This is a genomic window from Mycobacterium sp. 852013-50091_SCH5140682 (assembly GCF_001665685.1).
GTDB lineage: Bacteria > Actinomycetota > Actinomycetes > Mycobacteriales > Mycobacteriaceae > Mycobacterium.
Window position 1 is genome coordinate 1 of record NZ_LZTB01000044.1, and the last position, 56,526, is coordinate 56,526.

General features: G+C 66.0%; 56 protein-coding genes, 1 other RNA gene and 2 pseudogenes (1 of these 59 only partly in view). 29 read left to right on the plus strand and 30 right to left on the minus strand.

Annotated elements, in window-relative coordinates:
• From A5784_RS13885 to A5784_RS13895, 3 genes and pseudogenes are all read right to left on the minus strand, one after another.
• Positions 1–91 (minus strand): annotated as a pseudogene (locus A5784_RS13885) (NADH-quinone oxidoreductase subunit A); the annotation flags it as partial.
• 169 nt (positions 92–260) lie between these two features.
• Entirely contained in the window at positions 261–659 is a 399-nt protein-coding gene (locus A5784_RS13890; protein ID WP_064945495.1) for an Rv3143 family two-component system response regulator, read from the minus strand.
• A 64-nt stretch (positions 660–723) separates the two neighbouring features.
• Positions 724–1,242: a YceI family protein gene (locus A5784_RS13895; protein WP_064945607.1), complete on the minus strand. Its 519-nt coding sequence runs from the start codon at positions 1,240–1,242 to the stop codon at positions 724–726.
• A gap of 121 nt (positions 1,243–1,363) precedes the next feature.
• Here A5784_RS13895 and A5784_RS13900 point away from each other — a divergent pair, with 121 nt between their 5' ends.
• Complete coding sequence (locus A5784_RS13900) at positions 1,364–1,993, plus strand: class I SAM-dependent methyltransferase (RefSeq protein ID WP_064945496.1); 630 nt, start codon at positions 1,364–1,366, stop codon at positions 1,991–1,993.
• Between the two features lie 5 nt (positions 1,994–1,998).
• On the opposite strand, the gene A5784_RS38795 is transcribed toward A5784_RS13900, so the two are convergent.
• The 8 genes from A5784_RS38795 to A5784_RS13940 form a co-directional block, all read right to left on the minus strand.
• Positions 1,999–2,352, minus strand: a complete 354-nt coding sequence (locus A5784_RS38795) for a DUF6285 domain-containing protein (protein WP_064945497.1) — start codon at positions 2,350–2,352, stop codon at positions 1,999–2,001.
• Positions 2,349–3,305: a phosphotransferase family protein gene (locus tag A5784_RS13910; protein ID WP_197514744.1), complete on the minus strand. Its 957-nt coding sequence runs from the start codon at positions 3,303–3,305 to the stop codon at positions 2,349–2,351. The genes A5784_RS38795 and A5784_RS13910 overlap by 4 nt, the downstream gene beginning before the upstream one ends.
• On the minus strand, positions 3,302–4,540 hold the full coding sequence (locus A5784_RS13915; protein WP_064945498.1) for an acyl-CoA dehydrogenase family protein: 1,239 nt from the start codon (positions 4,538–4,540) through the stop codon (positions 3,302–3,304). The genes A5784_RS13910 and A5784_RS13915 overlap by 4 nt, the downstream gene beginning before the upstream one ends.
• A 20-nt stretch (positions 4,541–4,560) precedes the next feature.
• A complete protein-coding gene (locus tag A5784_RS13920; RefSeq protein ID WP_064945609.1) occupies positions 4,561–5,175 on the minus strand; it encodes a TetR/AcrR family transcriptional regulator in 615 nt (204 codons plus the stop codon).
• A gap of 10 nt (positions 5,176–5,185) precedes the next feature.
• Positions 5,186–6,082, minus strand: a complete 897-nt coding sequence (locus A5784_RS13925) for a hydroxymethylglutaryl-CoA lyase (RefSeq protein ID WP_064945610.1) — start codon at positions 6,080–6,082, stop codon at positions 5,186–5,188.
• A gap of 2 nt (positions 6,083–6,084) precedes the next feature.
• A complete protein-coding gene (locus A5784_RS13930; RefSeq protein WP_064945499.1) occupies positions 6,085–7,308 on the minus strand; it encodes a CaiB/BaiF CoA transferase family protein in 1,224 nt (407 codons plus the stop codon).
• Positions 7,305–8,498, minus strand: coding sequence for an alpha/beta hydrolase family protein (locus tag A5784_RS13935; protein ID WP_064945500.1), 1,194 nt, complete (start codon positions 8,496–8,498; stop codon positions 7,305–7,307). The genes A5784_RS13930 and A5784_RS13935 overlap by 4 nt, the downstream gene beginning before the upstream one ends.
• 95 nt (positions 8,499–8,593) lie before the next feature.
• Positions 8,594–9,697, minus strand: coding sequence for a homogentisate 1,2-dioxygenase (locus A5784_RS13940; RefSeq protein ID WP_064945501.1), 1,104 nt, complete (start codon positions 9,695–9,697; stop codon positions 8,594–8,596).
• Between the two features lie 242 nt (positions 9,698–9,939).
• Here A5784_RS13940 and A5784_RS13945 point away from each other — a divergent pair, with 242 nt between their 5' ends.
• Together A5784_RS13945 and A5784_RS13950 are read left to right on the plus strand one after the other, a co-directional pair.
• On the plus strand, positions 9,940–10,497 hold the full coding sequence (locus A5784_RS13945) for a type 1 glutamine amidotransferase domain-containing protein (protein ID WP_064945502.1): 558 nt from the start codon (positions 9,940–9,942) through the stop codon (positions 10,495–10,497).
• 14 nt (positions 10,498–10,511) lie between these two features.
• Entirely contained in the window at positions 10,512–12,701 is a 2,190-nt protein-coding gene (locus A5784_RS13950) for an MDR family MFS transporter (RefSeq protein ID WP_064945611.1), read from the plus strand.
• Between the two features lie 4 nt (positions 12,702–12,705).
• Here A5784_RS13950 and A5784_RS13955 read toward each other — a convergent pair whose 3' ends face one another.
• Positions 12,706–13,872: an acyl-CoA dehydrogenase family protein gene (locus tag A5784_RS13955; RefSeq protein WP_064945503.1), complete on the minus strand. Its 1,167-nt coding sequence runs from the start codon at positions 13,870–13,872 to the stop codon at positions 12,706–12,708.
• Between the two features lie 438 nt (positions 13,873–14,310).
• Here A5784_RS13955 and A5784_RS13960 point away from each other — a divergent pair, with 438 nt between their 5' ends.
• Positions 14,311–15,288 carry an esterase family protein gene (locus A5784_RS13960; protein ID WP_064945504.1) on the plus strand — a complete coding sequence of 326 codons (978 nt, stop codon included), beginning with the start codon at positions 14,311–14,313 and terminating at the stop codon, positions 15,286–15,288.
• Positions 15,289–15,565: 277 nt separating this feature from the next.
• Here A5784_RS13960 and A5784_RS13965 read toward each other — a convergent pair whose 3' ends face one another.
• From A5784_RS13965 to hisN, 3 genes are all read right to left on the minus strand, one after another.
• On the minus strand, positions 15,566–16,786 hold the full coding sequence (locus tag A5784_RS13965; RefSeq protein WP_064945505.1) for an acyl-CoA dehydrogenase family protein: 1,221 nt from the start codon (positions 16,784–16,786) through the stop codon (positions 15,566–15,568).
• Positions 16,787–16,812: 26 nt separating this feature from the next.
• Positions 16,813–18,210, minus strand: a complete 1,398-nt coding sequence (locus A5784_RS13970) for an acyl-CoA dehydrogenase family protein (protein WP_064945506.1) — start codon at positions 18,208–18,210, stop codon at positions 16,813–16,815.
• A gap of 104 nt (positions 18,211–18,314) precedes the next feature.
• Entirely contained in the window at positions 18,315–19,097 is a 783-nt protein-coding gene (hisN, locus tag A5784_RS13975; RefSeq protein ID WP_064945507.1) for a histidinol-phosphatase, read from the minus strand.
• An 88-nt stretch (positions 19,098–19,185) separates the two neighbouring features.
• Between hisN and A5784_RS13980 the strand changes: the two genes are divergently transcribed.
• Positions 19,186–19,524 carry a hypothetical protein gene (locus A5784_RS13980; protein WP_064945508.1) on the plus strand — a complete coding sequence of 113 codons (339 nt, stop codon included), beginning with the start codon at positions 19,186–19,188 and terminating at the stop codon, positions 19,522–19,524.
• Here the strand turns inward: A5784_RS13980 and A5784_RS13985 are convergent.
• Positions 19,521–19,898, minus strand: coding sequence for a group I truncated hemoglobin (locus A5784_RS13985; protein WP_232006038.1), 378 nt, complete (start codon positions 19,896–19,898; stop codon positions 19,521–19,523). The genes A5784_RS13980 and A5784_RS13985 overlap by 4 nt on opposite strands.
• A gap of 90 nt (positions 19,899–19,988) precedes the next feature.
• Complete coding sequence (locus A5784_RS13990) at positions 19,989–20,555, minus strand: TetR/AcrR family transcriptional regulator (RefSeq protein ID WP_082944834.1); 567 nt, start codon at positions 20,553–20,555, stop codon at positions 19,989–19,991.
• A 122-nt stretch (positions 20,556–20,677) separates the two neighbouring features.
• Between A5784_RS13990 and A5784_RS13995 the strand changes: the two genes are divergently transcribed.
• On the plus strand, positions 20,678–21,124 hold the full coding sequence (locus A5784_RS13995) for an MmpS family transport accessory protein (RefSeq protein ID WP_232006039.1): 447 nt from the start codon (positions 20,678–20,680) through the stop codon (positions 21,122–21,124).
• Positions 21,121–23,964, plus strand: a complete 2,844-nt coding sequence (locus tag A5784_RS14000) for an MMPL/RND family transporter (RefSeq protein ID WP_064945510.1) — start codon at positions 21,121–21,123, stop codon at positions 23,962–23,964. Before A5784_RS13995 ends, A5784_RS14000 begins: the two co-directional genes overlap by 4 nt.
• A gap of 79 nt (positions 23,965–24,043) precedes the next feature.
• Here the strand turns inward: A5784_RS14000 and A5784_RS14005 are convergent, their stop codons facing one another.
• A complete protein-coding gene (locus tag A5784_RS14005) occupies positions 24,044–25,417 on the minus strand; it encodes an FAD-dependent oxidoreductase (protein WP_064945511.1) in 1,374 nt (457 codons plus the stop codon).
• 159 nt (positions 25,418–25,576) lie between these two features.
• Here A5784_RS14005 and prfB point away from each other — a divergent pair, with 159 nt between their 5' ends.
• The 6 genes from prfB to smpB are packed head-to-tail and all read left to right on the plus strand — an operon-like array spanning position 25,577 to position 30,331.
• Complete coding sequence (gene prfB / locus A5784_RS14010) at positions 25,577–26,686, plus strand: peptide chain release factor 2 (RefSeq protein ID WP_064945512.1); 1,110 nt, start codon at positions 25,577–25,579, stop codon at positions 26,684–26,686.
• Positions 26,673–27,668: a mechanosensitive ion channel family protein gene (locus A5784_RS14015; protein WP_029373872.1), complete on the plus strand. Its 996-nt coding sequence runs from the start codon at positions 26,673–26,675 to the stop codon at positions 27,666–27,668. Before prfB ends, A5784_RS14015 begins: the two co-directional genes overlap by 14 nt.
• Positions 27,665–28,204, plus strand: coding sequence for an Rv3103c family proline-rich protein (locus A5784_RS14020; protein ID WP_064945513.1), 540 nt, complete (start codon positions 27,665–27,667; stop codon positions 28,202–28,204). The genes A5784_RS14015 and A5784_RS14020 overlap by 4 nt, the downstream gene beginning before the upstream one ends.
• 45 nt (positions 28,205–28,249) lie before the next feature.
• Positions 28,250–28,939: a cell division ATP-binding protein FtsE gene (gene ftsE, locus A5784_RS14025; RefSeq protein WP_064945514.1), complete on the plus strand. Its 690-nt coding sequence runs from the start codon at positions 28,250–28,252 to the stop codon at positions 28,937–28,939.
• Positions 28,940–29,836 carry a permease-like cell division protein FtsX gene (ftsX, locus tag A5784_RS14030; RefSeq protein WP_064945515.1) on the plus strand — a complete coding sequence of 299 codons (897 nt, stop codon included), beginning with the start codon at positions 28,940–28,942 and terminating at the stop codon, positions 29,834–29,836.
• 9 nt (positions 29,837–29,845) lie between these two features.
• Positions 29,846–30,331 carry an SsrA-binding protein SmpB gene (gene smpB, locus A5784_RS14035; protein WP_064945614.1) on the plus strand — a complete coding sequence of 162 codons (486 nt, stop codon included), beginning with the start codon at positions 29,846–29,848 and terminating at the stop codon, positions 30,329–30,331.
• Between the two features lie 96 nt (positions 30,332–30,427).
• On the opposite strand, the gene A5784_RS14040 is transcribed toward smpB, so the two are convergent.
• Both A5784_RS14040 and A5784_RS14045 read right to left on the minus strand, forming a co-directional pair.
• Complete coding sequence (locus A5784_RS14040) at positions 30,428–30,964, minus strand: TetR/AcrR family transcriptional regulator (RefSeq protein WP_232006040.1); 537 nt, start codon at positions 30,962–30,964, stop codon at positions 30,428–30,430.
• A gap of 82 nt (positions 30,965–31,046) precedes the next feature.
• A complete protein-coding gene (locus tag A5784_RS14045) occupies positions 31,047–31,463 on the minus strand; it encodes an ester cyclase (RefSeq protein WP_232006042.1) in 417 nt (138 codons plus the stop codon).
• Between the two features lie 165 nt (positions 31,464–31,628).
• Between A5784_RS14045 and ssrA the strand changes: the two genes are divergently transcribed.
• Positions 31,629–31,997, plus strand: a transfer-messenger RNA (tmRNA) gene (gene ssrA, locus A5784_RS14050).
• Between the two features lie 98 nt (positions 31,998–32,095).
• On the opposite strand, the gene A5784_RS14055 is transcribed toward ssrA, so the two are convergent.
• Positions 32,096–32,692, minus strand: a complete 597-nt coding sequence (locus A5784_RS14055; protein ID WP_064945615.1) for a hypothetical protein — start codon at positions 32,690–32,692, stop codon at positions 32,096–32,098.
• Between the two features lie 32 nt (positions 32,693–32,724).
• A complete protein-coding gene (locus A5784_RS14060; protein WP_064945518.1) occupies positions 32,725–34,209 on the minus strand; it encodes a WS/DGAT/MGAT family O-acyltransferase in 1,485 nt (494 codons plus the stop codon).
• Between the two features lie 114 nt (positions 34,210–34,323).
• Between A5784_RS14060 and A5784_RS39655 the strand changes: the two genes are divergently transcribed.
• Complete coding sequence (locus A5784_RS39655) at positions 34,324–35,592, plus strand: PucR family transcriptional regulator (RefSeq protein ID WP_082944835.1); 1,269 nt, start codon at positions 34,324–34,326, stop codon at positions 35,590–35,592.
• Between the two features lie 51 nt (positions 35,593–35,643).
• Positions 35,644–36,264: a hypothetical protein gene (locus A5784_RS14070; protein ID WP_064945519.1), complete on the plus strand. Its 621-nt coding sequence runs from the start codon at positions 35,644–35,646 to the stop codon at positions 36,262–36,264.
• 67 nt (positions 36,265–36,331) lie between these two features.
• On the opposite strand, the gene A5784_RS14075 is transcribed toward A5784_RS14070, so the two are convergent.
• The 3 genes from A5784_RS14075 to A5784_RS14085 all read right to left on the minus strand — a co-directional run bounded on the left by A5784_RS14075 (position 36,332) and on the right by A5784_RS14085 (position 40,402).
• The gene (locus tag A5784_RS14075) at positions 36,332–37,570 is read right to left on the minus strand and encodes a D-alanine--D-alanine ligase family protein (RefSeq protein WP_064945520.1); all 1,239 of its coding nucleotides are present in this window, start codon (positions 37,568–37,570) and stop codon (positions 36,332–36,334) included.
• 146 nt (positions 37,571–37,716) lie between these two features.
• On the minus strand, positions 37,717–39,159 hold the full coding sequence (locus A5784_RS14080) for an MmgE/PrpD family protein (protein WP_064945521.1): 1,443 nt from the start codon (positions 39,157–39,159) through the stop codon (positions 37,717–37,719).
• A gap of 19 nt (positions 39,160–39,178) precedes the next feature.
• The gene (locus A5784_RS14085; RefSeq protein WP_064945522.1) at positions 39,179–40,402 is read right to left on the minus strand and encodes an MFS transporter; all 1,224 of its coding nucleotides are present in this window, start codon (positions 40,400–40,402) and stop codon (positions 39,179–39,181) included.
• Positions 40,403–40,682: 280 nt separating this feature from the next.
• Here A5784_RS14085 and A5784_RS14090 point away from each other — a divergent pair, with 280 nt between their 5' ends.
• A complete protein-coding gene (locus A5784_RS14090) occupies positions 40,683–41,471 on the plus strand; it encodes a cutinase family protein (RefSeq protein ID WP_502687515.1) in 789 nt (262 codons plus the stop codon).
• A gap of 2 nt (positions 41,472–41,473) precedes the next feature.
• On the opposite strand, the gene A5784_RS14095 is transcribed toward A5784_RS14090, so the two are convergent.
• A complete protein-coding gene (locus A5784_RS14095; protein WP_064945524.1) occupies positions 41,474–42,331 on the minus strand; it encodes a helix-turn-helix transcriptional regulator in 858 nt (285 codons plus the stop codon).
• Between the two features lie 93 nt (positions 42,332–42,424).
• On the opposite strand from A5784_RS14095, the gene A5784_RS14100 reads away from it, so the two are divergent.
• From A5784_RS14100 to A5784_RS14125, 7 genes and pseudogenes are all read left to right on the plus strand, one after another.
• The gene (locus tag A5784_RS14100) at positions 42,425–43,702 is read left to right on the plus strand and encodes a multidrug effflux MFS transporter (RefSeq protein WP_082944837.1); all 1,278 of its coding nucleotides are present in this window, start codon (positions 42,425–42,427) and stop codon (positions 43,700–43,702) included.
• 11 nt (positions 43,703–43,713) lie between these two features.
• Positions 43,714–43,815 (plus strand): annotated as a pseudogene (locus A5784_RS39165) (IMP dehydrogenase); the annotation flags it as partial.
• 98 nt (positions 43,816–43,913) lie between these two features.
• Positions 43,914–45,047 (plus strand): alpha/beta hydrolase, encoded by a 1,134-nt coding sequence (locus tag A5784_RS14105; RefSeq protein WP_064945525.1) that lies wholly within the window; start codon positions 43,914–43,916, stop codon positions 45,045–45,047.
• Between the two features lie 109 nt (positions 45,048–45,156).
• Positions 45,157–45,792 carry a cyclophilin-like fold protein gene (locus A5784_RS14110; RefSeq protein WP_156750554.1) on the plus strand — a complete coding sequence of 212 codons (636 nt, stop codon included), beginning with the start codon at positions 45,157–45,159 and terminating at the stop codon, positions 45,790–45,792.
• Between the two features lie 83 nt (positions 45,793–45,875).
• A complete protein-coding gene (locus tag A5784_RS14115) occupies positions 45,876–46,616 on the plus strand; it encodes a YwaF family protein (protein ID WP_064945619.1) in 741 nt (246 codons plus the stop codon).
• Between the two features lie 58 nt (positions 46,617–46,674).
• Positions 46,675–47,655: an LmeA family phospholipid-binding protein gene (locus A5784_RS14120; RefSeq protein WP_197514745.1), complete on the plus strand. Its 981-nt coding sequence runs from the start codon at positions 46,675–46,677 to the stop codon at positions 47,653–47,655.
• A 9-nt stretch (positions 47,656–47,664) separates the two neighbouring features.
• Positions 47,665–48,201, plus strand: a complete 537-nt coding sequence (locus A5784_RS14125) for an LOG family protein (RefSeq protein WP_064945526.1) — start codon at positions 47,665–47,667, stop codon at positions 48,199–48,201.
• On the opposite strand, the gene mhpA is transcribed toward A5784_RS14125, so the two are convergent.
• Genes mhpA through A5784_RS14140 form a run of 3 tightly spaced genes read right to left on the minus strand, consistent with a single transcriptional unit; the run spans position 48,146 to position 51,798 of the window.
• Entirely contained in the window at positions 48,146–49,705 is a 1,560-nt protein-coding gene (gene mhpA, locus A5784_RS14130) for a bifunctional 3-(3-hydroxy-phenyl)propionate/3-hydroxycinnamic acid hydroxylase MhpA (RefSeq protein ID WP_082944839.1), read from the minus strand. The genes A5784_RS14125 and mhpA overlap by 56 nt on opposite strands.
• Before the next feature lie 15 nt (positions 49,706–49,720).
• Positions 49,721–50,656: a fumarylacetoacetate hydrolase family protein gene (locus A5784_RS14135; RefSeq protein WP_064945528.1), complete on the minus strand. Its 936-nt coding sequence runs from the start codon at positions 50,654–50,656 to the stop codon at positions 49,721–49,723.
• The gene (locus A5784_RS14140; RefSeq protein WP_064945529.1) at positions 50,653–51,798 is read right to left on the minus strand and encodes a VOC family protein; all 1,146 of its coding nucleotides are present in this window, start codon (positions 51,796–51,798) and stop codon (positions 50,653–50,655) included. Before A5784_RS14140 ends, A5784_RS14135 begins: the two co-directional genes overlap by 4 nt.
• A 93-nt stretch (positions 51,799–51,891) precedes the next feature.
• Here A5784_RS14140 and A5784_RS14145 point away from each other — a divergent pair, with 93 nt between their 5' ends.
• From A5784_RS14145 to A5784_RS14155, 3 genes are all read left to right on the plus strand, one after another.
• Positions 51,892–52,545: a TetR/AcrR family transcriptional regulator gene (locus A5784_RS14145; RefSeq protein ID WP_064945530.1), complete on the plus strand. Its 654-nt coding sequence runs from the start codon at positions 51,892–51,894 to the stop codon at positions 52,543–52,545.
• Between the two features lie 151 nt (positions 52,546–52,696).
• Positions 52,697–53,332: a hypothetical protein gene (locus A5784_RS14150; protein WP_064945531.1), complete on the plus strand. Its 636-nt coding sequence runs from the start codon at positions 52,697–52,699 to the stop codon at positions 53,330–53,332.
• Positions 53,329–53,694, plus strand: coding sequence for a hypothetical protein (locus A5784_RS14155; RefSeq protein WP_064945532.1), 366 nt, complete (start codon positions 53,329–53,331; stop codon positions 53,692–53,694). The genes A5784_RS14150 and A5784_RS14155 overlap by 4 nt, the downstream gene beginning before the upstream one ends.
• 5 nt (positions 53,695–53,699) lie before the next feature.
• Here A5784_RS14155 and A5784_RS14160 read toward each other — a convergent pair whose 3' ends face one another.
• Entirely contained in the window at positions 53,700–55,244 is a 1,545-nt protein-coding gene (locus tag A5784_RS14160; protein ID WP_064945533.1) for a PTS transporter subunit EIIC, read from the minus strand.
• Positions 55,245–55,367: 123 nt separating this feature from the next.
• Between A5784_RS14160 and A5784_RS14165 the strand changes: the two genes are divergently transcribed.
• Positions 55,368–55,838, plus strand: coding sequence for a PTS sugar transporter subunit IIA (locus tag A5784_RS14165; protein ID WP_064945534.1), 471 nt, complete (start codon positions 55,368–55,370; stop codon positions 55,836–55,838).
• A 97-nt stretch (positions 55,839–55,935) separates the two neighbouring features.
• On the plus strand, positions 55,936–56,526 hold the 5' end (the start) of the coding sequence (locus A5784_RS14170; protein WP_197514746.1) for a LuxR C-terminal-related transcriptional regulator. The gene runs 2,049 nt beyond the window's last position; 591 of the gene's 2,640 nt are visible here — the first part of the coding sequence; it begins with the start codon at positions 55,936–55,938; the stop codon falls past the right edge of the window.

Below are 56,526 nucleotides of genomic sequence, written 5' to 3' on the forward strand. Positions count from 1 at the left end.
GCGGCCCGATGACGAGGGCGATGCCCACCGAGCCGACCGCGAACACAGCCGCGATCGCGCCGAGAACCAGAATGGGCGTGTACAGATTCATGCCGCGTGAACGCTCCCTCGGTGTCGATGTGAGCTGACCCACAGCCTAGCGAGCTTTGCGGCCCGCGCCACGCATTTTGATTAGTATCGGTTACTAACGCGCCGATGCACCACGGCGCATATCGCTCTGCTGTGAATATCGAACGGCTACAGGTTGATTCGCGTTCGGATTACCTTGCCGGGGTGCGCAGCAAGGACACCACCGCATCACCCAAACGGATAGGGTCGATCGGGTGCGGAACGGCCGCCTCGGCGCGTGACCAGCGGGCCAGCCAGGCATCGTCAGGCCGTCCGGTGAGTACCAGAATCGGCGGGCAGTCGTTGATCTCGTCCTTGAGCTGTTTGGCGATACCCATGCCCCCGGCCGGGGTGGCCTCGCCGTCGAGGATGACCAGGTCGAATCCGCCCGCGTCCATGTGTGCGATCACCATCGGCGCGGTCGCGACGTCGACGTAGTCCAATTCGGGCAGTTCCGGGTGAATGCGTTTGCCCAGCGCGAGTCGCACCTGCTCGCGGGTGCGCGGATTGTCGCTGTACACGAGGATGCGCAGCGGCGCGGGGCCGACCATGTTGGCGATGCTACTGGCTGAGCCCGCGCCCGCCGGGCAAGTCGGTGAATTCGACTGTGCGCGTTCAGGCCCGGGCGAACGCCAGGTCTGCCGAGATGTCGGTCTTCGGTCCGACCATGCCGAGCATGTTGCCCGACACCCCGAATTCGCGCCGATGCACCGTGCAGCCACCCGACACCTGTACCGCGCCGTCTTCGAGAACCTGCACGCCGACGGGCAATTCGATGGGCTGTGAGGTGCCCCGGACCGTCAGCGTCGCGCGCAGTAGCGCCCGTTCCGTGTCGGCGGTCTCGTATCCGGTCACCTCGACCACGATGTCGGGGTGGGTGTCGACGTCGAAGAAATCGGCCGAGCGCAGGTGGTTGTCGCGTTTAGTGATGCCGGTGTGCAGCGACGCGGCCCGAATCACCAGCCGCCCGGTGACTGTTTCCCCGACGACGCCGTCGCCGCTGAACTCGGAGAACTGGCCCGTGACCGTCGCGAGCCCCCAGGCGGTCTTATTGCGGAATGTCACCGAGGACCGGTCCGTGACCAGCGTCCAGCTGCCCGCGGTATCTACGAGAATGTCCGGCAGGGTCGTCATGGCGCCTCCGTGCTGATCGGGTTGTCGGGTCATGTCTTGATCACGATGTGGGCCGGGGGCGGGATCAATCTCCTGGACCGCCATTGACCTCAAGTGCGATTGAGATTGAACACTGGCTGGCATGGACGAAACACCGATCATGTCCCGGTTCGACCAAGCGTACGCATCGAACACCGCCCCCTGGGTGATCGGCGAGCCACAACCGGCGATCGTCGACCTCGAACGCACCGGCGGCATCGGCAGTCCCGTGCTCGACATCGGGTGTGGTGCCGGCGAGCACACCATCCTTTTGGCCAGGTTGGGTTACGACATCCTCGGCATGGACTTCGCGCCTCGGGCCATCGAGCAGGCCCGTGCGAACGCCGCGACCCGGGGCGTCGACGCGCGGTTCGACGTGGGCGACGCGCTCCGCCTCACCGGTACGTCGACGTATCGGACGGTCATCGACAGCGCGCTGTTTCACATTTTCGACGACGCCGACCGCGCTGCATACGTGCGCAGCCTCCACAGCGTCTGCCGTCCCGGTGGGCTCGTGTACGTGCTGGCGCTCTCCGACGCAGGCCGGGGCTTCGGTCCTCAGGTCGGTGAGGACACCATCCGCTCCGCGTTCGGCACCGGCTGGGAACTCGAGTCGCTACAGACCACGACCTACCGCGGCGTGGTCGGGGAGGCGCATGCCGAGGCGTTCGGGGTCGCGGTGGGCACGATGGTCGACGAACCCGCGTTCTTGGCGCGGGTGCGCCGACTCTGAACGGCTCACTCCCGTTCGTAGCCGGGGTGCGCCACGCGGAGCCGGTGCCGGACCAGAGCATGCAGCGCCGGCAGGACCTCGTCGCCGCAGTCGCCGGCGCGGATCGCTGCCGCCAGTTCCGCTTCGTCGCCGAATCCGAGCGTCCGCAACACCTGCAACGGCTCGTCGGCGGTGTCGTCGAGCAGTTCACGTTCCACCGTGCGCAGAACGTTGGCGGCGACGCGGGCGTGGAAACTGAGGGCTGCGACGTCGATGCGCCGACCGTCGGGCCCGGTGCCGTCGCGCACCTCGGTCTCCAGGAACTCCGCGACCGCCGCCACCAGCTCGGCCGCCGTCGGCTTGTAATGCAGGCCGGTCATGTCCGCTCCAGCAGGGTCAGCAGGTCGTACTCGGTTTCGCAGACACGGCGCCCGATCGCTGCCAGCTCCACCGATCGCGTCTGGCCGCTGCGGTGCCGCTCGTACTGGTAGCGGCAGATGACTCCCCAGCGCAGGGTTGCCAGCACCAACCACCAGTGCAGGGTGTCCGGGTCGACGGGGGCGCCGCCGGCCGCCTGATAGGCCGAGACGAACTCGTCGATACTGCCCAACCCACCTGCGGCGAGCTCCTTCGGTGCGCCGAATCGCCAGGCGCGAATGCAGAACCAGGCCACGTCGTCGGCGGCCTCGCCGATATGGGTGAGCTCCCAATCCAATACGGCCGCCAGCCTGGCTGTTCCGGAGGTGCAGTCCACGATCAGGTTGCCCATCCGGAAGTCGCCGTGTACCAGCACATGACGTGTCGGCGTCGGGCGGTTGCGCTCCAGCCATCGGAACGCCCACTCGAATGTGGCTGTCGTGTCGCCCATTTGGTCGAGTTCCCCGCGCCAGTCGGCGAGCGGGTCGGATTGCGTCAAGCCGATGCCGTGCGCATCGGCGCGGTGGATCTGTGCGAGCGCCTGTGCGCACTGGGCCAGCAGTGCCGGGCGCGACGCGTCGTCCAGGGTGCGGGCGATTTTGCGGACGATGGTCTCGCCATCGATAAAATCGCAGATGAGAAACGGACTACCGAGCGGCTCAACTGAATTGGACGCCGCCACGATATGCGGGACGGGCGCGCCCGCGGCCGCCGCCCGGCGCAGCGCGGCGGCCTCCAACTCCATGCCTGCGTGCACGTCGTCGGGTGGTCCGATGCGCAGGATCAGCCGCCGGTCGTCTGCAGTGAACGCCCAGGTGGTCCGACTGGCGCCACCGGTCAGCTCGCGCAGGCCCGCGATGGTCACGTCGCCCAGCTCGGGCGCCAACACTGTGGCCAGGGCCGCGGTGTCGATCACTTTCGCCCGAACTTCAGCATGCGCTGCGCGACGCGGCGGATCTGGATCTCCTCGGCTCCCTCGGTGATCCGGTAGCGGCGGTGATGCCGGTAAATGTGTTCGAACGGTTCATGGCGGCTGTAGCCGATTCCGCCGTGGATCTGCATGGCCCGGTCGGCGGCCTCGCACACCAACCGGTTCGCGCGGTAATTGGCCATCGACACCTTGTCGGAGACCTCCATGTGGTGATCCCGGTCCAGATGCCAGGCGGCGTAATAGACCAGCAGTCGCACCATCTGCGCCTCGGTCTGTAGCTCGGCCAGCGGCCACTGCACGGCCTGGTTGACCGCCAGGGGTTTACCGAAGACGATGCGCTCACCGGCGTAGGCCGCGGCGCGGTCGATACAGTACTGAGCGGCGCCCAGGCTGCTGGCCGACTGGCGAATCCTGTTCTCGTGCAGGAAGGTCTGCCCCACTTCGAGGCCATGGTCCACCTCGCCGAGCACCGCGTCATCGGGTACCCGAACGTCTTTGAGTACGACCTCGCCGTGATCGCTGGGCATGTTGAAAGTCCACCAGTAGTACGGCACGGTGAAACCCGGTGTGTCAGTCGGCACCAGAAATGCTGTAATACCCACCGCTTGCCCGGGTTCGCCGGAAGTCCGCGCGAAGATCAGGTCGTGCGTGGCGCGGTGCACCCCGGTGTTCCAGCGCTTGGCGCCGTTGATCACCCAGCCGTCGCCGTCCTTGACCGCGGAGGTCTCCAGCCAGGTCGCGTCGCTGCCATGGTCGGGTTCGGTGAGTCCGAACGCCATCGACCGCTCGCCGGTGATCATCGCCTCGACCCATTCCTTCTTCTGGGCCTCGGTGCCGAACCGGCTCATCATGATGACCTGTGGGAAGTTGCCGACGATCGATGACTCGTCCTGGAGATCGTTGTGCAGGCCGAGTCCCTTGTGCGCCAGGTGTTCCCGGATCACAGCCATGTCCAGGTTCGTACCGTCGCGGCCGCCGAACTCACCGGGCAACCCGTAGCGCAGCCAGCCGGCCGCATCCGCGCGTCGGCGCATCTCGTCGAGCAGGTCCTCCCACTCGCGGGCAGGGACCCCACCGTTGTCCAGATCGGTGCGGGCGAACTCGCGGCGCCGGTCGAAGTACTGCATGTGCTGCTGTTCGAGTGGTTTGATCTCCGCCTCGATGAAGGCGTCCATCTCGGCCAGCAGCCCTGGAAGGTGTTCTGGTAGAGTGAAATCCACTCTTATCCCTCTTTCTGCACTCAGAAGCCGTACAAAGTCTTCTTCCAGATCGTCGACAGGGTCGTGATGGCGTCCTCATCGCTGATCTGCAGTTCGGATCCCGGGTTACCGACGATCACCACGGTGAAGTTCTCGAACAGCAGCGCGATCGCGGCGGCAATGTGCTCGGGATTGAGGCCCTGCGCGTAACCCTGGGCGGCGGCGTGACGTACCGATTCGGCGACCATGTCCATGCCGAAACGCCGGAACTGATGCTGTACTTCGGCGAATCGTGGTTGCGTGGCACCGAGTTGCGCCACCGCGATCATGATGCCGATGTTCTGCTTGAACAGATTCCAGTACCCCGTGACCACGGTGGTGAAGTAGTCGGTGTCCTGAGGGGAACCCGGCAGCGGCACACTCATGCCCGACGGGGTGACGATGTCGTGTAGGAACGATTCGGCCAGCGAGGCCAGCAGATCTTCCTTGTCGTCGAAGTACCGGTAGAACACCGCCGCGGATTTCCCCGCCGCCGAGGTGATATCGGCCAGTGTGGTGCCGTGAAAACCCCGCTCGGCGAACAGCTTCCGGGCCGCCAGCTCGATGGCTCCACGGGTCTGGCGGCCCTTGGCGGTGAGGGATTCGGCGGGCGTCATGCGGGCGCCGTCAGTTCCGGATCCGGTCACCCGCGCGCAGCAACGCACTGGGAAGTCGGTGTCCGACCAGGTTCTGGGCCACCTTGGCGGCCTCGATCGCGGCAGTCAGGTCGACGTCGACATCGATATCGCTGTCCCGCAACAGGTACACCAGGTCCTCGGTGGCGATGTTGCCGGTGGCGCCGGGAGCGAACGGGCAGCCGCCGAGGCCGCCCACCGACGCATCGAGCCGGGTCACCCCGGCCTGCACCGCGGCGTAGGCGCTGGCCAGTCCGGCGCCCCGGGTGTTGTGGAAGTGCGCACCGAGGGGCATGGTTCCGACGATCGGGCGGATCTGCTCGATGAGCGAGGTGACCCGGCGCGGCGTGGTGGTCCCGATGGTGTCGGCGATGGCGATGCGGTCGACGCCGAGTTCGATTGCTGCGGTGACGATGTCGATCACCCGCTGCGGAGCGGTCGGCCCGTCGAACGGGCAGTCCCACGCGGTGGCGACGATGACCTCGACAGCGGCGTCGCTGTCGTGTGCCACCCGGCTGACATCGGCGATGGCGGCAGTGGCTTCGGCGGTGGTGCGGCCCACGTTGGCCTGACTGTGGGCATCGGAGGCGGACACTACGTACTCGATGGAGCGCAGCCCGGAGGCGATGGCGCGTTTGGCCCCGTTGGGGCTCGCGACCAGGGCCGAGAACTCCACGTCCGGAAACGCCGCCAACGCTTCGGCGAACTCGGGGGCGTCGGCCAGGGCAGGCACCTTGGACGGAGACACGAACGCCGTCGCCTCGATCTCGCGAACACCGGTGGCGACGATGGCTTCCAGCAGTGTGACCTTGGCCGCCAACGGAATCGGATCCTCGAGCTGCAAACCGTCGCGCAGACAGACTTCGCGAATGTCGACATGGGTGGTCATGTTCACAGCACCCCCTCGGTGCGCAGTTTCTCCAGTTCGTCGGCACTGAGGCCGAGCAGCCCGCCGTACACCTCGGCATTGTGCTGACCCGGCTGCGCCGGTCCGGCGTTGCGGATGCTGCCAGGCGATTCCGACAGAACCGGCACGATGCCGGGGCCCTTGACGTTACGCCCGATCCGTTCGTCCCAGTGATCGGCGATCATGCCGCGGGCCCGCAGTTGCGGGTCCTCGACCACCTCGGCGACCGTGTTGATGGGTCCGGAGATCACCCCGGCCTGCGACAGCGTCTCGATGATGTCGGCGGGCTGGCGTTCGGCCGCCCACGCGCCGATGATCTTGTCGAGTTCGTCTTGATTACGCCCGCGCGCAACGTGATTGACGAACCGGTCGTCGGCGGCCAGTTCAGGCCGGCCCATCGCTGTGCACAACCTCCGGAACACAGTGTCCTGGTTGGCGGCGATCACCACCCAGCTGCCGTTGGCGCTCTGATAGATGTTCGACGGCGCGATACCCTCAAGCCGCGTACCGGACGGCCCGCGCACCACACCGCCTGCGTCGTAGTCCGGGATGGTGGATTCTTGGATCGCCAAACACGATTCGGTCAGCGCGGTGTCCACCACCTGTCCTTCGCCCGTGACGCTGCGGCGGTACAGCGCCGCGAGCGCTCCCTGGGCGGCGAACATCCCAGCGAGGCTGTCGCCCAGTGACAGCGCCAGGCGCGGGGGAGGGCCGCCGGGAAAGCCGTTCATATGCCGCAGCCCGCTGGCCGCCTCGGCGACCGAGGCGTAGCCGGCCTTACCGGCGTCCGGCCCGGTCTGCCCGTACCCGGACACCCGCACCAGGATGATGCCCTTGTTGCGTGCGCGCAGGACGTCGTAGCCCAGGTTCCACTTCTCCAGCGTGCCGGGCCGGAAGTTCTCCACGATGATGTCGGAGCGGTCGACCAGATCCAGAAACAGCTCCCGGCCCCGGTCGGTGCGCAGGTCCAGGGTGATGGCCTTCTTGTTACGCGCGTGCACCGTCCAGAAGAAATGGTGCCCCTCGAGTTCGGCCTGGCCCCAGGTGCGCAGGGGATCCGGGCTGCCGGGCAGCTCGACCTTGATCACCTCGGCGCCCATGTCGCCCAGCAGCCTGCCTGCGAACGGCCCTGAGATCAGGGTGCCGAGTTCGAGCACCCTGATCCCGTCCAACGCCCCGGTCGCGTCCGCTCGCCGGAGTTCACTCATTGCGAGAACCCGTGCCGGTGCAGCCAGTCGGTGCACACGCCGACGGCGTGGCGCAGCTTGTCGCGCTGATCGGGACCCGAGTAGTAGTGGTTGGCACCGGGGATCTCGTGCATCTCCTTGTCCGGATGCCCGATCGCCTCGTACAGGCGGCGGGTGTGGCTGGGCGTGCAGGCGTCATCGGCGAGGTTGCCGATGACCAGCGCGGGCACCGCGATGTCCGGGCCTGCCGTGACCGCATCGCCGTTGGCATCGTCATAGCTCCATTGCGACAGCCAGCTGCGCAGCGTGCAGAATCGGGCCAGGCCGACCGGGCTCATGTTCACCACCTGAGGATCGCCCAGATAACACTGTCCCGGGGTGCGTTCGTTGGGATCGACCGTCGGATCGAGCCAGCGCGGGTCGGCCATGGTGCCGTGCACGACGAATGCGAATTCGTCATCCGGGCGGCCCGCCGCCTTCAGCTCAGCCAGCTTTTCTTTGACCCACCTGGTGATTCGCCGGTTGCGGTCGATCTGCGCCTGGTGATAGCGCTCGAGGAACTCGGCTGTGTACGGCGGCTGGTTCGGGTTGTCCGGGTTGTACAGATCCAGCTCGGGATCCCGCTTCGACGGGTCGTTCTCGTCGAGGATGGAGGCGTCCATCCACTCGGTCATGGTGCCGTGCCTGCTGATGTGCGCGGCCAGCAGCATGATGCCGTCAGCAGGGATCAAGCCGAGCGTCGTCAGGTCGGGGCCGTCCCCGGACGGGCTGGCCGTCACCGTCGGGTTCTGGGCCTGCTGCTGGTAGAACACCGACAGCGATCCGCCACCGCTCCAGCCGGCGAGGACGACTTTCGAGTACCCCAAGCGGTTCTTGGCGTCCTTTATGCATTCGCCGAGATCCTCGACGACCTTCTCCATCAGCAGTGCGGAGTCGGTGCCACGGAAGCGGCTGTTGCAGTAGATGACGTGATGTCCGGCGCGGGCCAGCGCGTTGATCATCGGCAGATAGGCGCCGCCGCCGATCGGGTGCATGAACACCAGCACGGTGTCGCTCGGCTTGTCCTTCGGTTTCAGCAGATAGCTCTCCAGCACCACGAGCTCCGCGACACCGCCGTACACGTCGCGGACCGCCGAATTGTTCTGGTAGGCAACCAGATACGGGATGCGGTCGTAGTCGTGCTTCACCACGGTTGCTTCAACAGTACTCATCAGTGCTCTCTCTTCTTCGCGCAAGCGCTCATCAGTGCTCTCTCTTCTTCGCGCAAGCGCTCATCAGTGCTCTCTCTTCTTCGCGCAAGCGCTCATCAGTGCTGCCCGAGGTCGTTGCCAAGGATTTCGGCGGACGGCACCAACCGGCGCCGGGTGTCGATGGCGATCACCGACCAATCGACCCGGTCGTATTCGTCGAACTTGCGCCGCGCCCGCTCCCGTGCCTTCTCCGGTGCGCCGTGGTGAACCCCTTGCGGCGCATGGGAAATCAGGCCGGGTGGCATTGGGATGCCGTAAAGCGAGCCTGCGTGGAAGAACGCGATCTCGTCGTAATCCACATTGCGGTGATACCAGGGGGTGCGTTCGGTGCCGGGCACGCTCTCGGCGGGCTTGGGCAGGAAGTTCATCACATACACCCCGGTGGCCTGCATGAACAGATGCACCGTGGGCGGCAGATGCACACTTTCGGACGTGATGACGGTGTAGTCCTCGATGTTGAAGGTGAACGGAAAGTTGTCACCGCGCCAGCCCTCCACATCGAGCGGATGATGTTGGTGAATAAGAGAGGTCGTGGCAACCCCGTCGATTGGGGAGTGGATCAGCCGGACCTCGTACTCGGCTCTGCCGTCGTCGTCGATCGGGCACGGTTCCGGGATCGTCACCTGCGCAGGGTCGAACGGGAAGTGCCGACCGAGCGTGCCGGCGGGCGGCACGCGGAAATCGTCGGTCGCCTGGATCATCAGCCATGTGCTTTCGGTGTCCGGCACCTGGCGGAACGTGCACGCCTTCGGGATGTACACCCAGTCGCCCTCGCGATAGCGCAGCGGGCCGAACTCGGTCTCCAGCAGCCCGGATCCTTTGTGCGCGAACAGCAGCAGGTCGCCGTCGACGTAGCGGACGAAGAAGGGCATCGCCTCGCTGCGCCGGCTCAGCAGCACCTGGCAATCGGCATTGGAGAACATCAGCAGTGGACCGCCCTGCGCATCGGTCGCATCGGCGGGCTTGAGCTCCGAGGACAGCACGTCGGTGGGGCGCAGCGGGCCCACGGTGCGGTAGGCCGTGGGGTCGTTGCGCCGGTACATGTTCGCGGTGCGCCCGACGAAACCGCCGCGCCCGAGTTCGTCGTCCTTGAGGCCGTCGAGGTCGGCGTGTATGCGCTTCGGGGTCTTGCCTTTGCGCAGGTGGACGAAGGATTCCATACCAGGCTCCCTAGGGGGTGCGACGAAAACTGAAAGTGACTTTACTTTTTGTTCTGGGGGTGTGCAAGGGTTGGCGGCGCGGCGTTTCAGTGTCCTTTCCGCGGGGTAGCCAGCTCCCACGGAGGAAGTCGTGGACGCCTTTCGCCGAAGTTGATTCCGCGACTTCCTTCCCGCTGTAACCCGTATCAGCGCGGCGCACAGGCGATCTCGCCGGTGACACCGCGCAGGACGAAAGGACTCACGTGCCCAAAGAACTACAGGGCCGCCGGATCGGCATTCTGGCCGCCGACGGCGTGGAGCGCATCGAACTCGAGCAGCCCCGCACCGCGGTCGAGAACGCCGGCGGCCGCGTCGACCTCCTGTCACTCAAATCGGGCGAGATTCAGGCCCGCGACCACGATCTCGAACCGGCAGGCAGCTTTCCGGTGGACCGCAAAGTCGCCGACGCGAAGGTGGACGACTACGACGCGCTGATCCTGCCGGGGGGCACCGTCAACCCGGACAAGTTGCGGCTGGACGAATCCGCTGTGGCGTTCGTCCGTGACTTTGTCCGCTCGGGCAAGCCCGTTGCGGCGATCTGCCACGGACCGTGGACCCTCGTGGAAGCCGACGTCGTTCGAAACCGCACACTGACCAGCTATCCGAGCATCCGCACAGATCTCCGCAACGCCGGAGCCACGGTCGTCGATAAGCAGGTCTGTGTCGACGGCAACCTGATCACCAGCCGGTCCCCGCAGGATCTGCCTGCGTTCTGTGAGGCGATCACCGACGAGTTGGCGAGCACTCCCGCACAGACGTGAACACGGGTCGAGTCATGACAGATCGTGCCTCGACTGACGCGGCGGACCCGGCTGCGGCCGCGTCGTCGAGCCTTCGGCAACGCAACTTCGTCTTCCTGGCCGTCGTGCTCGGGATGCTGTTGGCGGCTCTCGACCAGACGATCGTCGCGACTGCGTTGCCGACCGTCGTCGCCGATCTCGGCGGCGCCGGGCATCAGGCCTGGGTGGTCACCAGCTATCTGCTCGCCTCGACGATCGTCACGGCGGTGGTCGGCAAGCTGGGCGACATCTTCGGCCGCAAGAAGGTGTTCCAGGTCGCCATCGTGCTGTTCCTCGCGGGATCGGTGCTGTGCGGTTCGGCGCAGTCGATGGGGATGCTCGTCGCGTCACGGGCGCTGCAGGGACTCGGCGGCGGTGCCATCACGGTGACCGCCGTCGCCGTCATCGGTGAGGTGATTCCCCTTCGCGAGCGCGGCCGGTATCAGGGCGCGCTCGGCGCGGTCTTCGGTGTCACCACCGTGGTCGGCCCACTGCTCGGAGGCCTGTTCACCGACCACCTCAGTTGGCGGTGGGCGTTCTGGATCAATGTCCCGGTGGCGATCGTCGTCATTGCGATCGCGGCGGTGGCGATCCCGGCCCTCGAACGCACCACCAGACCCGTCCTCGACTACGCCGGCATCGTGCTCGTCGGTCTCGGGGCCGCGGGTCTGACCCTGGCGACCAGTTGGGGCGGCACGACCTACGCGTGGGGTTCGCCGACCATCGTCGGCCTCTTCATCGGATCGGTGGTGGCACTGGCGGCCTTCGTCATGGTCGAGCGCCGTGCCGCCGAACCAGTCCTGCCGATCCGGTTGTTCTCCAACCCGGTCTTCACGGTCTGTTGTGTGCTGTCCTTCGTCGTCGGGTTCGCGATGCTGGGTGCGCTGACGTTCCTGCCTACCTACATGCAGTTCGTCGACGGGGTCTCGGCCACCGCATCTGGGCTTCGGACCTTGCCTATGGTTGCCGGCCTGTTGGTGACCTCGTTGGGCAGTGGCGTGCTCGTCGGCCGCACCGGCAAGTACAAGATCTTCCCGATTGTCGGCACGGCCATCATGGCGGTCGGATTCGTGCTGTTGTCCCGGATGGACGCCGACACGTCGACGCTGATCCAGTCCCTGGACCTGCTCGTCCTCGGCACGGGGATAGGACTGAGCATGCAGGTGCTCATCCTGGTGGTGCAGAACACCGTCGATTTCAGCGACCTCGGCGTGGCCACCTCCGGCGTGACGTTCTTCCGCACGATCGGCAGCTCGTTCGGGGCCGCTATCTTCGGATCGCTGTTCGCGAACTTCCTGGACGACCGGCTTCCGTCGGCGATGGCCACCAGTCACGCGCCGCCCGGCGCGGCGACGTCGCCACAGGTGTTGCACCGCCTGCCGCACGCCATCGCGGCACCGATCATCGATGCCTACGCCGATTCGCTGACTCGGGTCTTCCTGTTCGCGGCGCCGTTCGCGGTGGTCGGATTCGTGCTGGCGCTCTTCCTCAAGCAGGTTCCGCTGCGCGACACCGCGGCCAGTGGCAGCACCGACATGGGGGAGGGCTTCGCCATGCCGACCACCGAACCGCCGGAGAAGGTTCTCGAAGTCGCCATCGGGCGGCTGCTGCAACGCAGTCATGGCGTGGATCTCGAAGCCCTGGCGCATTCGCCGCGCAGCCGCCTGGATACCGCGCAGCTGTGGGCGCTGATCCAGATCTATAGATACGCCGCGGCCACCGGGGCCGCGAACCTACTCGACATCGCCGATGAACGACGGGTACCGCGGCAGATTCTGGAGCCGGCCTTCGACCGGCTGGTCGCGACCGGTTTCGCGATGCGGGAGGGACACGAGTTCTCATTGACGCCGGCCGGCGCCGCGGAGATCAGCTCGGCCCGCAACGTCATCTCCAGCTGGCTTACCGAGAGCCTCGCGCAATCCCCGGATTTCCACGGCCGCCCGGATCGGCTGCAGGTCCAAGGTGCGCTCGACCGCGTTGCCCGAGGCGTGCTCATGGAGCGCGATCGCGCACACGACGAGACCAGGCCGATGAAATTGGGCCCGTCGCGCAGGCCGGCCGCCGTGCCGCCGACAACCCGCCTCCGCGCGCCATCGGCGGAGCCACGAGTGGAACCGCCCACCCGCCCCTTCCGCCCGCGGGTGGCGCCGCCGTCGCGGCCAGGGCCCCGGCCGCCGCGGCGGTGAGCGATCAGATCATCGCCGTGCGGGGGATCTTCATACCCAGCGCGAGTGCGCCCGCCAGTTCGCGGCTGGTGTCGTAGTCGAACACCACGTGCCCGGCCAGAACGTCGACGTCACGCTTGAACCGCTGCAGGGGGCTGGACAGGAAATGGATGCTGGCACCACCGGCGCCCAGCAGCTCCGTGATGACGGCGCGTGACTCAGCGACGATGTGCGCCGCGGCCAGGCGGGCCTGGGCTCGCACAGGCTTGTCGACCGGGTCTCCGGCGGCCACGATGCCCTCGATCTGGCCGACGGTGTCGGCGAGCAGTCCGCGCAGAGCGCGTAGCCGGACCTGTGCACCGGACAGATGGGCCTGTGCGATCGGCTTGTCTTTCTGCATGACGCCCTCGTACGGCAGCACGCGCTCAGCGAGCCGGTGCGCGTATATCTCGGTGACGCGTTCGGCGCTGCCCAGCGCGGGCATCGCTGCCAGCAGCGCCAGGGCAGGCACCATCGGCCAGCGATAGGTCGGGCTGTCGTGCAGACCGGCGCCGGGCGCAGTGCCTGCATAGATGTCGGTCACCTTGACCAGCCGATGCTCGGGCACGAACGCGTCGGTGGCCACCACGTCGTTGGATCCGGTGGCCCGCATGCCGTCGGTGTGCCAGACGTCCACGACGGTGACGTCGCGCATCGGTAGTAGAGCCAGGGCGGGGTAGAGGCCGTCGTCGGGTCCGCACAGCGCCGCGACGATGATCCAGTTGCCGTGCATCACGCCGGTGGCCCACGACCACCGACCCGACAGTCGCACGCCACCCGGCGCAGGCAGTCCGCGGCCAGTGGGTGCCAACGGAGCCGGAGCCAGGAACGGTCGGGTTGCGTAGGCCTCCTCCTGGGCTTGCTCGCCGAACAGGGCCAGCATCCAGTTGTGCAGCGTGTAGAAGCCGATGGTCCACGCGCTCGACGTGCAGCCGTGGGCCATCCGGCGGACCGGGTCCAGGATGGCCGCGAAATCCGCCTCGTGACCGGCGTACCGGGTGGGCACCAGTAATTCGGTGAAACCGGTGGCCGTCAGGTCGGCCACCGTGGCGTCCGGGAGCCGCCGCAACCCCTCTGCCTCCGCCGCGCGCTCACCCAGCCGGGCGACGAATTCGTCGGTGATGACGGATTCCGCACGTGGCAGTGTCGGCATGGCCGAAAAGTTACCATACTTTTTAGTATGGTCATTTGAATGACGTCCTTGGAATCTGCTCGGCGACGATCGGATAACCCTCCGGACACTGGTTGTGCACAGATTGGTGTCGGCACCCACTGCATGTGGTCTGCACAAGGGGAGACCAACCGCTATTTCGGCTGGTAGCACGCCTCAATGGAGCGTGAAGACAAAGGTCGTGTCATTTTTTGCTGAGCCGAGTTGTGCCGCGCCGTAACGGGCTGTCGGTTTTCTCTCATCGCGGCCTCATGATTTACTCAAGGGCGCAACAACTGAAATTTCTCGGTCCGCTCTCCTGATGCACCGGGCTCAGCCGAGCGGGCGCGACAATGCAGCGATCCTTCGTTGCGTGTCGCTGGGTGATCCTTGATCGCGCAGTACAGGCGTAGTTGACCGGAAGATGGACGGATTCGCAGTATGACCTTCATTGACAAGATTCGTGGCCATTGGGCGCGCCGATTTACGGTGGCGGCCATGGCAGCACTGCTGCTGCCTGGCTTGATCGGCGTGGCCGGCGGATCGGCGACCGCGGGAGCGTTCTCCCGGCCCGGTCTGCCGGTGGAGTACCTGATGGTCCCGTCGCCGTCGATGGGCCGCGACATCAAGATTCAGTTCCAGAGCGGCGGACAGGGCTCGCACTCGGTCTACCTCCTCGACGGCCTGCGTGCCCAGGACGACTACAACGGTTGGGACATCAACACCAACGCGTTCGAGATGTTCCTGAACACCGGCCTGTCGGTGGTCATGCCCGTCGGTGGTCAGTCCAGCTTCTACAGCGACTGGTACTCGCCGGCATGTGGCAAGTCGGGCTGCGTCACCTACAAGTGGGAGACCTTCCTGACCAGCGAGCTGCCCCAGTGGCTGGCCGCCAATCGTGGCATCGCCGCAACCGGCAACGCCGCGGTCGGTCTCTCGATGGCCGGCTCGGCCTCGATGATCCTCGCCGCCTACCACCCGGATCAGTTCAAGTACGCGGCTTCACTGTCGGGCTTCCTGAACCCGTCCGAGGGGATGTGGCCGTTCCTGATCAACATCTCCATGGGTGACGCCGGTGGCTACAAGGCCAACGACATGTGGGGTCCGACGGAAGATCCCAACAGCGCCTGGAAGCGCAACGACCCGATGGTGCAGATCCCCCGGCTCGTCGCCAACAACACCCGGCTGTGGGTGTACTGCGGCAACGGCCAGCCCAACGAGCTCGGTGGCGGCGATCTGCCCGCAACCTTCCTGGAGGGCCTGACCATCCGCACCAACGAGACCTTCCGCGACAACTACCTCGCCGCCGGCGGTAACAACGCGGTGTTCAACTTCCCGGACAACGGCACGCACAACTGGGCTTACTGGGCCCGGGAACTGCAGGCCATGGTTCCGGACCTGCAGCGGGTCCTGGGCTAAGCCCACGCGATAACGGAAAATCGCCGAGAACACTTCGGTGTTCTGGGCGATTTCGTGTTCCACGGGGTCAGAAGCCGCCGGCGACCCGCACCACCGCCCGTCCGCTGAAACGCGTGGCGCTCACCCTTATTGGCCGAGCAGCACGCGGTATCAGTCACCTCGACACACCCGCAGCACGGCCCCCTCACAATGACACTGAGACGCGAAAGTACCCGGTTTCCAATGGAAACCGGGTACTTTCGCGTCTTGCTCGGCGGGAGGATTCTCTAGCGAACCGCTACTTCAGCTCGGCCGAGGACAGGCCCAGCAGGCGGCGGGCCACCACCAGCTGCTGAATCTGCTGCGTGCCCTCGAAGATGTCGAGGATCTTGGAATCGCGGGCCCATTTCTCCAGCAGGGTCTGCTCGGAATAGCCGACGGTTCCGGCCATCTCGACGGCCTTGAGGGTGATATCGCTGGCCACTCGCGCAGCCTTGGCCTTACCCATCGAGGCCTCTTTGGAGTTCGGGATGCTGTTGTCGGCCTGCCACGCCGAGCGCACGGTCAACAGATAGCCGGCCTCCCAGTCGGCTTCCATGCGGAGGAACTCCGCGGCGGGGGCACTCTGTGCGTGCGCGGGCTTGTCGTAGGAGATCTCCACGCCGGCATCGGTGAGGATGGCCCGCAGGTCCTCCAGGGCAGCCCGGGCGATACCCACGGCCATGGCCGCCACAATGGGCCGGGTGTTGTCGAAGGTCTCCATGACCCCCGCAAAACCCTTCTCCACGTGGATCTCCGGATTGCCCAGCAGGTTGTCCTTGGGGATGCGGGCGTTCTCGAAGCGGATCACCGCGGTGTCGGAGGCCTTGATGCCGAGCTTGTGCTCGAGGCGCTCGACGGTGACGCCGGGGTGTTCGCGCGGCACGATGAACGACTTGATGGCCGCGCGACCCAGCGACTTGTCCAACGTCGCCCACACCACGATGTGGGTGGCCCGCGAACCCGCGGTGACGAAGATCTTCTCGCCGTTGATCACGTACTCGTCGCCGTCGAGCACAGCGGTGGTGGTCACCGCGGCCGAGTCCGAGCCGAAGCCCGGCTCGGTGATGGCCATCGCGGCCCACACGTCCTTGCCCAGCCGCTCCAGCTGCTCAGGGGTGGCGACCGACGAGATGGCGGCGTTGCCCAGGCCTTGACGCGGTACCGACAACAGCAATGCCACGTCGCCCCAGCTGATTTCGAGGGCGTTGAGCAGAGCCGACATGTTGGCGCCGTTGACCGTGGTCTTCTGGGCCTCGCCGTTGGCGTCGTCACGGAAGGCCTCGGCGCCGGCGAACGAGATGGTCTTGGCGCTCGAGATGCCCTCGAACAGGTTGGCCAGGGTGTCGAGTTCGACGGGGTAGGCGTGCTCGGCCAGGTCGTACTTACGCGAGATGGGCCGAAGCATCTCCGCGGCGCCCTGGTGGCCCTTCTCGATGACCGCCTGCAGCTTGCGGGGCATTTCCAAATTGATTGCCATGATGTGTCTTTCGCTTGGAGGACCGCTTAGAGGACTACGACACCTTCGGCGACGCCGATGGCCCGCAGATCGCGGTACCAGCGCTCGACCGGGTGTTCCTTGGTGTAGCCGTGGCCGCCGAGCAGCTGGACGCCGTCGAGGCCGATCTGCATGCCCTTGTCGGCGCCGAGCTTCTTGGCCAGTGCGGCCTCGCGGGCGAACGGCAGGCCCTGTTCGGCACGAGCCGCACCGCGCCAGGTGATGAGCCGCAGACCGTCGAGTTCGATGGCGATGTTGGCGGTCATGAACGCCACCGACTGGCGGTGGGCGATCGGTTCGCCGAAGGCGTGGCGTTCCTTGATGTAGGGGATCACGTAGTCCAGCACGGCGTGCGATGTGCCGACCGCGAGTGCGGCCCAGCCGAGCCGCGAGAGTGCGATCGCCTCTGAGTAATCCGCGTCGGTGGCGGCGTCCTCGCCGAGCCGCGCACTCAGCGGCACGGTCACGTTGTCGAGTTCGACCTGACCGAGCGCGGCCGCGCGGATACCCATGCTGGGATCGGCCTTGACGGTGAGTCCGGCCGATGCCGCCTCGACGATGAAGAGCGCCGGTTTGCCGTTCAGTTGTGCTGCGACGATGAACAATTCGGCGTCGGCGGCCGCAGGCACCAGAGACTTCACGCCGGACAGGCGGTAGCCGCTGGGGGTGCGGACCGCGGTGGTCTTGAGCGCGGTGGGGTCGAACAGTGCGTGCGGTTCGGCGATTGCCACACATCCCTGTGGCACGTTCTCGCTCGCGAATTCCTTGAGATAGGTGGCCTGCTGGTCCGCGCTGCCCCAATGGGTCAGTGCGGCCGCGACGCCACCGGGCGCCAGGATCGGCAGGGCCAGGCCCATGTCGCCGTAGGCCAGCGCCTCGGCGACCAGTGCATTGGTGACCGTGCTGCGGTGCTCGGCGATGCCGTCGAAGTCCTCCGGGACGTTGACCGCGGTGATGCCCAGCTCAGCGGCCTTGGCGATCAGGTCGGCCGGATACTTGGCGGCTTCGTCGGCGTCGTGGGCCGCGGGCCGCAGGATCTCTTCGGCGAACTCGTTGACGGTCTCGACGATCATCTTCTGGTCGTCGTTGGGCGTCAGGTCGAAGTAGTCGGCGCCGCTGGTCTTGAGCCGGGTGGGGGACTTACCGACGCCCTGGACCCGCTTGAACTGTCGGGTGGCCGCGCCTGCGGTGGAAAATACTTGCTTCACACCGTATTTCAGGCCGCGGTTGAGCGGGTCGCGCAATCCGTAGCGATCCAGGAACTCCTGGCCGACGATCGGCGTGATCAGCGCCAACCCGATGTCGGTCGCGGTCCGCTTGTGCTTGTGCAGCCCCACGGCACTGGGCCGGTCGGACCGCTGGGGACGGGGTGCAGAGCCGTTCTTGGACGGCAAAGTGTTGGTCATGTCAGCTGCCTCTAGTTGGGAGTGGCGACGCCATGACCGTATCTTACTCCGGAGTAAGGTACGGTGCCGTTGTAACCAACTTCACACCCGTCACACGGGTCGGCTCAGTCCACCGACAGCCTGTTGAGCACCTCCGCATGCAGCTGTCCGTTGGTTGCCAGCGCACTGCCGCCGTGTGGCCCGTCAGTGCCATCGATGCTGGTGAACGTCCCTCCGGCTTCGCGGATGAGGATGTCGAGCGGGGCGATGTCCCACAGCTTCACCTCGGGCTCGCACGCGATGTCGACGGCGCCCTCGGCGACCATGCAGTAGGACCAGAAGTCCCCGTAGGCGCGCACCCGCCACACGGCGTCGGTCAGGTCGACGAAGCGGTCCCGGCGGTCTTCCCAGCCGGTGGTCAGATCGGAATACGACAGGCTTGCCGAGGCCAGGTCGCTGATCCCGGAGACGGCGAGCTTGCGGGTCTGCCCGGCGAAGGAGCCGAACGCGCCCTGGCCCGCACCGGCCCACCAGCGGCGCGCCAGGGCCGGTGCGCTGACGACGCCGACGGTCGGTCTGCCGTCTTCCAGGAGGGCGATCAACGTGCACCACACCGGCACCCCGCGGACGAAGTTCTTGGTGCCGTCGATCGGGTCGAGGACCCATTGCCGGCCGGTCAATGTCGTTGTGCCACCGAACTCTTCGCCGAACACGGAGTCGTCGGGTCGCGCGTCGGCCAGCGTCGCGCGCAGTGATTCCTCGGCACCGCGGTCGGCGTCGGTGACAGGGGTGAGGTCCGGCTTGGTTTCGACGCGCAGGTCCAGCGCGCCGAATCGGGCCATGGTCAGGGCGTCGGCCTGATCGGCCAACGCGAGTGCCAGGGTCAGGTCATCTGCGGGGGTGCTCATGCGGTCGCCTCGCAGGCTCGGCCCCCGCATTGCAGTTCCATGATTCGCTCGCAAGCTTCGCTCATGGCAGCAGTCCTACCATGGTCGTGTGTGGGAATTCGGGATACTCCTGTTGCTCGTGGGTGTGCTGGTGTTGCTGCTGGCCCCGCGGATCATGCGACGTCGCGGGATGGGGCCCGATGCCGTGTCGGGGACGCTGCTGGTAACGGGCGTCAGTCCGCGTCCCGACGCCGAAGGGGAGCAGTTCGTCACGATCACCGGCGTCATCAACGGACCGACGGTCAACGAGCATGTGGTGTATCAGCGCATGGCGGTCGACGTCTCCGCGTGGCCGACCATGGGGCAGCTGATTCCCGTGGTGTACTCACCGAAGAACCCGGACAAGTGGGGCTTCGCTCCGCCATCCTCCGAGGTGCCTCCGGTTTAGCCGGTTTCGACGATCTCGCTGCGGTAGCGCTCGAAAAGTGCCAGGAACTCGGCTCTTTCGAGCTCTGCAACGCCGTTCTTCATCAGTGCGGCGTCGGCGTACCTCATGTTGGCGCGCCATTCGGCTCCGGAGATGGCCAGGCCGTCGTGGGCGGTCCTCATATCGCGCCCGATGTAGTAGCAGGGTCCACCGCTGAGCTCACACATCTGGTCGACCAGCAGCTGCCGGGCGCGCATATGGGAATCCAAGCTTCGGCCCGATGCGAAACGCGCGAACGCCGGGTCGGCCCGCAATGCCGCGAACAAGTCGTCGATGACGGCCGCAATCACGCCGTAACCACCCAGCCGTCGATACAGCGAAGTTGTCTCGGACACCATGCCTCCGCGCCTAACGCTCGAGAGATCCACTTCAGTAAAGCGGATGCCATCGGGCAATGACCAGACGATTCATGGGTTGATCGAGCTTTAGGTTCCGCAGCCGCCTTCGAAGGTCCGGATAATGGTCGGCACCACGGCGTGACGGGGCAGTGTGCCCGCGTTGGCGTCGCGGCACGCCCAGTGCACCAGCGCGAACAGGGTGTGTTCGATCCACTCCACGCTGAGGTCGGAGGTGAACACGCCTTCCTCCTGTCCTCGCCGGATGAGTTCGAGGACCAGGTCCTCGTTGGGCTGTTCGGCTGGTGGCACGTCGCGCATCACGGCGGGATCGTCGAACAGGAACAGGATGCGGTCACCGGCTGAGGCCATCGCGGCGATGGCCCTGCGCATGGCATCGAGCGCGGGACCCTGATCGGTGGCGGCCTCGCGAATCGCCTTGTCGAGCATGCGGATCGAGTCGGCCCTGGTCTGGGTCATCAGGCAGTCCCGATCCGGGAAGTAGCGGTGCACGGTGGTGCGGCCGACGCCGGCGGCCTGGGCGATGTCGGGCAAGGTGGCGGTGCGATTTCGGGCGATCACCGAGGCGGTCGCGGCGAGGATTGCATTGCGGGTCCTGACCTGCGAACCAGACAGCTGCTCTGTGACGGCGCCCATCGTGCCATCGTAACTCCGCCCCAAAGTGGAGCGTTGACGTTCCATTAATGAACTAGTAAGTTCTCTCAAGGTTTCTGGAGGACCTACTCAGGGATGCACCCTCCATTGGTCGGGAAGGGTGGGTGGCGGTGCTCGGTTTCCTCGGTGCCCTGCGACGGGGCTGGATACCACTGATCTTGGTGGCGGTGCTCGCGCTCAGTGGTTTCGCCATGTATCGCATGCATGGCATCTTCGGCTCCGAGCAGTCGGCAGGCGCCGGGGGCGGCGGAGTCGACAAGATCGTGCCGTTCAACCCCAAACGGGTCCTCTACGAGGTATTCGGGCCCGAGTCGACTGTGGGCAGCATCAGCTATCTCGACGAGAATGCCCAGCCGCAACGTGCCGACTTCACCTCGCTGCCCTGGTCGTTCCAGGTCACCACGACGCTGCCGTCGATGTTCGCCAACCTCGTCGCGCAAGGCGACAGCAACTCGATCAGGTGCCGGATCACCGTCAATGGTGAAGTGCGCGAGGATCAGTCGTCCACCGGCCACGACGCGCAGGCCTTCTGCCTGGTGAAAGCCGCATGACCGGCACGCACGCCACCCGGCCGCGGATCGCCAGGACGATCCGGGTGCTGTCCATCCCGATCATCCTGTTCTGGCTGGCGGTCACCGTGGTGACCAATGCCGTTGCGCCCCAACTGGAACAGGTCGGCAAGGAAAACGCGGTATCGCTGTCGCCGAGGGATGCCCCTGCGATGATCGCAATGAACCGCATGGGCGCGCAGTTCCAGGAGTTCGACACCGACAGCATCGCGATGATCGTGCTGGAGGGCGACGAGACACTCGGTGACGATGCGCACCGCTATTACGACGGCCTGGTCAAGGAACTCGAGGCCGACACCAAACACGTTCAGCACGTGCAGAACTACTGGGGCGATCTGATCACCGCCGCGGGTTCGCAGAGCTCCGACGGCAAGGCCGCCTACGTGCAGGTCAACCTTGCCGGCAATCAGGGTGAAACCCTCGGTATGGAGTCGGTCGAGGCCGTCCGCGAGATCGTGGACCGATCGAACCGGCCTGCCGGGGTGCACGCCTACGTGACGGGCCAGGCGCCGCTGACCACCGACATGACCGAGGCCGGCGACAAGTCGATGGTCAAGATCACGGTGATCACCCTGATCGTCATCACGGTGATGCTGCTGCTCGTCTACCGGTCGATCGTCACCACGGTGTTGGCGTTGTTCGTCGTGCTCATCGAGATGAATTCGGCCCGGGGCGTCGTCGCGGTGATCGGCAACGAGCACCTTCTCGGGCTATCGACCTTCTCGACGAGCCTGCTCACCTCGCTGGCGATCGCTGCGGGCACCGACTACGTCATCTTCCTGGTCGGCCGCTACCAGGAAGCCCGTCAGGCCGGGGAGGACCGAGAAGACGCCTATTACACCGCATTTCACGGTGTCGGCCATGTCATCCTCGGCTCCGGGCTCACGGTGGCCGGCGCCATGATGTGCCTGCATTTCACCCGCCTGAACTACTTCAGCTCCATGGGCATCCCGAGCGCCATCGGCTTGTCCATCGTCGTGGTGGCGTCGCTGACACTGGCGCCCGCCGTGCTCACCGTCGGCAGCCGGCTCGGCGCATTCGACGCCAAGCGGGCGATCAAGACCCGCGGCTGGCGGAGCGTGGGCACGGCGGTGGTGCGCTGGCCCGTGCCGATCCTGGCGGCGGCGATCTCCATCGCCTTGGTCGGGCTGCTCGCCCTGCCTGGGTACCGGACCAGTTACAACGATCGCCACTACATTCCGCAATCGCTGCCCTCCAACGTCGGATATGCCGCTGCCGAACGGCATTTCAGTGCGGCCCGGATGAACCCCGACATGCTGCTGGTCGAGGCCGGCCAGGATCTGCGTACGGCTTCGAACATGATCGTGCTGGACAAGATCGCCAAGAACATCTTCCGGGTGCCCGGCATCGCCCGCGTGCAGAACATCACCCGACCGCTGGGCGATCCGATTGCCCACAGCTCCATACCTTTTCAGGTCAGCCTGCAATCGGTGACGATGACCGAGAACATGCAGTTCCTCAAGGGTCGCGTCGGCGACATGCAGCGGATGAGCGACCAGCTCGGCATCATGATCGGCTCGATGGAGAAGATGCTTGACCTGATGCGCAAGCTCACCGGCACCACCCACGACATGGTGGGCACGGCGACGGAGATGAAGACCGTCACCGACGAGATGCGCGACCACATGGCCGATTTCGATGATTTCTATCGGCCGCTGCGCAACTACCTGTACTGGGAACCGCACTGTTTCGACATCCCCATGTGCTGGTCTATGCGATCGCTGTTCGACGGGCTCGACGGTGTCGATCGGCTCAGCGACAGCCTGACCAAGCTGCTGCGCAACATGAACGACATGGATGCGCTCATGCCGCAGTTGCTCGATCAGCTGCCGCCGATGATCGCGGTGTCCAAGGACATGCAGGGCACCCTGAAGACGATGTACAGCACGTTCAACGGCCTGATCACTCAGATCGACCGCATGACCGATACCGCAAGCGCGATGGGGCAGGCGTTCGACTCGGCCAAGAGCGACGACTACTTCTACCTCCCGCCGGAGGCCTTCGACAGCCCGGACTTTCAACGAGGTCTGCGGCTGCTGATCTCGCCTGACGGCAAGTCGGCGCGATACATCATCACCCACGACACGGATCCGGCCACGCCGGAAGGGATTTCGCACGTCGACGCCGAGCTGCAGGCGGCCAAGGAGGCCGTCAAGGGCACCCCGCTGGCCGACGCCAAGTTCTGGCTCGGCGGTACTGCGGCCACCTACAAGGACATTCAGATCGGCGCCAAATGGGACCTGCTGATCGCCGCCCTGGGCGCGATCACGCTGATCTTCATGGTCATGCTGATCATCACCCGGGCGCTCATCGCGTCGTTCGTGATCGTCGGGACCGTGATCCTCTCGCTGGCAGCGTCATTCGGGTTGTCGGTACTGGTGTGGCAGTACCTGCTCGGCATCGAACTGCACTGGATGACGCTGGCCTTTTCGGTGATCATCCTGCTGGCCGTGGGTTCGGACTACAACCTGCTGGTGGTGTCCCGCTTCAAAGAGGAGATCGGCGCGGGGATCAAGACCGGCATCATCCGGGCGATGGGCGCCACCGGTGGCGTCGTGACCGCGGCGGGTCTGGTCTTCGCCGTCACGATGGCATCCATGGTGACCTCCGACCTGCGCTCGATCGGGCAGGGTGGCACCACCATCGGCCTCGGCCTGCTGTTCGACACACTCGTGGTGCGGTCCTTGATGACGCCGTCCATCGCCGCGATCCTCGGACGCTGGTTCTGGTGGCCGCTGAAGGTACGCAGCCGCCCGCGGCGCGTGGTTGCCGTGCCCGAACCGGCAAATCAGCCGGCCTGAGGCCGCCCACATATGGCGAATGGCCAGTTATCGCACGCGGCGATCGAAAAAGCGTGCAACAACTGGCCACTCGCCACGGCTAGCCGTGGCTGATCTTGAGCATGTCCGCCACGTTCGTCAGCTTGACCCGGGGCCGTCCCAACGCCTCGCCTGCGGCCCGCTCGTGGGCGTCGATGCGCTGCCAGTGGTCGTCGGTGATCAGCAAGGGCTGGCGGGACAGCAGCCATTGGGCGAGCTCGTCGGCGTGATCGGGACCGAAATCGCTCAGCGAGGCTGAAGACAGATCGGACAGCAGGGTCTGCACGGTGTCGGCAGAGTCCTTCTTGTTGCTGCCGATGACGCCCGACGGGCCCCGCTTGATCCAGCCGACGACATACTCGTTGCGGCTGCCGTCCACCCGGCCGTCGGTGTGCGGGATGGTGCCGGAGCGCTCGTCGAACGGGAGGCCGGCGGTGGGCACACCGCGGTACCCGACGGCGCGCACCACCAACTGTGCCTGCAGCTCCTCGCGCTCTCCGGTGTCCTTCGCGACCACCCGGTCGGAGCCGGTGACCAGTTCGTTGCGGCCCAGCACGATCGACTCGACCTTGCCGTCACCCTTGATCTCGATGGGGGAGGTGCAGAACCGGAACACGATGCGCCGCGCCGCCCCGGTGGGCTCCTTGGCGGCGTAGCCGCGCAGCACCTTGATGTTCTGCTTGACCGTCTTGCTCGCGGCCTCCAGCGCTTCGTCGGAGATGTCGGCGAGATCGGCCGGGTCGACGATGACATCGACGTCGGCCATTGCCTCGAGATCGCCCAGCTCACGTAATTCCAGTGTGGTGAAGGGCGCCTGCAGGGGTCCGCGCCGGCCGATCACCACCACTTCCTGTACCCCGCTGGCGTGCAGTGTGGACAGGGCGTGGTCGGCAATATCGGTGCGCGCCAACACTTTTGGATCGCTTACGAGGATGCGGGCGACGTCCAGCGCGACGTTGCCGTTGCCGACCACCACCGCGCGGGCATTCGAGACGTCGGGGGCCATCAGCTCGAAATGCGGGTGAGCGTTGTACCAGCCGACGAAGTCGACAGCGGCCACGCTGCCGGGCAGGTCTTCGCCGGGGATGCCGAGCGGTCGGTCCGACTGGGTTCCGATGGCGTAGACGACGGCGTCATAGCGCTCTGCCAGCTCGCCGGCCTGCACGTGCTCACCGACCACGATGTTGCCGAAGAACCGGAACCGCGGATCCTGCGCGATCTTCTCGAACTGGGTGCTGATCGTCTTGATCTTGGGGTGGTCGGGTGCGACACCGGAGCGCACGAGGCCCCAGGGCGTCGGCAGCATCTCCAGCATGTCGACGCGTACCTCGTGGTGCTCAGCACTGTCGGTGGAATCGGCAAACTTCAACAACGCTGCCGCGGCAAAGAACCCGGAGGGTCCCGAGCCGACGACTGCCACATGGTATGGGCGCATGCATCAGCCTTCTGATAGCCAATCGCTCTCCCGGCCGTGCGCAAGGGGCTGTCGCGACACAGCTGGGCTGGGTACACCCCGACTGTAAACGCGGATCCGTGGAGCTGCCGCCGGTCAGCGATAACTTCCTCGAACCGGCTACAGGTAACCTCAACTGTCGTGGATCTAGACCGTCAAGCCGATATCGCCGCACTCGACACCACCCTGACGACGGTGGAGCGGGTGCTTGACTTGGACGGCCTGCGTGACCGGGTGGCCAAACTCGAGCAGGAAGCGTCGGACCCGAAGCTGTGGGACGACCAGACGCGTGCGCAGAAGGTCACCAGCGAGCTGTCGCATGCCCAGGGGGAGCTGCGCCGGGTGGAGGAGCTGCGCAGCCGCCTCGACGATCTGCCCGTGCTGTACGAATTGGCCGCCGAAGAAGGCGGCGAGTCGGAGGTTGCCGAGGCCGACGCCGAGCTCAACAAGCTGCGCGAGGACATCGAGCAGATGGAGGTCCGTACGCTGCTCTCGGGTGAGTACGACGAGCGCGAAGCGGTCGTCACCATCCGGTCCGGCGCGGGCGGTGTCGACGCGGCCGACTGGGCCGAGATGTTGATGCGGATGTACATCCGCTGGGCCGAGCAGCACAAGTATCCGGTCGAGGTCTTCGACACGTCCTACGCCGAGGAAGCGGGCATCAAGAGCGCGACGTTCGCCGTGCACGCGCCGTTCGCCTACGGCACGCTCTCGGTCGAACAGGGCACCCACCGATTGGTGCGGATCAGCCCGTTCGACAACCAGAGCCGACGCCAGACCTCGTTCGCCGACGTCGAGGTGCTGCCTGTGGTCGAGACCACCGACCACATCGAGATTCCCGAGGGCGACCTCCGCGTCGACGTGTATCGCTCGAGCGGCCCGGGCGGGCAGTCGGTGAACACCACAGACTCGGCGGTACGCCTCACCCACATCCCGACCGGTATCGTGGTCACCTGTCAGAACGAGAAATCGCAGCTGCAGAACAAGGTTTCGGCGATGCGGGTTCTCCAGGCAAAGTTGCTGGAGCGTAAGCGGTTAGAGGAACGCGCCGAGATGGATGCGCTGAAGGGCGACGGCGGAAGTTCCTGGGGAACCCAGATGCGGTCCTATGTTCTGCAGCCCTATCAGATGGTGAAGGATCTGCGCACCGAGTATGAGGTCGGTAACCCGACCGCGGTACTCGATGGAGACATCGACGGATTCCTGGAAGCGGGAATCAGGTGGCGCAACAGAAAAGATGACGACGAGTAACTTGGCCGCCACAGTGCTGGCCTATCCGATGGCTCAGCGCTGGCATGACTTCTGGCACGGCGAGTTCGGTGTATGGATCCTGACCAAGGGTCTGCGCATTGCGCTGCTGCTGATCGGCGGGTTGCTGCTGGCCCGCTTCATCAACTGGGCTGCGCAGAGATTCGTGCGGCGCATCGACGCCGAATATGAGGAAAGCGACCAGCTGGTGCGCTCGGAGAGCGCCAAGCACCGGCAGGCCGTCGCATCGGTGATCTCCTGGGTGTCGGTGGCGATGCTGTTCGTCGTCGTGCTCGTCGAGGTCAGCGATGTGTTGGCGGTGCCGATCGTGTCGTTGGCTGCGCCCGCGACGGTGATCGGTGCTGCGCTGGGTTTCGGCGCGCAGCGCATCGTCCAGGACCTGCTGGCCGGCTTCTTCATCATCACGGAGAAGCAGTACGGCTTCGGTGACCTGGTCCGGCTGACCATCGCGGCGGCCAATGAGGCCGAGGGCACCGTGGAGGATGTCACGCTGCGGATCACCAAGCTGCGGTCCTCCGAGGGCGAGATGTACACCGTGCCCAACGGGCAGATCGTCAAGTCGCTGAACCTCTCCAAGGACTGGGCCCGCTCGGTGGTCGACATCCCGGTGCCGGCCAGTGCGGACCTCAACGCCGTCAACGACGTCTTGCACGAGGTGGCGGACAAGGCTGCCGATGACGAGGAACTGTCCAAGCTGCTGCTCGACAAGCCGCAGCTCATGGGTGTGGAGAGCATCGGGCTGGACACCGTCAACCTGCGCATGGTCGCCCGGACTCTGCCCGGCAAGCAGTTCGAGGTCGGTCGGCGGCTGCGGGTCCGCGTCGTGCGTGCCCTGCGGCGCGCCGGGGTGGTCACGCCCACCGACGGCGCGACGCCCACGGTGGAGTCGATCCCGCATCCGGCGACAGTGCCCGGGGCCGAGCAGACACCTTCCGGACGACCCGCCCGGGAGACGACGTCATGAAAATCGACATGTCCTCGCAGTTCGCGGCGATCAAGGCCGTCGCGGTCAAGTACTGGCCCAAGCGGCTTGGTCGGCTACGCACATCGACGGTGGTGCTGGCGGTGGCGTTTGTGGCGTTGTTCTGGGTGCAGCAGGCCTATCGGCCGCCGACGCCTACGCCGACGGCGCCACCGGGATTCGTGCCCGACCCCGATTACACGTGGGTGCCGCGCACCAATGTGGCCCCGCCGACGACGCATCGGACGACGACGACCACCACGCCGACGACGACGACCGAAACCACCACGCCGGAGACCACCACCGAGAGTCCGACGACCAGTACGACGAGCCCGACCACGACGTCCCCGTCACCGGGCCCGCGCACCACGGTGGTCGATCCGGACGGTCCCGGACCGTTGCCGCCGATCACGTTGCCGATCCTGCCGGGCATGGCCCCACCGGCGCCGACTCCGACGCCGGGGCAACCGCCCACGCCCGTTGCCGAGCAACCGGCGCAGGTCGGCGAGCAACCTGCTGCTCCGACACCGCAGCCGTAGCGTGACCCGGCCTTTGCGTACTCACCGCTACACTGGCGTGCCGTGATGATCACCCTCGACCACGTGACGAAGCAGTACAAGTCGTCAGCGCGTCCCGCGCTGGACGACGTCTCGTTGAAGATCGACAAGGGTGAGTTCGTGTTCCTCATCGGCCCGTCAGGGTCGGGTAAGTCCACGTTCATGCGCCTTCTGCTCGCGGCCGAGACGCCGTCTGCCGGGGACATCCAGGTCTCCAAGTTTCATGTGAACAAGCTGGCGGGCCGGCACATCCCGAGCCTGCGGCAGGTGATCGGCTGCGTCTTCCAGGACTTCCGGCTGCTGCAGCAGAAGACGGTGTTCGAGAACGTGGCGTTCGCCCTCGAGGTCATCGGCAAGCGAGCCGAGGTGATCAACAGGGTGGTGCCGGACGTGCTGGAGATGGTGGGGTTGTCCGGCAAGGCCAACCGGCTCCCGAGCGAACTCTCCGGTGGTGAGCAGCAGCGCGTGGCGATCGCCCGCGCCTTCGTCAACCGCCCGCTGGTGCTGATCGCCGATGAGCCGACCGGAAACCTTGATCCGGAGACCAGTAAGGACATCATGGATCTGCTGGAGCGGATCAACCGCACCGGAACGACGGTGCTGATGGCCACCCACGACCATCACATCGTCGACTCGATGCGTCAGCGGGTCGTCGAACTCGAACTCGGCCGGCTGATTCGTGACGAGCAGCGCGGTGTCTACGGAATGGATCGCTAAGTGCGCTTCGGCTTTCTTGTCAATGAAGTCCTGACCGGGCTTCGTCGCAACGTCACGATGACCGTTGCGATGATCCTGACCACAGCCATCTCGATCGGGCTGTTCGGTGGCGGTCTGCTGGTGGTGCGGCTGGCCGACCAGTCCCGCGACATCTATCTCGACCGGGTCGAGACCCAGGTGTTCCTGACCGACGACGTGTCGGCCAACGACCCGAACTGTGATGCCGACCCGTGCAAGGCGCTGCGCAGCAAGCTCGAAGAGAACACCGAGCAGGTCAAGTCGGTGCGCTTCCTCGACCGCGACCAGGCCTATCAGGACGCCATCCGCAAGATCCCGCAGTTCAAGGATGTCGCCAGCAAGGACGCGTTCCCGGCGTCGTTCATCGTCAAGCTGAACAATCCCGAGCAGCACGCCGACTTCGACAAGTCGATGGTCGGGCAGCCAGGCGTGCGCAGTGTGCTCAATCAGAAAGAGCTGATCGACCGGTTGTTCTCGGTGCTCGACGGCCTGAGCAATGCGGCGTTCGCGGTGGCGCTGGTGCAGGCCATCGGTGCCGTGCTGCTGATCGCCAACATGGTGCAGGTGGCCGCCTACACCCGGCGGACCGAGATCGGCATCATGCGTCTGGTGGGCGCCACCCGCTGGTACACCCAGTTGCCGTTCCTGGTCGAGGCGATGCTCGCGGCCCTCATCGGCGTGGTCATCTCGGTCGTCGGGCTGCTCATCGTGCGGGCGGCGTTCCTGGAACGCGCGCTCAACCAGTTCTATCAAGCCAACCTGATCGCCAGGGTGGACTATGCGGACATCCTGTACATCTCGCCGATCCTGTTGTTCGTCGGCGTGGCGATGGCAGGCGTGACCGCATATGTCACTCTGCGGCTGTATGTCCGTAGGTAGGTCGTCGTGGTGACCAAGAAGTCCAGCCCAGCCGGCAACAAGCAGATCGTTGCGAGCAATCGCAAGGCGCGGCACAACTACACGATCCTCGACACCTACGAGGCCGGCGTCGCGCTGATGGGCACCGAGGTGAAAAGCCTGCGCGAGGGGCAGGCTTCGCTTGCCGACGCCTTCGCCACCGTCGACGACGGCGAGATCTGGCTGCGCAACGTCCACATCGCCGAGTACCACCACGGCACCTGGACCAACCACGCGCCGCGCCGCAATCGCAAGCTGCTGCTGCACCGCAGGGAGATCGACAATCTCATCGGCAAGATCCGCGACGGCAATCTGACGCTGGTGCCGCTGTCGATGTATTTCTCCGACGGCAAAGTCAAGGTGGAGCTGGCGTTGGCCCGAGGCAAACAGGCGCACGACAAGCGCCAGGATTTGGCCAAGCGGGACGCCGACCGCGAGATCACCCGTGAACTCGGCCGGCGCGCCAAAGGTATGTAGCCCAGCACCGCGCCCCTCGCACCGCGACCGTGCGTGTCTGTCGCCCGCCACGCCACATTTCGTCAGCATTCTGCGCACGCTCGTCGACAGTGAGCGTTACGTTCTGCCGACTGAAGTGCATGCCGCGTCCACGAGCGCTTGGATGGCCCACTGCTTGACTGTCCGCGCGTCCGCGTCGTCCACCTGCAGGACGTCGTCGAGCACAACCATCGCCTCGGTGCCGATGATCAGGGCGAGCGCCTTGCACAGCGTGTCGACGGTGGCGGGCGGCAATTGATCGCGCAGGGGAGCGAGCGCGGCCTCGATCAACGGTAGGCGACGATTCTGGCGCCGCGGAAGGTCGTCGTCGTCGCCCTTCACGTTGCGTTGCAGGCTGTGCACCAACATCATTCGCAGCGACGCCTCGTTGTCGCGGATCACGTCGTGCAGTGCGGTGTCGACGCGTTGTACTCGCGCGACGGGGTCGGTTGGCTCGTCGTCGCCGAACAGTTCGTCGGGTTCGGGGACGCCGACGTCCACGGCCGCTTCGACGAGCAGCGCTTCGACGCTGGAGAAGTAGCGGTAAGCCGTCGCACGCGACACCCGCGCCTCCTCGGCGACGTCCTCCAGGCTCGGCTGGCGTCCGTGCTTCACAAGGTGAGATGCCGCCCGCAACAGGTCTTTTCGGGTTCGGCTCCGCTGATTCGGGCGTCCTACCGATTCGGTGCCCGCCACGTCAATCCTGCGGTAGTTGTCGGATGATCGCCGCGAGATCGATCCACACGTTCTCGCGCGCGATGTCTCCGCTGTCGGCGAATTCGATGACGTGCAACAGCCGGAATTCGAGTGGGCGGCCCCTGCCTTCGAGACCGAAAGGCGTGCCCGGCGCGGTTCCCCGCCACATAGATTCATCGACCACGAATCGATCGCCGTAGAGCCGGCGCAGGCATTCGACCTTGCTGTCGGACAGATCGGCGAACAGCGACTCGTAGAAATCGCGGGCACCTGCGCGGCCGTATGACGGGCCGGCCGGCCAGCCGACGATGTCGTGCTCGACGTCGGGCGCGAGGGTGGCCAGCACGCCGTCCACATCGTCGCGGGCCTCGAAAGCGAAATGCTCGTCGATCTTCGAGTCCATGTGTGCACGGGACATGCTCACCGTCGACTCCTTCCCGGGCCTCAGTGATACTGCTATCGCTTAATGAGACAGTAGTCTCATCTATAGATAGTTGTCCAGATCGCGGGAATAATGGCTTGGCATTCGCCGTTGGGCATGACGTACTATTGACTGTCCTGCCGAACGTCGGCGGGGATGCGAGGGGCTGATCGGTTTCGACTTCGCGCATCGAATCAAGGGAAGCGTGCCGGTGCAGGCAAGAGACCACCGTAAGCGTCGTTGCAACCAATTAAGCGCCGATTCCAATCAGCGCGACTACGCCCTCGCTGCCTAAGCGACGGCTGGTCTGTCAGACCGGGAGCGCCCTCGGCCCGGACCCTGGCATCAGCTAGAGGGACCCACCCATGGGTTCGGTCGCGGAATCCATGGGGACATCAAACAGCGACTGGGATCGTCATCTCGGCTTGTTCGCGTGACTGAGAGATCCGAGTAGAGACATAGCGAACTGCGCACGGAGAAGCCTCGACGACATGCCGTAGGACCCGGGTTCAATTCCCGGCAGCTCCACAACCGAAGATGCAGGCCAGGGATCCAATCCCTGGCCTGTTTTCTCTTTCCCAGCAGTTACCCGAACAGGGGCGGGGTTGCCGCGGCAAAGCCTGCCGGCGCTAGGCGAGGAAGGGGTTGTCGGGAAGCGGGTTGATGAGCGGATCGAGCAGCTTGCGTGACTGCTCGACGGTCAACACGTCGGCGGGATCCAAGGCGATGATCTCCCGGGCGGTCTCGTCGTATTCCCAGACGTCCTCCCCGATCAGCCGGCCCCGGTCGTCGTATGGCCAGATCATGTGTTCGGCGCTCTTCACCAGATAGGTCGCGTCGGGATCGACGGGCACCCCCTCGGAGGCGAGGACCACTCCCGGGGTCTGTTGGTACAGAGTCGACGTCGAGACGACCATGTTGTCGCTGACGGCCAGCAACTCATCGTGCGCGTAGAAGACGCACTGGGCGGTTTCGGTCCAGGTGCGGTAGACGGCCTGCACGGCTTCGGCGCCGTGAAGGGTGAACGAGCGGCCGAGATGGCAGAAGTGGTAGACGGGTTCTTCGACAGTCATTTCCGGCGCGAAGATCTCCTCGTAGCGGCCGGCCATCTCCAGGTTGCGGTGCCGGTCGTATGCCTGTAGCAGGTACCAATGGCGTGGGTTTTCCGTCGTCTCGATCAGGCGCCGGACGGCGATGTTGGTTTCGGTGATGTCGAATCGGGTCACGGTGTGTTCCTCTCGGGTGGTTGACGGGTCGATCATTCGACCAGCTGGGATTCGTGAGCCTTTGCCGCGTCGACGAGTTCAGCCAGCCCGGCCAGCAGGGCATTCAGGACCGGCCACGGATCGTCGAGTTGTTCGCGGTCGACCACCACCCCGAAGTCCAGCGCGTCGAGGTAGCTCATCACGGTGATGTTGATCCCGATGCCGTCGAGCACGCCGGACACCGGGATCTGAGCCCGTTGACGCGCTCCGCCAAGGTATTTGGGCGAAGACGGGCCGGGCACGTTGGAAATCATGATGTTGGCCGGCTGTTTGACACCGCGCACCCCGATCAGCCGGGACATGGCTGCGGCGGCCTGGGCGAAGAGGGCCGGTGGGATGAAGTGGTTGGCGTCGAGCAACAGCGAGGCTGGGATCGCGCGATGCCTCTCTTTGACCGCGCTCATGCTGATGTTGATGCGGCGCAGCCGTTCCACGGGATCGGCTGCGTCAGTGGGCAATTCGGTGAGCATGACCGAGACCCGGTTGCCGAACGTGCCCATTTGTTCGGGTGTGCGAACCGATATCGGCACAAACCCGGCCAGGGGCTCGTGTGGGAGCTCGCCCTGGTCGAGCAGCCAGGCGCGCAGCCCGGCGGTCGACATGGCCATCACCACGTCGTTGACGGTGCAGCCGAAGGCGTTCTTGACGAACTTGACGTCGGCGAGCGATGCCGAGCCGAAGGCTACCCGGCGATGGGCGGAAACGCGGGCTTGGAACCGCGTCTGCGGTGCCACGATGTCGTTTCCCGGCACCGTCGTTCCGGTCATCCCCGGGACCAGGCGGGCCAGCCCGCGGCTGGTCCGTGCCACCGCCTTGACACCGGGCAGACCCCGGATGGTCGGTACGTCGTCAAGATGTTGCAGGGCTGTGGGAGCGCCGCTCAGCACCCGCCACGGCTGACGCAGCATGCCGAGCGCACCGCGGCCCAGCATTTCCAGTTCGGACGGATAGCGCTCAGCGGGCATCGCCGGCGCCGGACCGGAGTCGCGAGCCTCGGGGGTGTCATCGAGCAAGATACTCATCACCTCGTTGCCGGAGACTCCGTCGACTGCCGCGTGGTGCATCTTGGTCAGGACTCCGACCGCGCCACCGTCGGCGACCCCGTGGATGACGTAGACCTCCCACAGCGGGTGATGACGATCGAGACGGCGGCCGATGAGGTCGGCCACGAGCACGGCGAGTTGTCGGTCGTCGCCCGGTGCGGGAACCGCGATCTCGCGTACGTGGTAGTCGACGTCGACTGCGCCGTCGTCGACCCAGTACGGGTAGTCGAGATGGAACGGGACCGGGGCCACCCGCCACCGGAACGTCGGCAGCAGATGCGCTCGTTCGCTGATCACCTCGCGAATGCGCTGGGCATTGAGTAGCTGCCCGGAGGCCGTCTCGGTGTCGTAGAGACCCAGTACGCTGACGTGTCCCTGGAGCCGGTCGTTCTCCATGGCCAGAAACTGAGCGTCGAGACTGGTCAACTGCCGCATGCGTAGATTTTTGCGAGACGGTCCTGTCGGCGCTTGTCTGGCACAGCCAGCAGTGCGAGCCGCATTTGTCCAAAGGCGCTAAATGTGGCGGATCCGGCGATTAGCGTTGCCGCCATGGAACCGTCCCGGGCTGGGGACGCCCGCGGTCAGGGCGATCGGCGGCTGTGGGGGACGGTCGTGCAGAAGACGGCCATCGAACTGGCCGAGCGGGTTTGTGAAATCTCCGAGTCGGTCGTCGGCCACGTTGCTGAACGACTCCCGGACCTGCTGAACAGCCCGGAAGCCGTGGCGGCAAATCGGGCCAGCACCGAGGCGAGCATCCGCGATTTCGCCGAGAGCCTGCTGTCCGGGGCCGAACCTGTCGAGCTGCCCGGGGCCACGGCGGTGTACGCGGTGGAGAGCATGCGGCGGGGGATACCGTTGACCACGCTCATGCGCAGCTACCGGATTGCCCATGCCGCGACCGCGCAGCACGTCACCGCCATTCTGACCCGCCATGCCGTCAGCGCCGAGGAACTGAACCGGGCGGGTGAACTCTGCTCGGAGGCCATGTTCGGCTACGTCGACACCGCGCTGTGTCTGGCTGAGCAGCTCTACACCGCGGAGCGGGAACGGTGGTTGCGGTCTGCGGCCGCCAGCCAGGCCGAAGCGATCGATGCCATCCTGTCGGGCAAGCTCGTCGACGTCGATGCGGCTAACCGGCGCTTGGGTCGCGACCTACGGCGAGTTCATATCGCAGCGATTGCCTGGCGGACGGTTGCCGAGGATGGCCGCGATTCGCTGGCCATGCTCGAGTCGGCGGTCCGCGACGTCGCCGAGGCTGTCGGCAGCCCCCACCCGCTGGTGCAGCCGCGCGGCACGTCATCGATCGCTGCCTGGATCAGCACCACGACGGAGGTCCCGACAGGCGTGCTCGACCAGGTGCGGTTCCGGTCAGCCCTGGCGCCGGGGGTACGAGTTGCGATTGGCGAACCCGGCCGCGGACTGGCGGGTTTTCGCGAGAGCCACAGCGAAGCTCTCGATGCCGAGCGCATGGCACGACTCCTCTGTCGGGACGAAGGCACGATCACTCGGTTCAATGACATTGCTCTGCATTCGCTGGCGACGACGGACCTCGAGCGGGCACGTCGATTCGTCCAGCGAGAACTCGGTCCACTCACCGCCGCAGACGAGACCACCCGTCGGCTGACGACCACACTGCGTACCTACCTTGACGAGAGCGGAAATCGGGGCAGGACGGCCAGACGCCTCCACGTGCACGAAAACACCGTGGCCTATCGGCTGCATCGGGCCGAGGCGCTGCTCGGGAGGTCGCTCGACACGCGCACGCTCGAACTTCGCCTGGCACTCGTGCTGGCCGAAGCAGTGCTGCCATCACCCTGACGCCGGAGCGTTGTCACCGGTTTCCCGGCCAGGCTCTGTCACTCTGTGCGAGTGGACCTGGTGTGGGGTGTCGTCGCGCTGACCGTCGCGACGTTGACGGTGCTGCTGGCGGTGCGCCGGTTCGTCATGGTGGGAAGCCAGTTGGTGTTCTCCCGCTATGTCGCCGTCGGCGGGCTGGTCGCGTTCGGCGCGCACCACGATGACTGCGCCGACGTCTACTGCGTGCGCTTCGAAGTGGGCGGGCCGGGCGTCTTTCACAACGTGACGATGCACCTGTTCGGGACAGCCGACACGGATGCCCAGCCGGGACGGCCCGCGGTGCGCCACACGATGGCGGCGGGTGACGATCCGATCGAGTGGACCTTCCAGCTTCCCGCCGAGGCCGCGACCCGGGCATGGGTGATGGTGACGTGGGTGCGGCCATATCTGCAGGGCGTGGAATCCGAGGCGCTCGCGCAATGGCTGCACACCGGCCGCCTGTACGAATGGCGTTGGTACTCCGAGACGACCCGATACGTGCGGACCGTCGTTCGGTTCATCGCACGACGATGGTCGCTTCCGGCCGGCGAGTCGATGAGAGACCTGCCGCTGTACGGCCGGTGGCGCCGCACGTCGTCGAACACCAGCGCCGATCTGCTGGGTCCGGCTGCCAGCCCGCCGCCGATGGTCTGACGGATCGGCCCCACCCGAGGGCCGCATGTGGGATACCCCCACACGCGGCCTCCGGCTCGGTTGTCCGTCACCGCGTACGTGTCGAGCGATGGCATGCCAGGCGCGCCATGGCGGAGCTTGCCGGCAACGCGGCTTGTCGCAGAGCGCGAGGACGCCCGTGCACCGACGGCCGCGTGATCCTCTGGACAGGGGCCGCGTTGACCGCTATCGCCGCAAGCAACTCGGTGTAGCTCCAACCGATCTCGGTTCCGGACATGGCCGACAGGTTGATCATCTGCTCCCGACCGGGCCGGCCCGGGCCGGTCATGCTGGGCTTCATGTTGATATCGATGGCTTTGATGACGCCGTCGGCGTCTTCTCGGCAATCGATGCGGATCGGCGCAGTGGCCTTGAGGAACTGCGCGACTCGCACGGCGTGCCTGCCGAATTCGCGGAGTTGATCATCGTCACCCGCAGGCTTGCTGTTCGACTGGATCGGCACCACCCCGCTGAACGGCATCACGCCACCGTGGTGTCCGGTCCGCTCGATCGCCGGAAGTGGCCAGTGGGTGGCTTCGTGGCGCACCCCGTCGGCCGTCTCATAGATGCCCGGCGGCATCACGGTCACTGCCAGCTCCCGACCGGACAGGTACTCCTCGATGAGGAACTTGCCGCCGAACTTCGGCCCTACGAGCGACTCGATGTGCTCTGCGGCGTCGGCGACCGAGTCGACGACCTTGACACCGGCGCTACCTCGGCCACGGACGGGCTTCACGATGATCGGGAAGGACAGTCCTTTCGTCGAAACCGCCGACTCGACTTGCCCTTTCGCCGGTCCGATCTCGACGTTGACGAGGGCCTGCACCGGTACCGGGACGCCGATAGCGCTGATGGCGGCCTGGCACACGTTCTTGTCCTCGAACTTCTCGACCACATCCAGTGGCTGACCAACGACGTACAGCCCGTCGCGAGAACCGAAGTGGGCCAACGGATGTTCGTCGAACAAGCTGGTATTGGCCCACAAGACCGCAGCTCCGTCGGAGACGGCTTGGGTGATGCCCTCGAGAGTGTCGGGGTACGTCCAATCCGCGTCGACGTCGGGCCGCGGGTTGCCCACCGGAGTAAGCACGTCACAGCCGGCCTGCGCCAACGCAAACGCGATGTCTGCGGATGAATCCCGGTATCCGAATGGGTTGGAAGGCTTGACCGCTCCGCCCAACGACGGTGGTGTAACGGCTTGGTGCAGCACCGCGATCGGCTTACCCGACAACGCAGGCGCATTCGCCGTGATGATGTCGCCGGTGCTCCGTACGTCAGCTGTGTTCATTCGAGTTCTCCTGTGTGAGTGGATATTTGGTATCGGTGGTTTGATGTGACCTTGCAGAACCGAAATTACGGCTCTTTCGGCGGCCCTGGCCCGCTTGTGCGCACAACCCCGACAAGCGCGCAATCTTCGGCTTTTGTGCATTGCGCTCAGCGCGGCTGCGGCGTGCCCGGGAACGCGGCGATGACTTCGCTGACGTCTGTGCACGTCTCCAAGTTCAGGATTTGTGTTGCGAGGCGGTCGATTTCGGACGGCGTCGCGCCGAGCCCCATCTGTAGGCAGTCCGAGAACTTGGCGACCGCTTCGTCCTCGGTCATCGGTTGCTCCGGGCTACCCTCCATGAACTCCAGGAAGCGTTCGATGCGCCGACCGTCCCGGCAGAGGATGCTCACCCGGGTCGGTGACATGGCGCCGGGCGCTATCGCATCGTCGACCACCACGCGCGTGCGCGCCGCCAGGGCACTTACGACGGGATCCGTGATCTGCGGCCGCTGGAAGGTGGTCACATCGACCCGGCCGTGGATGAGCGCCGTCGCAAAGCAATAGCAGGCGCTGAACTGGGCGTGGATCGTCGAGTCCCGGGCGACGTCGTAGGGTTCGCCGACGATCTTGGTGTTCACCTCGCTCATGCCGATGGCAACATTCTCGATGTCCGCCGGGCCCAAGCCTTCTCGGCGCAGCGCCTGGCCGATGGCGATCGAGTTGTGGGTGCAGCGACAGCAGGGATAGGGCTTCATGCTGTGTGACATGACCTCCCACCGCCGGCCCAGATCCTGTAAGAGAGCGTCAGGCAGGACATCGCCGGCCTCGTACAGCCGGAAGAGGCCCGCATCTCCCTCGAGGAACCGGGTCGGTCCGGTCAACCCCGCTGCGGCGAGATACGCCGCGGCCGTGCCGTTGCGTGAAGCGAAGCCCGCTCCGAGTCGCTTGGCCAGCACGCCGTCGTTCAGCGCCTGCCGGGTGCCCGAGGCCTGATGAAAGGCAAGCCCGACGGCGTCGGAGAACGTGCCGGCGCGCAGGTCCAGCACCCGCGCGGCCGCCGCCGCGGCGCCGAGCGCGCCCATGACGGTGGTCGGATGCCAGCCGCGGGACATGCTGTGGGGCGCGGTGAGTCCGAGTCGCGCCTGCAGCTCCACGCCCGTAGCGAGTGCTGCGATGAAGTCGCGGCCGCTGACACCGCCCCGCGCCTCTGCAGCGGCCATCACCGCGGGCAGGATGACGGCGTAGGCGTGTACGCGGCCGGGATCGTGATTGTCGTCGAAATCCAGCGCGTGCGCCGCTGCGCCGTTGGCGAGCGCGGCCGTCGGCGGTGCTACGCGGCCCTTGCCGAGCAGCACCGTCGAGGGGCCCGCACCCTCCCAGCCCAGTAGGAGACGGTTCACCTCCGGGATGCCGGGGGCTTCGGCGGCGGCAGCGATCACGCCCAGGGTGTCGAGCACGAACAGCTTGATTCGTTGCACCACCGGCGCGGGGAGATGCGAATAACGCCAATTCTCGTACGCGGCCATGACCTCGCGGCTGAACCCGTCGGCGGGCGCATATTGTCCGGTCGCCGGCTGCACTGGAAGGCCGGTTGTGATCGCTGTGTTCATCGTGGATGCTCTCCTGGAATCAGTTGCGGGGTAAGAAGAATGCGGCGACAACCACCGCGATACCGGCGAGAATGAGCACCGTCAGCGCCACGCCGGGCCAACCTGCCGACGTCAACGCGATGCCGCCGAACCAGCCGACGATGCTCGATCCCGCGTAGTAGAAGAGGTTGTAGAGCGACGAGGCCTGGGCCTTGCCGGCGGTGGCCCCGCGACCGGCCCACCCGGTGGCGACCGCGTGAGCGCCGAAGAATCCGACGGTGGCGACCACCAGGCCGATCAGTATCAGAAACAGGTTGGCGCACAACGTGATCAGTACTCCGGTGATCATGATGGCGATCGATGTCAGGAGCACTGCCTTGCGGCCGAACCGGGTGGCGAGGGCACCCGCGAGGGTCGATGCTCCGGTGCCCGCCAGGTAGGCGAAGAAGATCAGGCTGACCACTGTTCCCGGCAGGTGATAGGGCGCTGCGGTCAGCCGGAAGGCCAGGAAGTTGTAGATGGCCACGAATCCGCCCATGAGGAGAAATCCCTGGGCGAACAACGTCAGCTGGCGTGGTGAGCGCAGATTGACCAGCAGGCGGTGGGTCAGCGTGCCCTCTGGATTGGCGCCGAGGCCACGGGCCGGCATGAAACCGCGTGACTGCGGCGCGAGTTTGACGAAGCCCGCGGCCGCGGCCGCGCACAGGACGGCAACGGTGATCATGCCGATGCGCCACGTCGCGACGTCGGTGATCGGGCCGGCGACGACCCGGCCCAGCAGCCCGCCGATGCTGGTCCCGGACACAAAGGTCCCTGCCGCCCGCGCCGCGTGCTCGGCGGCGATTTCTTCGGTGAGGTAGGCGATCGCGATGGCGGGCACCCCGGCGAGCAGGAGTCCCTGCAGCAGCCGTCCGGCCAGCAACAGGTGAAGGCTGGGTGCGCACGGCGTGAGGACACCGAGCACGCTCGACGTCACGACCGATACCGACATCGCTTTCACCCGGCCGACGCGGTCGGCGATCACCGACCAGGGGATCACTCCGACGGCCAGGCCGATCGTGCAGGCCGACACCATCAGTGCCGCGCTGGCCGCTCCGATGCCCAGGTCGGTCGCAATCTGCGGCAGCACGCCCTGCGGCGAGTACAGCTGGGCAAACGTTGCGATCCCCGCGCAGAACAATGCCCCCAGCAGGCGGCGGTACTCGGCCGACCCCCGGCGGTGCCCGACCCAAGGTTGTGTGCGGCTCTGGGAGATGGTGTTCATGACCACGCCTTCAGTCGAGATGACATCGATTGCGGCGAAGTTATGTCTCCGGCGGCACGCCTGGCGCGCTTGTGTGCGCAACCCGCGCAATGCGCGAATTACGGGCTTTTGCGCATTTCGCTCACCGAAGCCGGGTGCCCTGGCCGCGGCCGGTGGCAACGCGGAGTTGATCCTTTGCGGTTACGCGCTAGATTGAGTCGTGTTTTCTCGCCGCATACGTAGCCCCTGGACGGGCAGTGCGCGGTCAAGTGGTCGCTGGGTCGGGCTTGGCGCTGCTGCACTGTTGACGGCCGGCGTCTCGCTGGTCACCGCAAACCTGCCGGTGGCGTCCGCCACCGACTGTGCCGACGCCGAGGTCATCTTCGCGCGCGGTACCGATGAGCCTGCCGGTCTCGGCCGGGTCGGTGACGCACTCGTCGATTCGCTGCGCAAGCAGACCGGCCTGAACATCGCGACGTACGCGGTGAACTACAAGGCCAGCAAGCTGCAGCTACACGGTGGTGACGGCGCCAAGGACGCGATCTCGCACCTCAAGTCCACGGTGTCGTCCTGCCCGGACACCCAGATCGTCCTGGGCGGCTACTCGCAGGGCGCGAGCGTGATGGACATCGTGGCAGGCGTTCCTGTGGGCGGCATCAACTGGGGTGATCCGCTACCTGCCGAGTACGCGAAGAACGTCGCGGCAGTCGCCACCTTCGGTGATGTGGCCACCCGCACAGACCAGGCACTGCCGACCCATAGCGCATTGCTCGGTGCCAAGGCGATCGACCTGTGTAATCCCAGCGACCCGATCTGTCACCCAGGCCCCGGCAACGCCTGGAGCGGACACACCGAGGGCTACGTCCCGCTGTACACCGACCAGGCTGCGGCGTTCGTCGCCGACAAGCTGCTGGGCGGGTCCCGGCAGTCGTTGCCCGGGTATGGCCCGCTGCCGGGATACGGCCCTGACACCTCGGTGCACGGCCCGCAACCGGGGTACGGCGGCGTGCAGGCGCCCGGCTCTGACGCGTCGACGTCGGGGCCCGCTTCGCCGCCGCCCGATCTGAGTTGGGTCTCGGCGGTCCGCTGACCTCAGATCCGGGTCGCGGCAAGCGATGCGAGTAACTGGAGTTTTTCTGCCGACGGCGAACCGGGCTCTGCGGTGTAGATGATGAGCACGTGTCCCGGCTCGGCGGTGATCGCGAGTTCTTCGTAGGCCAAAGCCAATTCGCCCACATCGGGGTGCTGGAACCGTTTCGTTCCGGCGCCGTGGGTGCGGACATCGTGCGTGCCCCAGAGGCGGCGGAACGTCTCGCTCTGAGTGGACAGTTCGCCGACGAGGTCCTGCAGGCCGCGGTCGTGCGGATCGCGGCCGGCTTCGGCGCGCATGATCGACACACACATGTGGGCGAATAGCTCCCAATCGGGATAGAAGTCCCGTGCGGCCGGGTCGAGGAACTGGAAGCGCGCGAGGTTGGGGACACGACCCCCGTCGCCGATGAGCGGGGAGTAGAAGATCCGCCCGAGTGCATTGGTGGCCACCAGATCCTGCTGTTGATTGCGGACGAAGGCCACACCGTCGGTGATGGCTTCCAGCGCCCACTGCAGGCTGGGACGGCACGCGCCCGGCTTGCTCGCCCGACGGCGGGACCGGCCGGAGGTCGGGATGCCGTCGGCCGCGCGGGCAAGGTCGAACAGGTGGGCGCGCTCGGTGTCGTCGAGCCGCAGCGCCTGGGCGATCGCTTCCAACACCGACGATGACGCGCCGGCAATGCCACCGCGTTCCAGCTTGGCGTAGTACTCGATGCTCACCCCGGCCAGGGCGGCGACCTCACCGCGGCGCAGCCCCGGCACACGCCGCTGGCCGACGTCGGGCAGGCCGACATCGGCGGGGGACAGTTTCGCTCGGCGAGAGGTCAGGAACTCGCGCACCTCGGCCTTGTTGTTCACCGATTCGACGCTACCGCTGAACCGCGACGCCAGGGGTGCCCTGCGAGTACACCTCACGACAGAGACTTCTTCACCGGTTTCCGGGGCGGTTGCATGGATCTCGATATCGACATCGAGAGGACCCCGATGACCCCGACCACCGACCAGTCGCGCGATACCCGCCGGCGCGCGCCGATGGCGTTGAGCGCCGCCGTGTTGAGCACGATCGTGCTGATCACCGCGATCGCCCCGTTGGCCACGGATATGTATGTGCCGGCGTTCCCGTTGGTAGGTCGGGATCTGGGGGCGTCCGCGACGCAGGTGCAGTTGACGTTGACGACGTTCTTCGTCGGCATGGCTCTGGGTCAGCTGGTCGGTGGGCCGGCGTCCGATCGGATCGGCCGTCGGATGCCACTTCTGGTGTCGCTGGCCGTATTGGCCGTCGCATCGGCGGTATGCGCTTTCAGCCCGACCATCGCGGTCATGATGCTGGCGCGAATGGTGCAGGGCTTCGGCGGGGGATGGGCCATGGTGATCGCCCGTTCGATCGTCGTCGATCTGACCCGTGGCGCTGAGCTGGTGCGGGCGATGAACATGGTGGCGGGCGTGTCGGGGATCGCGCCCATCGTCGGCCCGCTGCTCGGCGGGGTGATCCTGCAGTTCTCCCACTGGCGGGTGTCGCTCTGGGTGGTGGCCGCGCTGGCCGCGCTGATGTTCCTCGCGGTGGCGGTCGGCGTGGCTGAGACGCTGCCCGTCGACAAGCGCCACGGCGGCGGGCTCAGCCACATCGCGGGGACGACGAAAGCGGTTCTGCGCCACCGCTCGTTCGTCGGCTACCTGCTGGTGTTCGGCTCCTCGATGGGCATGATCTTCGCCTACGTCGCCACGTCGGCGTTCGTGCTGCAATCGATGAACGGGTTGTCGCCGATGGTGTACTCGGTCGACTTCGCGTTCAACGCCGTGGGATTGACCGTCGCCACCTTGGCTGCCGCTCGGCTGGCCAATCGGGTGTCCACCCGCAAGGTGGTCGCCGCCGGTCTGGTGGCCAGCGCCCTCGCGGGCGTGGTGCTGCTGGTCGGTGCGATCTGGTTCGGCATGCCGCTGCCGGTGGCACTGGGTGGGTTTTTCATCCTGATGACCGCCCAGGGCCTGGTCGGCCCCAACGCCGGCGCGCTGGCCTCCGATGCCGTGCCGGAGCACCCGGGCACCGGTTCGGCGCTGCTGGGGTTCCTGCAGTGGTGCATGGCCGGTGCCATCGCACCACTGGCCGGTCTGGGCGGTACCGAAACCGCGGTGCCGATGGCGGCCATCGTAGCGGTCCTCGCGGTGCTGTCCGTGGTCGCGCTGCGGATACTCACTCGGACGAAACATGAACATTCTGAACAACATTGAGAGGAACCACCATGCGTGGAGTCATCATGTACGCCCCTGGAGACGTCCGTGTCGAGGATCGACCGGACCCAACGATCGGGCAACCCACCGACGCCATCATCCGAGTCACCGCCGTTGCAGGACGCCGCGGCGGGATATCGGGCCATGGATGAACGGCGCGCCACCAAGGTGCTGCTCACCCTCTGACACAACGCCATCGAAGGAAGCCGATATGACGCAGACTCCAGACCCGCGCCTGAGCAGGCGCGGCATGATGCGGCTCGCCGGGCTCGGTGCGGCCGCCGCCGGCCTGCTCGGTGCGGCCGCTTGCTCGAATGCCGACGGCGGTACCGCCGCGGCGCCCCCGAGCGGCTCGGCGGCCCTGCCGCGACCCGACGCCGACCTGCCGCCGGGCGACACGTCCAAGGGCGCCGACAACTTCTTCGTCAGCGCACACGTCACCGCCGACCACGTCACCTTCGGCAACCAGTTCGGCCAGCGGCTGTCGGCAAACCTGTTCGTGCCCAAGGACATGAACCGGGCGGATCGCCACCCGGCTTTGGTGGTGAGCCATCCGATGGGTGCGGTCAAGGAACAGTCGGCGAACCTGTACGCGCAGAAGATCGCCGAGCACGGTTTCGTCACCCTCGCTGTCGACCTGCCCTACTGGGGCGACAGTGAAGGAGAACTGCGCAACCTCGTCGCCCCGGACAACTACGCCGAATCCTTCAGCGCCGGAGTCGATTACCTGCGTACCCTGAACTACGTCGACCGGGAGCGGATCGGTGCCCTGGGCATCTGCGGCAGCGGCAGCTACGTCATCAGCGCCGCCAAGATCGACCCGCGCATCAAGGCCGTCGCCACCGTCAGCATGTACGACATGGGCGCGGCGAACCGCTTCGGTCTGCGGCGTGCCGTGACCCTCGAGCAGCGCCGCGAGGTGCTGGCCAGGGCTGCCGCGCAGCGCGACGTCGAGTTCGCCGGTGGCCGCACCGAATTCACCGGCGGTACCCCCGAACACCTCACCGAGCAGTCCAGCGCGGTGGACCGGGAGTTCTTCGACTTCTACCGCACCGCGCGCGGACACCGCTCCAACACCACCACGCATCCGACCCTCACCAGCAATGTGCGGTTCCTGAACTACTTCCCGTTCAACGAGATCGAGACCATCTCGCCACGTCCGATGATGTTCGTCGCAGGCGATCAGGCGCATTCTCTGGAATTCAGTCAGGACGCCTACCGGCTCGCCGGCGAACCCAAGGAGCTCGTCCTGGTTCCCGGTGCCGGACATGTGGACCTGTACGACCGGGTCGAGCTGATCCCGTTCGATCGCCTGACCGGGTTCTACGCCCGGCACCTGTCCTGACGAGCGGCCACAACGAGACGAGGAGCGTTCCCGAATGGACTATGCACATCTAGGCCGGTCGGGCCTGTTGGTGAGCCGAATCGGGCTGGGCACCATGAATTTCGGTGATGTGACCGACGAAGGCGCCAGCTTCGAGATCATGGACACCGCCGTGCTGGTCACGAAGGTGAAACGCCGACTCGCCCTTTCATACGCGACCGAAAAGACTGCTGTACCACTGCGTCTAATCGGTGTCACGGGATGTGCCCTCGCGCTCGCCCTGTCTGGGTGCACAGACGATTCCAAACGGGACGCGGTCCGGCCCAGCTCTGAGACATCGCCGCTTTCAACATCACCCGGTGCGGAGACGACCAATGAGACGAACCACCAGGAGGACGCCGTGACAGGAACAGTCGTGCATTTCACCGCCGGATCGACCGTTGTGAAGGTGACGATCCACGAGGACACGCCCACAGCGAGGGATTTCGTGTCGATGCTGCCCATGACGCTCACCTTTGAGGACTTCAATGGAATGGAGAAGATCGCCTATCCTCCGCGGGCTTTCGACACCACCGACGACCCCGGTATGACGCCCAAGGTCGGAGACCTGTTCTCCTACATCCCCTGGGGCAATCTCGGGTTCTTCTACGACACTGGTTCGCTCGGCTTTTCCAGGCAGCTCGTCCGGATCGGCTCCACCGACGACCTCGACGCCATTCGGCAGCTCGATGGCCGCGAGGTCAGCATCGCTGTCGCGCCCCGTTGACGCAGTTGGCTAGTCGAGACGTGACGTCCCTGCGATGATGGGTAATCGGTCCTGCCTGCAACGCAACGGGGGAGTTGATCGCACTGTTTTCTGCACAACGTGAGTTCGCGGCCTACGGCCCGTCGCACTGCACCGTATTGGCGGTGTTTGTGCTGGGTGCGGCGTTTCTGGTGGTGGCAGGCCGGCGCCAGGCGCCGTCGCAGGCCCGGATGTTCAGCCGGGGGCTGGCCGTGCTGCTCGTCGGGGCATTCGTCGTGGCGCTGGGTTACAAACTGGTCGACCCCGCCATCGACACGTCCGTGCCGCTGCAGTTGTGCGACGTCGCCGAGCTCGCCGCGGCCTATGCCCTGTGGACCCACCGGCATTGGGCGTTCGTTCTCACCTACTTCTGGGGTCTCGTCCTGAGCTCGCAGGCGCTGATCACGCCGGACATCGGTACGGCCCGGGAGGGCGCCCCGGACTTTCCCCACCATCTGTTCATCACCTTCTTCACGCTTCATGTACTCGTGGTGTGGGCGGCCATTTACCTCACCTGGGGGCGTGGCATGCGACCGCGGTGGCGGGACTACCGCTTCGCCATCGTCGCGACCCTCGGATGGGCGGCGGTCACGCTCACGTTCAACGCGATCACCGGAACCAACTACGGCTACCTGAACAGGAAGCCGCCCACCGCCTCCGTTCTTGACGTCTTGGGCCCGTGGCCGGTGTATCTGGTGGCCGAGGTCGCGATCGTGCTCGTCGTATGGGCGCTGATGACGTGGCCGTGGGAGCGAGCCCGGCGACGGACGGAGCAGCGGCTGCCGGTGCAAGAAACGAGTGATTGAGCGCAACAGGAACCTCTTTCTCAGCTCGCGCCCATCTCGATGGGGCAGAATTGCCGAGGTGTCGACACCGCCGCAACGTCCCGGACAACCTGGTTGGCGCGGTCAGGGAGCACCACCGCCCGACCCGGCTACCCAGCGGCTGCGGCCACCCGAGCCGCCGACCGAGCGGCTGAGACATTCTCCGCCACCCCAGCGGCCGGGCCCACCCGAACCACCGACCGAGCAGTTGCGCGCTCACCGGCCACCGGCCGACACCCCGGCCACCGAGAAGATCGCCCGCCAGCGTCCGCAGGCGGCAGGCGAGCGGCCACGGAAGAAGCCGAAACGCTGGCAGGTCATCGTCCTGATCGCGGTCATCGTCGTCGCGCTGATCGCCGGCGGACTGGCCGGTGCGGAACTGTATGCCCGGCATCGGGCTGGGACCCTGCTGGCCGATGTCACACAGTGCGTCGTGCAGGACGGCGCCACCATCTCGTTCGGGGTGAGCCCGCCGTTCCTGTGGCAGCACATCACCGGCCACTACACCAATATCTCCGTCGACACCGCGGGGAACCAGGTCCAAGCCGCGAAGGGGATGACGGCCGACGTGAGTCTGTCCGACATCCGGTTGCAGGGTGACGCCAATTCGAAGGGCACCATCGGATCGCTCACCGCCACGCTGTCCTGGACCTCGGCCGGGATCAAGAACACGGTGGCCGACAACCTGCCCTTCGTAGGAGACCTGCTCACCGACGTGCACACCGACACCGCCGCAGGCACCCTCATCCTCGAAGCCGCGGGTGGCACCAGCATCACCGCCAAGCCCGTCGTCACCAACGGTGACCTCAACCTGCAGGTGCTCGACGCGACCGGCCCGTTCTCCAAGGACGCCGTGCAGTCGGCCCTCGACGGCCTCACCAAGAAGCTCAACGACAACTACCCGCTGGGGATCCACGCCGACAGCGTCGAGGTGACCAGCACCGGCGTGGTCGGCAAGTTCTCCAGCCAGAACGCGTCAATTCCGAACGGGGAAGCCAATTCCTGCTTCGCGAGCATCTGAGATCCGCACGTGAACATCTGCGCGTTCCTGTCCGCCGCCGACCTGGACGAGCGGTACACCGGGCCGGCCCTGGCCTTCGCCGAACTCGTCGGCGCCCGCGGAAACACCTTGGTGTGGGGCGGATCCGACACCGGGTTGATGAAGGTCGTGGCCGACGGCGTGCGTGCGGGCGGCGGCCGGCTGGTGGGTATCTCGGTGGATTTTCTGCGCCACAAGGCCAAAGCCGACGCCGATGAAATGGTGTTCACGCGTGATCTGGCCGAGCGTAAGGCGACGTTACTGGCCCGCAGCGACGCCATCGTGGTCCTGGTCGGCGGTCTGGGCACGATGGATGAGCTGACCGAGATCCTGGAACTGCGCAAGCACGGCCGGCACGACAAGCCGGTGGTTCTGCTCAATACCGCCGGCTTCTACGACGGTCTGCTGGTGCAACTGCGCCGGATGGAGCAGGACGGGTTCCTGCCGATTCCACTGGACGAGTTGGTGCACATCACCGATGACGCGAACGACGCGCTGACGTATCTGGAACGTGCCCTGGCACGGTAGACCGGCCTGCGACTCGCGGGTGTGGCAGGTGGAAGGCGGGCAGCGCATCGAGCATGGCCGCTAAGTCGCGTCCCGAGCACGCCACAGTGCGGTCCGGGCGCACGACGGCCGCGACGGCGTCACCGCGGCGCAGCCAATCGGCAACGGCCCCACCAGAGTCGACGTAGGCCGTGGCACCGCACGCGGCAACGCGCGCAGACTCGGCATCGGTCAACGCCCGGAGGCTCACCACCGAGAATCCGTCGCCGAGCCGGGTGTCGAGACGGGTTCCGTTGTCCAGGGCCGGGTTCGGGCACAATCGCCCGGCGAGTTTTCCCGGCCCGGGCAGCCGCAACGACGGGGTGCGGGAATCGAGCACCTTATCGCGCAGGCCTGGGACGAGATGCAGCCGTGGCACCACGACGCGGCGGGCGAGGCTGCCGAGCCGGCCGCCCGCGGTCATTGCCCGTCCGACATTGAGGGCCAGCCCGATCATGGTGCGGGCATGGGGCTTTCGTTCGCGCTCGTAGGTGTCCAGCACTACGGCGTCGAGATCACCGTGCAGGACACCCGCCAGCTTCCACGTCAGGTTCACGGCGTCCCGCAGCCCGGCCCCCATGCCCTGGCCGATGAACGGCGGGGTGAGGTGGGCCGCATCGCCCAGCAGGAAGATGTTGCCGCGTCGCCAGCGGTCGGCCACTTGTGCGCGGAAGGTGTATTCGGTGATGCGCACGAGTTCCAGTTGGTCCTCGGTGACGTGGGCGGTCCACGGCTCGATGAGCGGGCGCAGCGCGGACAGCGTCGAGAAGTCCGAAGCGGATTCGCCGGGGAGCAGCCGGAATTCCCAGCGGTAGCGCGACGTGCCGATCCGCATGTAGGTGCCGGCACGGCGCGTGCTGCAGACCTGATGGACACCCTCCCACTGGTGTAGGTCAGCGGTGGTGGCAATGTCGACAACCAGCCAGCGCTGTTCGAAGCGAAGGTCACGCATCGATGCGCCGATTCGCTTGCGCACCAGGCTGTTCGCGCCGTCGCACCCGAGCACGTAGTCGGCCGTGAGGATGTGCACTTTCGCGCCCTCGGCGATGCTGATGCGCGTGGGCGTGCCGGGCTCGATGTCGACCACCTCGGCGCCGCCCCACAATCGGGTCTGCGGGTATCGGGAGAGGTTGTCGCGCAACAGCGTTTCGAACTCCGGCTGGTCGAACATGTTGGCCTGCGGAAATCCGTTCGGACTACGGTCGGGATCGCGACGGAACTCGCTCAAGACCTGCAGGTCATCGTCGAGCAACCGCAGTCCCAACGCAGGCCGGGACATCGCGGCGAATCCCTCGGCCAGGCCGAGTCGGTCGATGACGCGGTAGATCTCGTCGTCGAGATGCACCGCGCGCGGCTGTGGGTAGACCTCGGACCACCGGTCCAGCACCAGGGCGTCGACGCCGTACTGGGCCAGCAGGGTGGCTGCGGTGACCCCGGTCGGGCCTGCGCCGATGACCACGACCGGATAGTGACTTGGTGGTTTCATTGCTGCTCGCGTGCGCTACAGCCACCGCACGCGCATGCGTTGCGTGCCAAGCTCGATGGCGCCGTCGTCGGTGGCGATGGTGGCCTCGACAACGTCACCGTCCTTGAGGTATTTCGGGTTGGCGGCCTGACGTTTGAAGAACGCCTTCCACTTCACCGCAGGGGGCAGCAGGTTGCCGATGATCTCGATCGGTTTCGGCGGGGCGCTGAGCGCGGTGCCGACCGGGGTACCGGTCAGGATCAGGTCGCCCGCCGACAGATCCTGGAAGCGGCTGAGGGCCTGCAGGGCTTGCAGCGGGCGGTACAGCATGTCGCCTTCGACCAGCGCGTTCTGCCGCTGTTCGCCGTTGACCTGCAGACGCAGCCGCAGATCACCGAACCGCTTGAGTTCGTCAGCGTCGAGCAGCACCAGCTCGGGTCCGACCGGGGTGAATGTCGGGTACGACTTGGCTTCGTAGAACTGGGTCTGGGGCAATTGGATGTCGCGCGCAGACACGTCATCGGTGATCACCAGACCGGCGATCGCCCCGGGGAGGTCGGCTTCGGAAAGCGTTGTCCCGACGGGAATGTCGCGGCCGATGACCAGGCCGATCTCCACCTCGTAGTCCAGAAACCGGACATGCGTCGGCTTGACGATGTCGGCGAACGGCCCGCTGATCGACGCCGAGGACTTGCGGAAGAACGTGAGTGGAATCGTCGCCGGATCCATACCTGCATCGCGGACATGCGATTCAAAGTTGGTCATCTGGGCGACCACCCGGCACGGAGCTGTGACGGGGGACATCAGCTCGAGGGAGTCCACGGCCACCGACTCGCTCGAGCGTGCCGCGTCGATGGCGGCCCGGTCAGCCAACAAGGCGCCGGTGGTGGTGGCGTCGGTGTGGATGCGCGCCGCGCCGTCGGGAGTCTTGACCCACCAGGCGTCGGCGGTACGGAGCACGGAAACGGTCATGAGGCAGCAACTTTCAGTAGGCCGACGAGACGTCGGAAGTCGAATTCGTTGTCGGCGCGTAACGCGGCGATCATCGAGCGCAGTTCGTGGCGTGCCGATCTGAGATCGGTGCCCAGAAAGTCCTTGCTGACGGGCGGTCCCCACTGCGACAGCCCCGAAGCGGTGAACGGAGCCCAGCCGGGTTCGACAGTGTTGTCGAACATGTCGCCATCGGTGAAGTGTTCGACGAGAAATCCGTCGGGATCGCGCCAGTAGTCGAACAACTGGCTGCCCTGGACATGGCGGCCGATACCCCACGAGCGCAGATAGCCACAGTCGCGCAGATATTCGCCGCCGGCAGCGAGGGCGTCGAGGTCGCTGACCTGGTAGGCGGAATGCACGTAGCGATCGGCGGGGCCGAGTGCCAGTGCGACGGTGTGGTGGTCGGCGGGGGTTGCGCCTCGGTCGCACCGGATGAAGCTCATCGCAGGGCCGCGGTCGCGCTGGCCGGGGTAGAACTGAAAGTCGCTGACGATCATGCCGAAGGTTTCCAGATACCAGTCGAGGGTCCGCCGATAGCTGGTGGACTGGAGCACCACATGGCCGAGGCGTTGGACCCGCGCGGGCGCCCGCCCGGGCCGTTGTGTGGTGTTGACGCGGGTGTGTTCGCGGCCGGCGTTCACAACCAGGGGTGGCTGCGTGGGCAGTTCGGCGAGTTCGTGCATACCGGCCACTACGCGCACCGGCGTGCCGCTCGGATCGACGAGATCGACGGCGAGACCGCCGATCGTCTCGGGCAGTGGCCGGGCCGAGCGTCCGGTCTTGTCGGCCAGGCGCAGCACGTCGACCTCATCGGCGGCGCGCAGTGCGAGGCCGCCGAAACTCGTGCGTCCGCCGCGGCGCACCAGTACGCACGGCGCACCGGCGTCGGTGCCACGCAGGTGGAGCTCGTCTGGGGTGCGCAGCGCCGTCTGGAAACCGAACGCCCGGGCGAATGCTTCGGCACGCGTGAGGTCGGGTTTTTCAAATTCCAGCCAGGCCAGATCGGCGACCTTGATGACCGGATTCTTGGCGCGTCCGCTGTGCTCGCCGCTGCGGGCGCCGTGCTCGCTGTGCAGGTTGTCGTGCGGATCGTGCTCTCTTTTCCGCAGGTGAGTGGCCATGAAACCTCCTTGACTGACGAAATCGTCACATACGACGACATGTTCAGTCAAGAGTTTCTGACGAAATCCTCAGAAATGAGGCACACTGGTTTGATGGCCGACGAACCGGTGAGCCGCTCTCAGCGGCGCAGGCAGCGCACCCGCGCGGCGCTGATCGAGGCGGCGCAGACGTTCATTGCGGCGGGCAAGCTGAACGCGCCGATCCTGGAGATCACCCAGGCTGCCGATGTCGGGATGGGGTCGTTTTACAACCACTTCGAGAGCCGTGAGCAACTGTTCGAGGCGGCAGTCACCGAGGTGCTCGACAATCACGGTGCGCTGCTGGACGAATTCACGTCCGCCATCGACGATCCGGCCGAGATCTTCGCGACCAGTTTCCGGCTCACCGGGCGGCTGTTCCGCCGCAGGCCTCAGGAGAGCCAGGTGCTGCTCGCCAACGGGATGTCGCTGCTGGGGTCAGACCGTGGGCTGGCCCCACGGGCGTTGCGCGATATCAGGGCGGGGGTTGCCGCCGGCCGCTTCGCTGTGGCCGATCCCGAGTTGGCGCTGGCGATCGCCGGAGGGGCGCTGCTCGGCCTGGGGAATCTGCTACGCGCACAACCTGATCGCGACGACGCACACGCCGCCGACATCGTCACCGAAGATGTGCTGCGACTGTTCGGAATGTCCGTCGATGACGCTCACGATATCTGCACGCGGCCGCTGCCCGACCTGTCGGCGTTGAGGCGCCCCGATTCGGTGGCCTGACACGGCCGGACGGTTGGTGTTCCTGAGGCGGTTGAGCCTCAACGCGGCTGGGCCAGAATCGGATCGATTACCGGCGCGCGACGGTCCCACCCGAGAAATTGACGTTTGTGCAGTCCTGCTTCGGGTAACACCTCCGTGCAGGAGGTCAGAAATGCCTACATGGAGTTGGATCGCCATCGCGGTCGTCGTCGTGATCATCGTGGTGCTCGCACTGATCGCGGGCGCATCGATAATGCGGAAGAAGCGTAGCGACAGGTTGAAAGACCAGTTCGGGCCGGAATACGAGCGGGCGGTGGACTCCGCAGGAGGCCAACGCGCCGCGGAGAAGGAACTTCTTGCTCGCGAACGCAAACACAAAAAGTTGGACATCACTGAGTTGACGCCGCAGTCGCGGGCGCGATACGAGCAGGCGTGGCAGGAGACTCAGGCGGGATTCGTGGACAATCCGTCGCAGTCGGTCAGCGAAGCCGATCGCCTCGTCACCGAGGTCTTGCGCGAACGCGGTTATCCGATAGACGATTTCGAGGAGCGAGCGGCCGACATCTCGGTCGATCACCCCAAGGTCGTCGAGCACTATCGGGCAGGGCACGTCCTGCATCTCGCGCAACAGCACGGCGAGATCGGCACCGAGGCGCAGCGCGAGGCGCTCGTGCACTATCGGACCCTCTTCGAGGAATTGCTGCGGCCGGACCATGAGACACACGAGGCAGATGCGACACACGAAACGCACGAAACACCGGCCGAGCGCGAAACCGGTACGGACACGGCGAAAGGGGCGCGAAAATGACCACCCACGACGAGCAGGCCGAGACCGGGTGGCCCGAGCCCGTACCTGCCTACGAGGACGATTCAGTTGCCGCAGATGCGCCGACGGACGACAACACGTTGTTGTTCGCCGACGAGCATCTCTCAGGCCTGCGCTCGCGGTGGAATGAGGTTCAGGCGGCCTTTGTCGACGACCCGAAGGAATGTGTGCAAAAGGCGGACAGTCTGGTGGCAGAAGTCGTCGAAGAGTTGCACGCGAGTTTTGCCGACACTCGTTCTCGGCTGGAGGCGCAATGGGCCCGTGGCGAAGATGCGTCCACCGAGGACCTGCGGGTGGCCCTGAAGCGCTATCGCGACTTCTTCCAACGGTTGCTGTCAGTCTGAGTCGGCTACAGGATCTCGAGGATGCTGTTCTTGAGTGCCTCGGAATCGGTGCCGAACACAGCCTGAACGCTGTTGCCCACCTCGATCACACCGGCGGCGCCCAGCGCGCGTAGCCGGTCCTGATCGACCTTGGTCTTGTCGGCGACGTCCATCCGCAACCGAGTGATGCAGGCGTCGACGTTGACGAGGTTTTCCCGGCCGCCGAATGCTTCGATCAGTTGCTCAGCCTTGCTGTCGGTGCGAGTCAGGGTGTCGACCGCACCGGCGGCGGCCGGGTCGCCGAGATTGGCCGCCTGCTCGGCCTCGAACTCGGCCTCGGGTTCGCGTCCCGGCGTGCGCATGTTCCACTTCGTGATCGCGAACCGGAACAGCAGGTAGTAGACGACGAAGAACACCAGGCCCATGCCGACGAGCAGCGGAATGTTCTTCGCGGCCGGTGCCGTGCCGTAGAGGAGTAGATCGACAAGGCCGGCGGAGAACGAGAAACCGAGATGTATGTCGAGCAGATAGGCGATCGCCAGCGACAGGCCCGTCAGCACGGCGTGCACGACGTAGAGCGGGAACGCCACGAACATGAACGCGAATTCCAGCGGCTCGGTGACACCGGTCAGAAATGCCGTCAGCGCCGCCGCCGAGAGAATGCCGACCGCGACCTTGCGCTGCTTCTTGTTCGCGACATGGATCATGGCCAGTGCGGCGGCGGGTAGCCCGAACATCAGGATGGGGTAGAAGCCCGCGGTGAGGTGTCCCGCAGTGGGGTCGCCCGCGGCGAATCGGGTCAGCTCACCGGTGACCACTTTGCCGTCGGGCGTCTGATAGTCGCCGTAGAGGAACCAGACGTAGGAGTTGGGGATGTGGTGCAACCCAACCGGGATGAGCATGCGGTTGGCGAAGCCATATACGAATGCGCCCAACGCACCCGAACCGCCGATGAACCGGCCGAGGCCGGTCAGACCCGCGTCGAAGATCGGATAGAAGTAGCTCATGGCGAAGCCGATGAACAGGCAGGCCACTGACACCGCGATCGGGACGAACCGTCTGCCGCCGAAAAAGCCAAGATACGACGGCAATTCGATGGTGTGATACCGGTCGAACAGCCATGCGGTGACCAAGCCGACGACGATGCCGGCGAACACGCTGTAGTTGATCTGGGCCTGCTCACCGGCCTTGTCGACCTGACCGGCGAGCACGATCGGCGACATCGTCTTGAACACCGCGGAGGTCACCAAATAGCCCACCGCCGCCGCGAGCGCGGTGGATCCGTCGGCCTTGCGCGCGAATCCGATCGCCACACCGATGGCAAAGAGCAGGGGCAGGTTGCTGAACAGCGCGTCGCCCGCCGCGCTCATCGACTTGAAGAACGGTCCGATCACCGGTGCGTCGATGCGGCCCAGCAGGTCAGGCTGGCCGAGCCGCAGCAGGATCCCCGCGGCGGGCAGCACCGCGATGGGCAGCATGAGACTCTTGCCCAGTCGTTGCAGCTGGGCGAAACTGCGCGCTGTCGGACTCGATTTCCCCGGTGTCCCGCCAGGTTTCGTGGTATCGGTCATGGGTGCGTCGCCCTCCTGGTCGCCTATGCGGTCGCCGCCGAGTTGGTCGGAAGCTTAAACGAGACGGCACCAGACCGAGGGCACGCTCGTAAGGTTGCGGCCACAAACAAAGGAGATCGACGCGTGAGTACCACGACAGTGCTGGCCCCCGTCGCCGGGCGGGCAGTCGCCCTCGGGGATGTGCCCGATCCGGTCTTCTCGGCTGCAATGGTCGGGCACGGCGCGGCAATTGACCCCGGACCCCGTGTGGTCGATGCCATCGCCCCCGTCGGCGGGAAGTTGCTGAAACTGATGCCTCATGCGTATGTCGTATTGACGGAAGAGAAAGTCGGGGTCCTGGTCCATCTCGGTATCGACACCGTGGCTCTGGGCGGCGATGGCTTCACCGTCCACCTCAACCAGGGCGATGACGTCGCCGCGGGCCAGGTCGTCATAACCTACGATGCTGCGTCGGTGGCCGCCAAAGGTCTCAATCCCATTGTCCCCGTTGTGATCATGGACGAGCGTGAGGCCGCCAACATCGCCGTGTCGGATGCCGTTCGGACAGGTTCGGACATCGTTTCGGGAGCTGTTCTTTTCACGCTGAACAGGTAATCCGGCGACAGCATGGCTAATCCAGAATTGGTTAACTGCGCAAACATTCGAGATGCGGCGTCGATGTTTACCCGCTACAAAGATTTGCGCGGGCGTAATGTCGGCCCGGCATACCGGCGCACCTTGGGGGTACGCATTGGCGGATTGGCCGTTCGTCGCACGGGATACGGAACTCAGCGAAGCTTCGCTGGCGCTACGTGACGGGTCGCGTGGCGTCGTTCTCGTAGGCCCCGCAGGCGTCGGCAAGACCGCGCTCGCCCGGGTCCTTGCGCGGGAGCTGCAGAGCGAGGGGCGGTGTGCGCGATTCGTTCTCGGCACCGAGACCGCGCAGGCGGTGCCGTTCGGGGCGTTCCATCATGCTCTGCACCTCACCGACGCACGTGAGCCGGCCGTCATGCTCGGCGCCGCGCAGCAGGCCCTGGCCGACCCCAGCCTGGTCATCGTCGTCGACGACGCGCAGTACCTCGACCCGCTGTCAGCTCTGCTGGTCCAGCAGCTCGCGGTCAACGGAGAACCGACGCTCATCGTCACCATCCGCTCGGGTGCAGCGCCGACGGACGCGGTCACAGCGTTGTGGAAGGAGCAGCTGCTGGCCCGTCTCGACCTCGAACCGTTCACCCGTGAGCAGACCGCTGAGCTGGCCGCCGCGGTGCTCGGCGGCGATGTCGACGATCGGGCGGTCGGGGAG

Coding starts and splice junctions, on each gene's coding strand:
- A5784_RS13890 (WP_064945495.1), bottom strand. CDS start 659: ATGGTCGGCCCCGCGCCGCTGCGCATCCTCGTGTACAGCGACAATCCG.
- A5784_RS13895 (WP_064945607.1), bottom strand. CDS start 1,242: ATGACGACCCTGCCGGACATTCTCGTAGATACCGCGGGCAGCTGGACG.
- A5784_RS13900 (WP_064945496.1), top strand. CDS start 1,364: ATGGACGAAACACCGATCATGTCCCGGTTCGACCAAGCGTACGCATCG.
- A5784_RS38795 (WP_064945497.1), bottom strand. CDS start 2,352: ATGACCGGCCTGCATTACAAGCCGACGGCGGCCGAGCTGGTGGCGGCG.
- A5784_RS13920 (WP_064945609.1), bottom strand. CDS start 5,175: ATGACGCCCGCCGAATCCCTCACCGCCAAGGGCCGCCAGACCCGTGGA.
- A5784_RS13925 (WP_064945610.1), bottom strand. CDS start 6,082: ATGACCACCCATGTCGACATTCGCGAAGTCTGTCTGCGCGACGGTTTG.
- A5784_RS13930 (WP_064945499.1), bottom strand. CDS start 7,308: ATGAGTGAACTCCGGCGAGCGGACGCGACCGGGGCGTTGGACGGGATC.
- A5784_RS13935 (WP_064945500.1), bottom strand. CDS start 8,498: ATGAGTACTGTTGAAGCAACCGTGGTGAAGCACGACTACGACCGCATC.
- A5784_RS13940 (WP_064945501.1), bottom strand. CDS start 9,697: ATGGAATCCTTCGTCCACCTGCGCAAAGGCAAGACCCCGAAGCGCATA.
- A5784_RS13950 (WP_064945611.1), top strand. CDS start 10,512: ATGACAGATCGTGCCTCGACTGACGCGGCGGACCCGGCTGCGGCCGCG.
- A5784_RS13955 (WP_064945503.1), bottom strand. CDS start 13,872: ATGCCGACACTGCCACGTGCGGAATCCGTCATCACCGACGAATTCGTC.
- A5784_RS13960 (WP_064945504.1), top strand. CDS start 14,311: ATGACCTTCATTGACAAGATTCGTGGCCATTGGGCGCGCCGATTTACG.
- A5784_RS13965 (WP_064945505.1), bottom strand. CDS start 16,786: ATGGCAATCAATTTGGAAATGCCCCGCAAGCTGCAGGCGGTCATCGAG.
- A5784_RS13970 (WP_064945506.1), bottom strand. CDS start 18,210: ATGACCAACACTTTGCCGTCCAAGAACGGCTCTGCACCCCGTCCCCAG.
- hisN (WP_064945507.1), bottom strand. CDS start 19,097: ATGAGCACCCCCGCAGATGACCTGACCCTGGCACTCGCGTTGGCCGAT.
- A5784_RS13990 (WP_082944834.1), bottom strand. CDS start 20,555: ATGGGCGCCGTCACAGAGCAGCTGTCTGGTTCGCAGGTCAGGACCCGC.
- A5784_RS14000 (WP_064945510.1), top strand. CDS start 21,121: ATGACCGGCACGCACGCCACCCGGCCGCGGATCGCCAGGACGATCCGG.
- A5784_RS14005 (WP_064945511.1), bottom strand. CDS start 25,417: ATGCGCCCATACCATGTGGCAGTCGTCGGCTCGGGACCCTCCGGGTTC.
- A5784_RS14015 (WP_029373872.1), top strand. CDS start 26,673: ATGACGACGAGTAACTTGGCCGCCACAGTGCTGGCCTATCCGATGGCT.
- A5784_RS14020 (WP_064945513.1), top strand. CDS start 27,665: ATGAAAATCGACATGTCCTCGCAGTTCGCGGCGATCAAGGCCGTCGCG.
- ftsE (WP_064945514.1), top strand. CDS start 28,250: ATGATCACCCTCGACCACGTGACGAAGCAGTACAAGTCGTCAGCGCGT.
- A5784_RS14045 (WP_232006042.1), bottom strand. CDS start 31,463: ATGTCCCGTGCACACATGGACTCGAAGATCGACGAGCATTTCGCTTTC.
- A5784_RS14060 (WP_064945518.1), bottom strand. CDS start 34,209: ATGCGGCAGTTGACCAGTCTCGACGCTCAGTTTCTGGCCATGGAGAAC.
- A5784_RS39655 (WP_082944835.1), top strand. CDS start 34,324: ATGGAACCGTCCCGGGCTGGGGACGCCCGCGGTCAGGGCGATCGGCGG.
- A5784_RS14075 (WP_064945520.1), bottom strand. CDS start 37,570: ATGAACACAGCTGACGTACGGAGCACCGGCGACATCATCACGGCGAAT.
- A5784_RS14080 (WP_064945521.1), bottom strand. CDS start 39,159: ATGAACACAGCGATCACAACCGGCCTTCCAGTGCAGCCGGCGACCGGA.
- A5784_RS14085 (WP_064945522.1), bottom strand. CDS start 40,402: ATGAACACCATCTCCCAGAGCCGCACACAACCTTGGGTCGGGCACCGC.
- A5784_RS14100 (WP_082944837.1), top strand. CDS start 42,425: ATGGATCTCGATATCGACATCGAGAGGACCCCGATGACCCCGACCACC.
- A5784_RS14105 (WP_064945525.1), top strand. CDS start 43,914: ATGACGCAGACTCCAGACCCGCGCCTGAGCAGGCGCGGCATGATGCGG.
- mhpA (WP_082944839.1), bottom strand. CDS start 49,705: ATGAAACCACCAAGTCACTATCCGGTCGTGGTCATCGGCGCAGGCCCG.
- A5784_RS14135 (WP_064945528.1), bottom strand. CDS start 50,656: ATGACCGTTTCCGTGCTCCGTACCGCCGACGCCTGGTGGGTCAAGACT.
- A5784_RS14140 (WP_064945529.1), bottom strand. CDS start 51,798: ATGGCCACTCACCTGCGGAAAAGAGAGCACGATCCGCACGACAACCTG.
- A5784_RS14145 (WP_064945530.1), top strand. CDS start 51,892: ATGGCCGACGAACCGGTGAGCCGCTCTCAGCGGCGCAGGCAGCGCACC.
- A5784_RS14150 (WP_064945531.1), top strand. CDS start 52,697: ATGCCTACATGGAGTTGGATCGCCATCGCGGTCGTCGTCGTGATCATC.
- A5784_RS14155 (WP_064945532.1), top strand. CDS start 53,329: ATGACCACCCACGACGAGCAGGCCGAGACCGGGTGGCCCGAGCCCGTA.
- A5784_RS14160 (WP_064945533.1), bottom strand. CDS start 55,244: ATGACCGATACCACGAAACCTGGCGGGACACCGGGGAAATCGAGTCCG.